The following is a 57,671-nucleotide window of genomic DNA, read 5'->3' as shown; positions in this document are numbered from 1 at the left end:
AGCAGATGCGCGCCGAGCGCGACCGCCGTGCGGTGATCCTCACCGCCGAGGGCACGAAGCAGTCGCAGATCCTGAACGCGGAGGGACACCGCCAAGCGGCGATCCTCGCGGCCGAGGGTGACGCGAAGGCCGCGGTCCTCCGCGCCGAGGGTGAGGCGAAGGCGATCACCACCGTCTTCTCCGCCATCCACGAGGGCCGCCCGGACAACGAGCTGCTCGCCTACGAGTACCTGCAGATGCTGCCCAAGATCGCCGAGGGAAGCGCCAACAAGCTCTGGATCGTGCCGAGCGAGCTCACGGAGGCGCTCAAGGGCATGGGTCAGGCGTTCGGCAAGAACTCGCCGACCCGGCCGGACCGCGAGCAGGACGGCTCGGCGATGACTCCCCCGGCCCCGTCCTTCTAGGGCTCCTCTGCCATGACGACCACGCGGCCGCCGTTCCTCTCGGGACGGCGGCCGCGCGTCATCGCCCACCGCGGCTTCGCGCCGGGCGGTGAGGGGAACACGCTGGAGTCCTTCGAGCGCGCCCTCGCCGCGGGCGCGGACCTGCTCGAGACCGACGTCCGCGCCTCGCTCGACGGCGTCGCGGTGCTCATGCACGACGAGGAGGTCGCGGACGAGCGCGGTGTCCGCCATCGGATCGAGACCACCCGCTGGGAGGAGCTGGCCGATCTCGTCCTGCCCTCCGGGGAGGGGCTGCTCCCCCTCGTCGAGGCGCTCCGCCTGCTCCCGCACGCCCGCTTCAACATCGACGTCAAGGCGAGGACGGCCGTCGTCCCGGTGGTCGAGGCGGTCCGGGCAGCAGCTGCGCGGGACCGCGTGCTGATCACCTCCTTCTCGGAGTCGCGGCGCCGCGCGGCCGTGCGACGGCTCCCGGGGGTCGCGACCTCCGCCTCCGCGCCCCGCTTCGTCGCCGCCCTCGTCGGCGCGCACCTCGGGTCCCCGTCCCTCGTCCGGCGGGCGCTCCGCGGCATCGACGCCCTCCAGGTCCCCGAGCGCGCGGCCGGACTGCGGGTCACCGCACCCCGGATCCTCGCGCGACTGCGGATCACCGGAGCCGAGATCCACCTCTGGACGATCAACGATCCGCGGCGGATGCGCGCCCTCCTCGACCTCGGCGTCGACGGCCTCGTGACCGACCGGACCGACCTCGCCCGCACCGCCGTGGACGGTGCTTCAGGCCGCGACGACGGCCCCTCCGATCACGCCGGAGAAGGCCGGTTCACCTGACGATCCTCTGGCAAACGGAGGCCTCCCCCGACCACCCCCAGGTCCGCGGTCGACACTTGTCGGAGCACAGCGAGAGGAGACCACACAATGGCAGATCGAAGCTTGCGCGGGATGAGGCTCGGCTCACAGAGCCTGCAGAGCGAAGAAGGCGTCGTCTTCTCACCGCGATCGACGTTCACGTACCACTGCTCGGATTGCGGCCACGACACCGACATGGTGTTCTCGGCCGACGCCGAAGCGCCCGAGACCTGGGAGTGCCGCAACTGCGGCCACGAGGCCGTGCTGCTGGTGGATTCGAAGCCCGTCGTCGTCGACCGGGGCGAGCAGAAGGCACCGCGCACCCACTGGGACATGCTGCTGGAGCGCCGCACCCGTGCGGAACTCGAGGAGCTGCTCGAGGAGCGCCTCGCCTACCTCCGCGCCCGTCGCGGAGAGCACAAGATCGGCGCATAGCGCCCCAGGGTCCTGCTCGGCCGGCGTCCTCGCCGGCCGGCGGACCCTTCTTCGTGCCCGGACGCGCTTCGCGCGCTAGCGCCGACGCCGCGGCGTGCGCGTCCGCAGCACGAACGACACCAGCCCGATGAGACTCGCGGCGAGGAAGTACCAGCCGAGGTTCCGCGCCCAGACCAGCGCCGGGGTCGTGACCGAGGCGAGCGGTACCTCGTCCACCATCGCACCCGGCTCGAACCACTCCAGCGAGTCGATCGTCGAGCCGTCCGGCGCGATGATGGCGCTCGTGCCGACCGTCGAGATGTTGACCACGCTGCGGCCCGTCTCGATCGCCCGCAGCCGCGCGATCGCCAGCTGCTGGACGCTCTCGTCCGTCCGCCCGAAGTCGGCGTTGTTGGTCTGCGCGAGCACCAGCTGCGCCCCGCCGTCGACCATGGCGTTCGTCAGCGAGTCGTCCGAGATGTCGAAGCAGATCGCGATGCCCGCCAGGATCCCGTTGATGTCGAAGACGTTCGAGCGGGTGCCGATCGAGTAGTCGCGGCTGACCAGGTCCACGAGGTCGGGTGCGAACATCCGCCAGAAGGCGCGGTCCGGCATGTACTCGGCGAACGGCACCGGGTGCACCTTGTCGTAGATCTGGGTCGCGCCCTCCCCCGCCTTCCAGAGCAGCGAGCTGTTGTAGAAGACGTCGTCGGAGGGGTTCGTGATCGTCCCGACGATGAAGGGCGCGTCCATCCGGCTGCTGAGGTAGTCGAGGACGGCGGCCGACTGAGCGTTCCGCGTCGGATCGACGTCGACGCCGTTCTCCGGCCAGACCACCATGTCGACGTCCTCGTCGATGATCGGCAGCGTCGCGGAGGTGTGGTCCTCGAGGATCTGCCCGCGATAGCTCTGCGAGAACAGACCCGCGTCGGAGTCGCCCTGCACCGCGGCGATCCGCGTCGTCCCCTCGGTCGGCGCGGGCCAGGCCGGGAAGACGAGCGCCACGATGGAGAAGCCGGCGACGACGGCCGCGCGGCCCGAGGCCGGAACCGACGTCGTCCGAACCGCCTGCGCCAGCGTCGCCGCGAGGAACGCGACCACGAAGCTCAGGCCGGAGAAGCCGACCCAGGCGGCGAGGTCCGCGAGCGGCCCCGTCGACTGCGAGAGCGCGAGCCGCCCCCAGGCGAACCCGCCGTACGGCCACTGGATCGTGATCGTCTCGCGGCCCACCCAGAGCGCAGCGACCAGCGCGGGCAGCCCGATCATCCGGCCGAGCGGCCCCGTCCAGACCCGCTGCCCCCGCGTCAGCAGCATCGCCGTCAGGCCGGAGGAGAGCGCGAAGAAGATCGCCTGCAGCCCGGCCAGCGCCGCCCACGGCACGAGGCCGAGGTAGAGCGTCAGCCACTGGATGTGCACACCCCAGAAGACCGCGCCGCCGACCAGGCCGACCAGCGCACCGCTCCAGAAGCCGCGGCCGGCCAGCGCGAACAGGATCGCGGCGGTGCCGACGATCGCGAGCGGCCAGACGTCGGAGTCGGGGAAGCCGCGGTCGAGGGTCGCCCCGCCGAGGGCCGCGAGCGGGATCGCCAGCCACAGCGGTGCCGTGCGCCCGGTGGGCGCCGAGATCACCGCCCTCATGCGACCGTCGAGTAGGCGACGATGCCGTGCCGGACGAGCTCGAGCGCGGCACGGGCGGCGCGCCCGACCTTGCCCTCGGCCACCAGCGAGAGCTGGTCGAGCAGGTCGATCGTCTGCTTCGCCCAGCGGACGAAGTCGCCGGCGGCCATGTCGGACTCGCGGAGGACCGCGTCGAGCGGCATCCCGCGCGCCCACATGTTCATCGGCAGCGCCAGGCTGGTGGAGATCGGGTTGCTGCCCGGGAGCCGGTGGTCGCGCTCGACGTCGTCGAGCTTCGCCCACAGCAGCTGCGTCTTCTCGAGCGCCTCGGGGAAGGTGCCGCGCGGGAGATGCTTCTCACCGAGGGTGCCCTCCTCGCGGCGGGGCTCGAAGACCAGGCAGCACGCCATCGCGGCGAGACCGGCCGGGTCGAGCTCGGTCCAGGCCTGCTTGCGCAGGCACTCCGCCACGAGCAGGTCGCGGTCGCCGTAGATGCGCTTGAGCGTCCGGCCGTTCGGGGTGAGGGACAGCTCGCCGGCCTCGTCGAGCCGGAAGTAGCCGAGCTCCCTCAGCACGTCCGTGATCCGGTCGAAGATGCGGGCGACCGCGCCGGTGCGCGAGCGGATCTGACGCTCGATCTCGTCGGTCTCCTTGCGCAGCTTCCACCAGCGCTCCGCCCAGCGGGCGTGCTGCTCGCGATCCGAGCAGGCGTGACAGGGGTGCGCCTTCATCCGGCGGCGCAAATCGCTGAGCTGCCCCTGCCGCTTCTCGCGCTCGCTGTGCGATGCGGACTCGCCGCGCACGGCGCCGCGGCGCTCCAGCTCGCCGATCTCGCGGCGGATCGCGGCGTACTGCTCGAAGTCGCCGAGGTGGCACTGCATCGCGGTGACGTAGCCCTCGAGCGAGGTCTCCTGCTGCCGGACCCGGCGCGCCAGGTCGACGACGGAGCGGTCCGCCTGGAACTGCGCGAACGAGGACTCGAGGATCTCGCGCGTGCGGGCCCGGCCGAACTGGTCGATCAGGTTGGCCGCCATGTTGTAGCTGGGCCGGAAGGACGAGTTGAGCGGGTAGGTGCGGCGCGAGGCGAGCGAGGCGACGGCCTGGGGGTTCATCCCGCCGCGCCACTGGATCACCGAGTGGCCCTCGACGTCGATCCCGCGGCGGCCGGCGCGACCGGTCAGCTGGGTGTACTCGCCCGGGGTGATCGGCACCCGGGACTCGCCGTTGAACTTCTCGAGCTTCTCGAGCACGACCGTGCGGGCGGGCATGTTGATGCCGAGCGCGAGCGTCTCGGTGGCGAAGACCACGCGGACCAGGCGGCGGAGGAACAGCTCCTCGACGACCTCCTTGAACGCGGGCAGCATGCCGGCGTGGTGCGCGGCGACGCCGCGCTGCAGCCCGTCGAGCCACTCCCAGTAGCCGAGGACCGCGAGGTCCTCGTCGCGGATCGTCCGGCAGCGCTCCTCGACGATCGCGCGGATCTCGTCGCGCTCATGCCGCTCGGTGAGCCGGACGCCCGAGCGCAGCACCTGGCGGACGGCCTGGTCGCAGCCGTTGCGGCTGAAGACGAAGAAGATGGCCGGCAGCAGGTTCTTGCCGCGCAGGATCTCGACCACCTCGGAGCGCGGGACGAGGTCCTCGGCGCGGGTCTCGTGGAAGCGACCGCCGCCGCCACCCCGGCCGCGACCGGAGCCGCGACCGCCGCGCTCGACGCGGGTGCCGCCCTGCGCGAGGCGCGCCAGCTCGGGATTCACGCGGTTGGTCGCCGCGCGCCCGGACGAGTCGAAGAGATCGAGCAGCTTGCCGCCGACGAGGACGTGCTGGTCGAGCGGCACCGGCCGCTCCTCCGAGACGATGACCTCGGTCTCGCCGCGGACGGTCTGCAGCCAGTCGCCGAACTCCTCGGCGTTCGACACGGTCGCGCTGAGCGACACCAGCCGGACCGACTGCGGGAGGTGGATGATGACCTCCTCCCAGACCGCGCCGCGGAAGCGGTCGGCGAGGTAGTGCACCTCGTCCATCACGACGTAGGCGAGGTCGCGGAGCAGGTCGGAGTCCGCGTAGAGCATGTTGCGGAGCACCTCGGTCGTCATCACGACGATCCGGGCGCGCGCGTTGACGTTCGAGTCGCCGGTGAGCAGGCCGACCTCGGACGCTCCGTAGTCCTCGACGAACTCCTGGAACTTCTGGTTGCTGAGCGCCTTCATCGGCGTCGTGTAGAAGACCTTGGCGTTCGGATCCTGCATCGCCAGGTGGATGGCGAACTCGGCGACCGCCGTCTTGCCGGCGCCGGTCGGTGCGGCGACGAGGACGCTCCGCCCGTCGTCGAGCGCGCTGCAGGCCTCGTACTGGAAGGGGTCGAGGTCGAACGCGAGGGTCGAGCGGAACGCCTCGACCCTCGCGTGGCCCTGTCGTGTGCGGAACGCCGCGAAGCGCTCGGCGGGAGTGGCGCCGGTCACGCCGGCAGGTCGGAGGGACTGCCGTCGAAGACGATCTGCCGCTTGGCGACGCGCCTGTCGTGCAGGATCGCGATGCCGCAGGCGGCGAAGAACAGGATCGTGATCGGGATCGCCAGCAGGAACATCGAGATCGGATCCGCCGCCGGGGTGGCGATGGCCGTGAAGAGCACGATCACCATGATGGCGACGCGCCACGACTTGATCATCAGCGAGCCGGGCAGGATGCCGACGAAGTTCAGCAGCACCAGGAAGACCGGCAGCACGAAGGCGATGCCGACGACCAGCACGAGCTTGAGCACGAAGTCGTAGTACGTCTTCGCGCTGAGCACGCTCGCCGCGTCCGAGCCGGTGAAGCTCGTCAGCAGCTCGACGATGTGCGGGAAGACGAACCAGCCCGAGGCGCAGCCCGCGAAGAACAGCGGGATCGCGGTGAGGATGAAGCCGAGGCCGTAGCGGACCTCCTTGCCGGTCAGACCGGGGACGAGGAACGCCCAGATCTGGAACAGCCAGACCGGGCTCGCGATCACGATGCCGATGGTCATCGCGATCTGGAGCTTGAGGTCGAACGCGCCGGTGATCGTCTCGAAGTTGAGGACCGCGGTCTTGTTCTGATCGCGGGCTACTTCGGCGATCGGGGCCTTGAGGGCCTCGAGCACCCAGTCCGAGAGGAACCAGCCGGCGACGCAGCAGACCGCGATCGCGATCGCCGCGATGAAGAGCCGGTTGCGAAGCTCGATCAGGTGGGACCCGAGGGACATGCGTCCCTCGGGGTTCTTCCCCGCTCGCTTCGTCCGTGGCTTCTTCGCTGCCACGGAGGTCATTACTTGAGCGGGGACTCGGGCGGCAGCGTCGTGCCGGTGCCGGTGGTCGTACCCGTGGCGGTGGTCGAGCCCGAAGCCGTGGTCGAGTCCGTCGCGTCCTTGCGCTCGGTCCCGTCCTCGTCCTTCATGGTCTTGACCTCGCTCTTGAAGATGCGCATCGACTGCCCGACGCTGCGCGCGAGCTGAGGAAGCTTGGGCGCACCGAAGAGGAGGAGGATGACGGCGAGGATGATGAGGAGGTGCCACCCCTGGAGGCCAGCGAACATTGCAGTCTCACTTCACTTGTCGGTTGCGGTGTACCAGGAGCCTACCCCGTTCGACCCGGAGTGACCGGCGATCCTCGGTCCTCTCCCGGCGGGCGTCCCGGCGGGACTCGTGACCGCGGCGGACCTCGTCGCGATCGGCGAAGAGCGAGGACGGCGGCCGGGTCGACGCCTCGGCGGGCTCCGGCACCTGCAGGGCGTCGAGCTTCGCGGTGATCTCCTCCAGCTGGCCGAGCAGCAGCCGGCCCTTCCGCCAGTAGGACAGCCCGAACAGCACGAGCACCGCCAGAGCGGCGATCGCGAGGGCGAGCCAGATCAGGATCCAGGACCACCAGGTCACGGGGTCTCCTCTCCGTTGGCCGTCAGCGCGGCGCGGGTCCACTCGGCGACGGCGGTCCGCGCCGCCTCGGGGGCGACGACGGTCACGAGCCCGGGCAGCGAGGCGACCAGGCGGGTGAGACCGGCGAGGTGCGCGACGCGGATCCGGACGAGCACTCCCGCACCCTCGTCTCCGGCGGGAACCGACGGGAACTCGGCGTCCGCGGCGTAGTCGCCCAGCAGCGCGACCGAGCCCGGGGCGACCCGGAGGTCGATCAGGAGGTCGGAGGCGGACGCCTCGAACAGCCGGTCGGGCAGCGTGACCTCGTTGCGGCGGCGGACGATCGGGGTCCCGGTGTCGGTGAGCGCGCGCATCCGGTCCACGCGGAAGGTGCGGACGCCCTCGCGCAGGTGGTCCCAGCCGCGCAGGTACCAGTCGCGGTCGACCGACTCCAGCAGGAACGGGTCGACGAGCCGCGACTCCGTCTCGCCGCGGGCGCTGCGGTAGTCGAAGGCGAGCTGCGTCCCGGCCGCGAGCGAGGTGCGGAGGATGGCGAGCGAGGCGTCCGCGCCGACGCCCCGGGCGACCGCGACGGCGGTCGGAGCCGAGGAGGCGCCGCGGGCGAGCTTGCCCATCAGCGAGGCGATGCGATCGTTGCCCTGGTTCTCGGGCAGGGCGGCCAGGTACTGCATCCCGGCGATGAGCGCCGCGGCCTCGCGCGCCGAGAAGCGCGGCGAGTCGTCGATGGCGACCTGCTGGGTGAGGACGATGTGGTCGTTCTCCTCGAAGTCGTCCCAGCTGATGTCGAAGAGGTCGTTGGACTGGTACTGCGAGGTCTCGCCGGGGATGCCGGAGACGGCGATCAGCCGGACGGCGCGGCGGACCTCCTCCTCGGCGATCTCGAAGTGCGCGGCGACCTCGGCCACGCTCACCCGGCCGCGATCGAGGAGGTACGGGACGAGCGAGAGCAGGACGGCGAGGCGGTCCCGCGCCTGGAGCGAGCGGGGCCTAGCCACGGGCGGCTCCCCCGTGCTCGGTGACGGAGTGGTCGCCGGAGGAGTGGTCGCTGAGGGAGCGGCGCAGGCGGTCGACGACCTTGCGGCGCAGCTCCTCCGGCTCGAGGACGACGACCTCGGGGCCGTAGCCGGCGAGCTCGTCCGCGAGGACGTCGGCGTCGGTGAAGTGCAGGCGCAGCAGATCTGTGCCCTCCCCCGCCGCCTCGGCGCGCACGCCGAGCCGGAGTGCCGCGTCGGAGTCGGGCGCGACCTGCAGGAGGGCGGTGCTGCGGGCGAGGATCTCGTCGAGCTGGGCGAGGGCGGTGGCGGCGTGGTCGCCCGGCTCGGCCGGGGCGGTGCGACCGGTGGTCGCGACGGGTCCGACGATGCGGGAGAGGAGGAAGGTGCGGGTGCCCTCGGCGGTCTCGTCCCAGCCGTGCAGGTGCCAGCGGCCCTGGTGGTTGACGAGCGCGCGCGGACGGACGGTGCGCGTCCGCGGCTCGTCGCCACCGGGCTTGAGGTAAGGGAAGCGGACGACCTGGCCGCGGTCGAGCGCCGCGTTGAGCGGCTCGAAGGAGGCCTCGCGCACCCGGATCGAGGGGCTGATGCCGATCACCGGGTCGACCGAGTCGACGCCGAGCGAGCGCAGCTTGATCAGGGCGCGGCGCGACTCCGCGGAGAGCGTGCCCTCGCGCCAGACCGCGCCGGCGAGGCGCAGCAGCGCCATCTCCTCCTGGTCGAAGGAGAGGTCGGCGGGGAGGTCGTAGCTGCGCTTGGCGATCCGGTAGCGGACCGTCTGGGTGTTGCCCGGGTCGCCGGGCGCGTCGACCGTCTCGATCGGGATGCCGAGCTCGCGCAGATCGTCCTTGTCGCGCTCGAACTGCCGCTCGAGCGAGGCGCGGTCGCCGGGATCGGAGCGCTGCCGATAGCCCTGCACCGTGGAGAGCACGTCGGCCTTCGTCAGTCCGTTCTCGGCAGCCACGAGCGCCAGCACCAGGTTGAACAGACGCTCCTCGGCCGGGATGCGGCTCGAGGTCGAAGCGTCGGCGGGCACGTCCTCCAGTCTAGGGCCGGGCCCCGCCGCCCCCGACGTGCCTCCGCGTCATCGTCCGGCAGTGCCGGAGGACCACAGTGCTCGGAATGGAAGAGAAACGTGCGACTTGTTGTAAAGGACGAAGTTGCCATCTGATTGCATGGCCAATCTGTAAAAGCCGACCGTGCCAGATGTTCCTGTCGACCATGCGAACCCGCAGCAGTAAGGGGAACCGTCTTGGATCACTACATCACCATTGCCCCGCATGGCGAGACTTCTTTCTCGCGGGGACGCGGTATTAGACGACCACAGCACTTGATCGTTCTTGTAGACCACAAGGTTGCCGTCGCCTTGGAAGACCGCCTTGAATGGTCCTTCTGTCAGACAGAAGGATCCCGCTTTGAAGAATTGGCCCAAGCCGAAGCCGGTCTCATAATCGTACGAGCTTCGTGACCCGCAGGCGATGGACGGTCGTGGTGTCGCGTCGGCATGCGCAGGACCGCTGACGACCACCGCTCCTGAAAGAGCGGCCGCTGCAGCAAGCACCGTAGTGAGGATTTTCTTCTTGATGACGTGCACTTTCTGACCCTCTCTCTGGACAACGTTGTCGCGTCGAGAGTAGGTCCCATGAGTGCTTGTCCTGTGCTGTGGCGCGGAACACACCGCCCTGTGGCGTCAGCCGTCTTGGGGACGCTCTGCAGCCAGGCGAGTGTCACCCACTTCGAACAGCAGAACTGCCCTGGCCGCGATATTCCGGGAGCGGACTCAGTCGATCGCGAGGACGTCGGCCACGAAGACGAGCGTGGAGTCGGCGGCGATCGGGCCTTCCTTCGGCGGGTTGTCCCCGTAGCCCTCGTCGGGCGGGATGATCGCGATGACCTGGGAGCCGACCGGCTGGCCGATCAGGGCCTTGGCGAAGCCGGCGATGACGCCGCCCTGGCCCTCGGTCGCGACGAAGGTCGCCGGGGCGCCCTTCTGCCAGCTGGAGTCGAAGATCTTGCCGTCGGCCCAGAGCCAGCCGGTGTACTGCACGACGACGGTGTCGCCGTCCTCGACGACCGCGCCGTCGCCCTTCTTGAGCTGGGCGATCTCGAGCTTCGTGGGCGCGTCGCCCGAGGGCTTGGCCAGACCGGGGACACCGTCCGGGTCCAGCGTCACGGCGGGGAAGCCGTTCGGGACGGGCTGGGCCTCGCCGTTCGCGCGGGCCAGCGACGCCTTCTCGATGTCCGCGACGAGCACGAGGGTGTCGTCGGCCGAGATGCCGAGCTGGGCGGAGGAGTCGCCGAAGCCGTCCTCCGGGGCGATCGCGATCGCGACGCGCGAGCCGACCTGGCTGCAGAGCAGACCCTGGTTGAGGCCGACGAGCCCGGCGCCGCCCACCGTGAAGGTGGCGGTGCTCGCGCCGTCGTAGGGCGAGGCCTCGAGGACCGAGCCGTCGGCGCCGTTGACCAGCGTGTAGTCGATCGTGACGAGCTGGCCCTTCTCGAGCGGGTCGCCGGAGCCCTCGATCAGCGTGCTGACCTGGGTGCCGTCCGCCTTCAGCGGCGAGGGCACCGTCACGTCGGGCTGCTCGCCGAAGTCGCCGGTCGCCTTCACGGCCGACGACGAGGCGCCGGACGAGTAGGGGGCGTCGCAGTCGGCCTTCGACGAGGACGCGGAGCATCCGGTCAGGGCGGCGACGATGCCGATGCCGGCAATGAGCGCGGTGGTCCTGCGCACGGGTCCTCGTTTCACGAAGTGGGAGTGGTGGGGCCCGAGTGCGAGACGATCGGGACGGCGGCTCGGTCCGGGGACCGGAAAGCCGGGATCAGCTTAGACGATGCCCTCGTCGTCACCGGAGCCGGTCGCAGGACCGCCGTCACCGTCCGCGTCGGCCTCGCCGAAGCCCCGCGCCCGCGAGAGCTCGGCGCTGGTGGCCGACTCCCGCACCCGCTTGCGCAGGCTCTTCGGGCTGACGGCCCGCTCCCCGAGCGCGCCGGGGGTCCAGGCCTCGACGTCCTCGTCGCTGAAGTCCGTCTTGGACGGGCGGCGCTTGAGCTCGGGCAGGACAGCACCCGGCGCCAGGCGGCGGGCGGTGATGAGGAAGCCGGTGTGGCCGATCATCCGGTGGTCGGGGCGGACGGCGAGACCCTCGACGTGCCAGCCGCGGACCATGGTCTCGTTCGACGCCGGGTTGGTGAACAGGCCCGAGGCCCGGATCGCCTCGGCGACGCGCGAGAGCTGGGTGACGGTCGCGACGTAGCAGAGCAGGACGCCGCCGGGCGTGAGCGCGTCGGCGGCGACGTCGAGGCACTCCCAGGGCGCGAGCATGTCGAGGACGACGCGGTCGGCCTCGCCGGGGGCGACGGCGCCGGGCAGCTCCTCGACGAGGTCGCCGACGGTGACGCTCCAGTTGTCGGGCGTGTAGCCGAGGAACGTCTCGATGTTGGCGCGGGCGACGTCCGCGAACTCCTCGCGGCGCTCGAAGGAGGAGAGCCGGCCGCCCGGGCCGATCGAGCGCAGCAGCCAGAGCGAGAGCGCTCCGGAGCCGACGCCCGCCTCGACGACGCGGGCGCCGGGGAAGACGTCCGCGAGCGCGAGGATCTGCGCGGCGTCCTTCGGGTAGACGATCGCCGCTCCGCGCGGCATCGACATCACGAAGTCGGCGAGCAGCGGACGCAGGGCGAGGTGCTCGACGCCGACGGTGTTGACGACGACGGAGCCGTCGGGCAGCCCGATCACCGTGTCGTGCTCGATTCCGCCGCGGTGGGTGTGGAAGACCTTGCCCGGAACGAGGGTGATGGTGTTCATCCGCCCCTTCGGCCCGGTCAGCTGCACGCGGTCGCCCGCGCGGAAGGGTCCGGAATGCTGCAGTGCCTCACCGGTCATCGGCGGGCCTCCGTCTCGGTCGTGAGCGCGCGGGAGCGGTGCTCGGAGGACACCAGCGCGAGGTCCGCGACGGTTCGGCCCGCGAGGGTGGGCCAGAGGGAATAGGGGGCGTCGGCGTCGAGCTCGAGCTGGTGCGGCACGCCGATCGCGGCGGCGCCCGAGGCGACCGCGGAGGCGAGGCCCGCGTGCGAGTCCTCGATGGCGACGCAGGCGTCCACCTCCACGCCGAGGGTGCGCGCGGCGAGAAGGTAGGCCTCGGGGTGCGGCTTGCTCCGCTCGACCATGTCGCCGCTGACGACGGTGGCGAAGGCGGGGAACGGGAGGCGGTCGACGACGGCGTGCGCCATCCGGCCGATCGACATCGTGACCAGCGCCTGGGGCACCCCCGCGGCGCGGACGGCGGCGAGCAGCTCGAGCGCGCCGGGGCGCCACGGGATGCTCTCGGCGAGCTGCGCGACGACCTCGTCGGTCATCCGGTCGATGATCGCCTCGATGGAGAGGTCGACGCCCTTGCCCTGGAGGATGCGGGCGGAGGCGGGGAGGCCGGAGCCGACCAGGCTCATCGCGTCCTCGTGCGTCCAGACGCCGCCGAAGGAGGCGACCAGCGCGTGCTCGGACGCCATCCAGTAGGGCTCCGTGTCGACGAGCGTGCCGTCCATGTCCCAGAGGACCGCGGCGGGGGCGCCCTCCGGAAGCGGGGGCTGCGGCCGGGACACGGGGAGGGAGGTGTCGGAAGTCACGAGCGACCATCGTACCGGCAGCCCTGATCGGGCCGACCGTACGCGCACAGCGGAAAGACGCGGGCCGGACGGAGGGGTCCGGGGCCGGGTCCTATCCTTGACGAACGGGTTCAGCGCACGCAGCGCTCCCCGGACATCGAGCCGAACACGGAGACCTCGCCTATGAACGTGATCAAGGGGAACGTCCTCGTCGTCGCCTTCGAGGGCTGGAACGACGCGGGCGACGCGGCCAGCGGAGCGGTGCGCCTGGTGAAGGACGCGGGCGAGTTCGTGCCCCTCTTCTCCGTCGACGCCGAGCAGTACTACGACTTCCAGTACACCCGCCCGATGCTCTCGATCGGCGAGGACGGGCGCCGCAGCCTCTCCTGGCCCGGCACCCAGATCTTCGGCCCGGCCGACACCTCGGTGGACGCGGAGAGCGCCCTCTACGTGATGATCGGCACCGAGCCCTCGCGCAGCTGGAAGAGCTTCGCGTCGGAGGTCGTCGACGCCATGCTCGCGATCGACATCTCGGCCGTCGTCTTCCTGGGCGCGATGCTCGCCGACGTGCCGCACACCCGGCCGATCTCGCTCTTCGCCTCGAGCGAGAACGCGGAGATGCGCGCCCAGTTCGAGCTCGAGCGCTCCACCTACGAGGGGCCGGTCGGCATCCTCAGCGTCATCGGCGAGGCCGCGCAGAAGGTCGGCATCCCGGCCGTCTCGCTCTGGGCCTCCGTGCCGCACTACGTGCACAACGCGCCGTCGCCCAAGGCGATGCTCGCGCTCCTCGAGAAGCTCGAGGAGGTCGTCGGACTGGCGATCCCCCGCGGCGACCTGGTCGAGGAGGCCGGCGAGTGGGAGCGCGGCATCGACGCCCTCGCCCTCGACGACGAGGAGATGGCCGCCTACATCGCCCAGCTCGAGCAGGCGCGCGACACCGTCGACTCCCCCGAGGCCAGCGGCGAGGCCATCGCCCAGGAGTTCGAGCGCTACCTCCGCCGCCGCGGCGACGGCCGCTCCGGCGAGGAGCCCTGGCGCCCGTAGCCCGCGGCGCGGGTCTCGATACGCCGCCTGCGGCGGCTTCTCGACCAGCACGGGTGGCACGGATCCACTTCATGCTGATCGAGTAGCCCGCGGAGCGGGCGTATCGAGATCCCCCGTCACCCGCGGGCGGGGAGCAGGCTCAGCCCAGGCGGACGCCGAGCAGCGCGTCGATCGCGTCGCTCAGGAGCGCGGGGTCGTCGACGCCGCCGGCCGTCGCCGCGTCGAGCACCGCGAGGCCGCCCGGGGTGTCGAGGTCCACCGCGAGCACGGCGCGCAGGCGCTCGAGCACGTCCGCGGCCGACGCCGGCCCGCTCGTGGCGAGCGACGCCTCCCACCGCGCGAGACGCTCCTCGGCGGCGGGCAGGTCCTCAGGCAGCCACTCCCAGTCGGAGCGGTAGTGGTGCGCCAGCAGCGCCAGGCGGATCGCGCGCGGATCCGTCCCCTGCGCCCGCAGCCGCGACACGAGGACGAGGTTGCCGAGCGACTTGCTCATCTTCTCGCCCTGGTACGCGACCATGCCGGCGTGCGCGTAGGCGCGGGCGAGCGGCCGGCCGGACAGCGACGCGGCGTGCGCGGCGCTGAACTCGTGGTGCGGGAAGACCAGGTCGCTCCCGCCGCCCTGCAGGGTGAACTCCGGACCGAGGCGGTCGAGCGCGATCACCGAGCACTCGATGTGCCAGCCCGGCCGGCCCCGGCCGACGGCCGCGTCCCAGGCGGGCTCGCCCGCGCGCTCGGCGCGCCAGAGCAGCGGGTCGAGCGGGTCGCGCTTGCCGGCGCGGTCGGGGTCTCCCCCGCGCTGCGCGAAGAGGTCGGCCATCGTCGCGGCGTCGAGTTTGCTCTCGCTGCCCAGGCGCCAGACGTCGCTCTCGCCGGCGGCGATGTCGTAGTAGAGGTCCTCGCCACCGTCGACGGCGGCCTCGGGAGTGGCGACGCGGTAGGCGATCCCGGCGCTCTCGAGGCGGGCGACCGCCTCCGCGATCGGCGCGATGGTCTCGGTGACCCCGTCGTAGTGGTCCGGCGGCAGGATCCGCAGCGCCGTCATGTCGCCGCGGAACAGCTCGACCTGCTCCTCGGCGAGGTCGCGCCAGTCCACACCGTCGCGCGTCGCCCGCTCGAGCAGCGGGTCGTCGACGTCGGTCACGTTCTGCGCGTAGAGCACCGAGTACCCCGCGTCGCGCCAGAGCCGCTGCACCGTGTCGAAGGCGAGGTAGGTCGAGGCGTGGCCGAGGTGCGTCGCGTCGTACGGCGTGATGCCGCAGACGTAGAGGCGCGCGGTGCCGTCCGCGGCGACGAGCTCGACGGGCGCACCCGTGGCGGTGTCGTGCACGGCCGGCACGGGTCCGCGACCGGGCAGGGCCGGGACGACCGGCGCGTTCCAGGTGCGCATCTACGCGGCGAGGAGGCCCGTGCTCAGCGCGACCATGAGGACGACGCCGAGGACGATGCGGTAGATCACGAACGGCAGGAAGCTGCGTCGCGAGATGTAGCTCATGAAGAAGGCGATCACGACGAAGCCGACGACGAAGGCCACGATCGTCGCGACGAGGGTCGCGAGCCCGCCGACCTGGATCTGGTTGGGCAGGATCTCGGGGTCGCTGATGCTCTTGTACAGCTGGTAGAGCCCGCTGCCGAACACCGCGGGGATCGCGAGCAGGAAGGAGTAGCGCGCGGCGGCCTTGCGCTCGTAGCCCATGAAGAGGCCGGCAGTGATCGTGCCGCCGGAGCGCGAGACGCCGGGGACGAGGGCGAGCGCCTGCGCGCCACCGAAGATCAGGCCGTCGCGGCCGTTCAGGTCGCGCAGTCGGCGCTTCTTCGCGCCCACGGCGTCGGCGACGCCGAGCAGGATGCCGAAGACGATGAGCGTGGTGGCGACGACCCAGAGCGAGCGGAGCGTGGTCTCGATCTGGTCCTGGAAGAGCAGGCCGAGCACGATGATCGGGAGGCTGCCGATGATGATCAGCCAGCCCATCCGGGCGTTCGCATCGGTGCGCGGGACCTTGCCGACCAGCGACCGGCACCAGCTCGACACGATCTTCACGATGTCGCGCCAGAAGTAGATGATGACCGCGGTCTCGGTGCCCAGCTGCGTGATGGCGGTGAACGCCGCTCCGGTGTCCTTGCCGTCCAGTCCGGGGAGCAGCTCGCTCACGATCCGGAGGTGGGCGCTGGAGGAGATGGGGAGGAATTCGGTCAGACCCTGGACGAGTCCCAGGATCAGCGCTTCGAGCAGGCCCATGCGTCACTTTCGAGGAGGGCTGGGGCGTCGTCGGCCAGCAGGCGGTCGGTGGTGGTCGTCGATCTGACCATCAGGATCGCAGGAGGAGATCGGTCAGGACCTTCCTGCCAAACACTAGTGCGTCGAGCGGAACCCGCTCATCGACCCCGTGGAACAGCGCCGGGAAGTCGAGCGAGCCCGGCAGCTGCAGCGGCGCGAAGCCGTAGCCGGTGATCCCGATCGTCGAGAGAGCCTTGTTGTCGGTGCCCCCGGACAGGAGGTACGGCAGCACCTCCGCCTCCGGGTCGAAGCGGCGGAGGGAGGCCGCCATGCTCTCCACGAGCGGACCGGCGAAGGGAACCTCGAGTCCGATGTCGCGGTGCTGGACCAGGATCTCGACGTGCTCGCCCGCGAGGACCTTCAGGCGCTCGAGGACGGCGTCCTCCTCGCCGGGGAGCACGCGGACGTCGATGGTCGCCTCCGCGGTGTCCGGGATGACGTTGGCCTTGTAGCCGGCGGAGAGCATCGACGGGTTCGCCGTGGTGCGCAGCGTCGCCGCGATGAAGCGCGAAGCGGTGCCGGTGGCGAGCGCGAGCTCCTCCGGGGTGCTGCGCTGCGGGTCGTGGCCGAGGATGCGGGCGACCTCGCCGAGCAGCTCACGGGTGGTGTCGGTGAGGCGGGTGGGCCACTCCTCGCTGCCGATGCGCGCGATCGCCTGGGCGAGGCGGGTGACCGCGTTCTCGCCGTTGATCTGCGAGCCGTGGCCGGCCGTGCCGCGCGCGCGCAGGGTGAGCCAGAGCAGCGCCTTCTCGCCGGTCTGCACGAGGTAGGCGCGCTTGCCGCCGAGCTCGATCGAGTAGCCGCCGACCTCGCTGATCGCCTCGGTCGCGCCGGCGAACAGCTCGGGGCGGGTCTTGACGAGGTGGCCGGAGCCGCGGACGCCGCCGGCCTCCTCGTCGGCGAAGAAGGCGATGACGAGGTCGCGGGAGGGCTTCCGGCCACTGCCGAGGATGTCGCCGAGGGAGGCGAGGATCATCGCATCCATGTTCTTCATGTCGACCGCGCCGCGGCCCCAGAGCATGCCGTCCTTGATGACGCCGCCGAACGGGTCGACGCTCCAGTTGTCCGCGATGGCCGGGACGACGTCGAGGTGCCCGTGCACGACGAGGGCGCCGCGCTCGCGGTCCTCGCCCGCGACCCGGGCGACGACACTGGTGCGGCCGGGATCGGAGTCGATCAGCTCGGGCTCGAGGCCGAGATCGCGCAGACGGGCGGCCACGTACTCGGCGGCCTCGCGCTCGGGCTCGGCCTTCCCGTCGCCGTAGTTGCTGGTGTCGAAGCGGATGAGGTCCCGCGCGATGATCGCGGTCTCGTCGAGATCCGACTCGGAGGGGGCGGCGGCGCTGTCGGAGGACGTCATGCCCCCACGCTAGCGGGCGGGCTCCCGGCACCCCTCTCCCCCGGTGTCATCCGAGGCGTTCGAACCGTGCTAATGTCTTCTTCGGCCGCGGAAACGCAGGCCGGAAACAACACTCGTCCGGGTGGCGGAAATGGCAGACGCGCTAGCTTGAGGTGCTAGTGCCCGTATAGGGCGTGGGGGTTCAAGTCCCCCCTCGGACACCGGCAGAACCCCTCGATCTCATGGAGATCGGGGGGTTCTTCTCGTTGGCGGCGGCGGTTCGATCTCAGAGGTGGTCGAGCCCTCCCGGCGTCGCGGTCTTCCAGCGGAGCGACAGAGCGGTGATGTGCTCGACGATCCGACGCGTGCACTCCACTGCTGAAGTCCGTCCGGAGTCGATCTCGAGGTCGTAGGCGACGCCGCGATGGACGGACTCCGCCTGGTGTGCCGCCATCCCGGTGGTGCGGTCGCCTCGGGCTCGCTCACGCGCGGTCGCGACCTCGGGGGCGCAGCGGATGCCCACCCAGACGACGTCGAGTCCGCGGAGGTGGCTGCGCAGGCGCTCCTGCGACTCCGACGCATCGAGGAACACGTCGTCGAAGACGATGCGTGCGCCGGCACTGGCGGTCGCGACGACGCCGGCCATCCAGGCCGACTCGAGTCGACGGAAGGCGTCGCCGAGCTCCACCGCGCCGTCGTCGCCGTAGGAGACGCCCTCTCCACCTCCGTCGAGGTCGGGCGGCAGCGCGTCCACCAGGGTGTCGATCGAGACGCTCAACCACGGATCGGGCAGGAGCGCCTGGAGACTCCGGGCGATCGTCGTCTTGCCGGAGCTCGATCCGCCGTTCAGGACGATGACGTCCGGAGTCACGGGGCACTCCGGGCGGGATCGCAGAGGGAGCTCGCCAGGGAGAGCGCATCAGGGCCGTTCATCCCGGCAGCCCAAGGCGGTCCACCTCGGTAGGTCGGTGCCCTGCGCAGCATCGACGCTCGACGATCGAGAGGACGGTGCCCCCTCCTTGACGGTCGGCCGCGCCGCTCCTAGGCTCTCGCCGGGTGAGAAACCGAATGAAACAGTTTCCTCATGGGGAGCACGGGTCTCATCCCTCGCCCGGCGACGTGCCGGACGACCTCGATCGAACGGACGCGACATGACGACCACCTCCTTCACCTCCGGCTGGATCGTCCGGGCGCCGCGCGGGCCGTTCGCCGCCGTGCAGGGCGGGGTCGACGACTCCGTCGCGGTGACGCTGCCGCACGACGCGCTCCGCGACGCCGAGCGCTCCCCGGACGCGGTGTCGAAGGGCGGCGCGGCCTACTACCCGGGCGGTGCCTCCAGCTACGTCACGACGTTCGAGGTGCCGGCGGAGTGGGCGGGCAAGGTGGTGCGGCTCGAGGTGCAGGGTGCCTACCGGCACGCGATGGTCTTCCTCAACGACGAGTTCGCGGGGAACCGCGCCGACGGCTTCGCGCGCTTCTTCGTGGAGCTGACCCCGTTCCTCCGCTTCGGCGAGACGAACACGCTGAGGATCGAGGTGCGCGCGGGGCAGGACTCGCGCTGGTACGCCGGCGCCGGGCTGCACCGGCCGGTGCTGCTGCACGTCGACGAGCCCGTGCACATCGAGCCGGACGGCGTGCGGATCACGACCGTGCGCGTCGAGGACGACCAGGCCGTCGTCGAGGTCGCGACGAGCATCGTCAACCGCGGGCTCACGACGTCGTCGCTCACGGTGGCGACCGAGCTCACCGGGCCGGCCGGCGACGTCGTCGAGAGCGCGACGACACCGGTCACCGTCGCCCCCGGCCGCACCGCCCTCGTGCGCCAGCGCCTCTACGTGCAGGAGCCCGCCCTCTGGAGCGTCGACTCCCCCGCCCTGCACAGCGCCCGCACGAGCATCGGCGTCGGCGACGACGTCGTCACCGTGCACGGCATCCGCACCGTCACCGTCGACCCGCGCAAGGGGCTGCGGATCAACGGCGAGAGCGTGCTGCTGCGCGGCGCCTGCATCCACAGCGACAACGGCGTCCTGGGCGCTGCCTCGATCGCCCGGGCGGAGGAGCGCCGGATCCAGCTGCTCAAGGAGGCCGGCTTCAACGCGATCCGGATGGCGCACAACCCCGCCTCGCCGTCGATGCTCGACGCCTGCGACCGCCTCGGCATGCTCGTGATGGACGAGGCCTTCGACATGTGGGTGCGCGGCAAGACGCACCACGACTACTCGCTCGACTTCGCGCAGTGGTGGCGAGCCGACCTGGAGTCGCTGGTGGCGAAGGACTACAACCACCCCAGCGTGATCCTCTACTCGATCGGCAACGAGATCGTCGAGGTCGGCACCCCGCACGGCGCGGTGCTGGCCCGCGATCTCGCGGAGCACGTGCGCTCGCTCGACCCCACGCGGCCCGTGACCAACGGCGTCAACCCGACTCTGGCCGTCCTCGACGAGCTCGACAGCATCCTCGCCTCGGAGCAGGGGCTGAACGAGCTGATGGGCGAGGCCGGCGCCGGGATGATGGCGGCGATCGGCTCCTCCGACGCCGTCACCCGCCGCACGGCGGAGTCGAGCGCGGCGGTCGACGTGCTCGGGCTGAACTACGCCGACGGGCGCTACGCGAGCGATGCGGAGCTGTTCCCGCAGCGCGTGATCGTCGGGTCCGAGACGTTCCCCTCGCAGATCGGCGAGCTGTGGCCGAAGGTGCTGGCGAACCCGAACGTGATCGGCGACTTCACCTGGACCGGCTGGGACTACCTCGGCGAGGTCGGCATCGGAGCCACCTCCTACGCGGAGGACCCGGCGGCGAACGGCGCGCTGGAGCGCGAGTACCCGTACCTGACGGCGTGGTGCGGCGACCTCGACATCACCGGCTGGCGGCGGCCCGCCTCCTACTACCGCGAGATCGTCTTCGGACTGCGCTCGGAGCCGGCGATCGCGGTCGTCCGGCCGGAGCGGCACGGGCAGACGGTGACGATGCAGTCGCCGTGGGCGTGGAGCGACTCGGTCGACTCCTGGACCTGGCCCGGCTTCGAGGGCTCTCCCGTCACCGTCGAGGTGGCCGCGGACGCGGACGAGGTGGCGCTGCTGCTCGACGGGGTCGAGGTCGGGCGCGCGGCCGTCGGGGCGGTGCGGCCGATGCTGGCGTCGATCGAGACGGTGCACCGGCCGGGCACGCTGACGGCGGTGGCCTACCGGTCCGGGAGCGAGACGGGGCGCAGCTCGCTCGTGTCGGCGTCCGGACCCGCGGTTCTCACCGCGGCGGCGGACCGGACGTCGCTGCGCGCTGACGACACCGACCTCGCATACGTGGCGATCGAGCTGCGCGACGCGGCGGGAGTGCTGGTCACCGGGGCTGACCGCCTCGTCTCCGTCGCCGTCGAGGGCGCGGGCGTGCTCGCGGGCTTCGGGAGCGGGGCGCCGGCGACCACCGAGCGCTTCGACGCCGCCTCGCGGACGACGTTCGACGGCCGCGCGCTCGCCGTCGTCCGTCCGACCGGCCCGGGGGCGATCACGGTGCTCGTCTCGTCCGACGGACTCGACGACGTCCGCATCGAGCTCTCCGCGAGCTGACGATCGACAGCACAGCCTCTCCCCTTCCGCGGGCGGCGCATCTCTTGCTGATCGAGTAGCCCGCGCAGCGGGCGTATCGAGATCCACCTGCGATCGAGGCCGAGTCTGCAGACCCACCGTGCTGACAGCGGTAGGTCTCGATACGCCCCTCCGGGGCTACTCGACCAGCATGGGGGTGCAGCCAGACCGGGAGCGCGTTCAGCTCTCCGCACACAGGGGGACACGCCCCATGCTGATCGAGTAGCCCGCGCAGCGGGCGTATCGAGATCCGCCCTCACCGGAAGCGGAGTCTGCAGACCCACCGTTCTGCAGAGCGTGGGTCTCGATGCGCCCCTGCGGGGCCACTCGACCAGCAGGGGCGCGTCAGGCGGCGACGACTCCGGCGGGCGACCAGCCGAGGGCCGGGGCGATCGAGTCGGCGACGGTCTGCAGGAGGCGCGCGTTGTACTCGACGCCGAGCTGGTTGGGGACGGTGAGCAGGAGGGTGTCCGCCTCCTGGACGGCGACGTCGGCGGCGAGCTCCTCGGCGAGGCGGTCGGGCTCGCCGGTGTAGCTGCGGCCGAAGCGGGCGCGGACGCCCTCGAGGGAGGCGACCTGATCGCGCTCGCCGCGGCCACCGAAATAGAGACGGTCGAGGTCGGTCGTGATCGGGAGGACGCTGCGCGACACGGAGACACGCGGGGTCCGCTCCCAGCCGGCCTCCGCCCACGCCGAGCGGTACTCGCGGATCTGCCGCGCCTGCAGCTCGTCGAAGGGGATGCCCTCCTCCTCGAGCAGGAGCGTGGAGGACTGCAGGTTCATGCCCTGCTCGGCCGCCCAGCGCGCCGTCGCGAAGCTGCCCGCACCCCACCAGATGCGGTCCTCGAGGCCCGGCGAGCGCGGCTCGATCGCGAGCGGGCTCGACATCCCGGTGCGCGCGGGGTCGGTCTCGGCCACGGCGGCGCCCGATAGCGCCTCGCGGAAGAGCTGCACCTTGCGGCGGGCGAGGTCCGCGTCGGAGGTGCCCTCCGAGGGGACGTAGCCGAACGCCTCGGAGCCGCGGAGCGCCGTCTCCGGCGATCCCCGGCTCACGCCGAGCTCGAGCCTGCCGCCGGAGATGAGGTCGGTCGCGGCCGCCTCCTCCGCCATGTAGAGCGGGTTCTCGTAGCGCATGTCGATGACGCCGGTGCCGATCTCGATCCGGCGGGTGCGGGCGGCGATCGCGGCCAGGAGCGGGAACGGCGAAGCGAGCTGCGGCGCGAAGTGGTGGACGCGGACGTACGCGCCGTCGATGCCGATCTCCTCGGCCGCCTCCGCGAGCTCGATGGTCTGCAGGAGGACGTCGCGCGCGGTGTGCGTCAGCGACCCCTCGACGGACTGGTAGTGGCCGAAGGAGAGGAAGCCGATGCGCGAGACCATGCCTGCTCCAGCGTCGGACGCGTCCCGGCTATTCCCGGCGGCGAGCGCCGAGCGCCGACCGCTCCGCTCAACTCGCCTCGAAGTCGGCGGAGACCGAGGCCGAGACCTCGATGTCCTCGGGCTTCAGCGCGAGCTCCTCCTGGCCCTTGAAGGCCATCGCGCGGCTCATCACGGCCGAGCCGCCCTCGATCCGGGTGTGCGGGCGGAGCCCGGGCTCGAAGAGGGTGAGCACCCGGGGCTCGCCCAGGCCGAGGGCGGAGGCGTAGGCGGCGGCGCGCTCGCGGGCGTCGCGGACCGCGGCCACCCGCACCTCGCGCTCGGCGCTCGCGCGCCGGGCGGCGGTGACGTCCCAGTCGACCCCGGCGACGGTGATGCCGGGGGCCTCCGAGACGGAGGCGACCCAGCGCCCGAGGGCGTCGAAGTCGCGGTACTTCACCCGGACGCTCGCGGCGGCGACGTGGAACGGCTCGGTGACGTCGGAGTCCTTGAGGTACCGCTGGATGGTCGAGACCGAGACCTGGTCGGCCGACCACCAGGTCGCCGCGCCGGAGGCCTGCTCGGCGCGGGCCTCCTCGCGCACGCGAGCGTGGAGGGCGGTCACCTCGTTCAGCGCCTGAGAGCGCGAGCGCGACTCGCGGCGGATCTCGAGGCGGACGGTGCCGCGCTCGGCGGGGTGGAAGTGCTGGGCGATCCCGGCGACGGTGATGGTGACCATGGCCTCATCGTGCCCCATCGGGCTGCGGCGGGGGTGCGGACCCGGGGATCGGAGCTGCGGACCGGGAGGTCAGCGGTGCATGCCCAGAGCGCCGCGGAGGCGGTCGGCGAGCGAGAGCTCGATCGCGAGGTTGCTGAGGAGCTGGTCGCGGTGGGCGCCGCGCGCGGGCGGGACGACGGCTCCGGTGCGCGGGTCGGTGCCGCCGCGCAGGGCGCGCTCGCAGTCGGCGATCGTCTTCTCGATCAGCTCGAGGCGACGGGCCAGCCGGTCCGACTGGTAGTGCTCCCGCGAGATGGGGCCGTCGAAGGGGTGGCGGGTGGTGGGGGTCGTGAGGGTCGCGGTGGCGATTGCTGCTGCACTCATGCTGATCCGATCCGTCGGGGCGCGTAGTGGGCGCCGTTCGTGTGGGAGACAGATCAGCACGGGAGGCGACGCTCGCCACGATCGATGACGTGATGCGCACAGTGCTGGCACGAATCGTGCCGCTATCTGGCACGATTCGTTTTCCGTGGCGCGATTCGTCCATTCGGGCCACCGCGGCCCCTCGGGCGCCGTCAGTCGCGGAAGACGGCCAGCTGCTCGTTGCCGACGATCGCGAGGGTCCGGACGAGGCGGGTATACCGTTCGACGAGCTCCTCGACCGCGGCACCCTGGCCGACCAGCGCGGCGATGCTCTCGGCGGGGAAGAGCGAGACGATCTCCATCGCGACCGCCCTGCCGTGCTCGAAGGAGAGGGCGCGCGCGTACTCCAGAGCGCGGGTCAGCTGCGGGCGGTCACCCTCGGAGGTGATCGCGGCGGGATCGGCGTCGGCGGCGTGTGCGAGGACGGCGACGAACACCCGGGCGATCTCGTCCACCCGCAGAGCCCGGACCAGCGTGAGCAGGCGCGAGGACACCCGCGACACCCCGCGCGCCAGCAGCTCGCCGCTGAGGGCGCGGACCTCGATCACGTCGCCGCCGACGAAGTCGCCGGAGACCCGCTTGATGCCGGACGCGAACAGGCTCGAGCCGGAGGCGATGCTGCGCTCGGCCTCGAGGTTGATCTCGACCCGGCCGCGCGAGGTCGCGACGCCGGAGATCCAGCGCTGCTCCACCGCGGGGTGCGCGTGGACGGCGCGGACGAGGGTGCCGGGGCCGGGGCCGTCGATGGCGCCGAGGATGACCTCGGGCGTGCGAGCGCCGGCGATGCGCGTCGAGACGCCGTTGTGCGCGGCGAGCTCGGCCGCCTTGAGCTTCGAGCGGATGCCGCCGCGGCCCGTCCCGCCCTTCTGCACCCCGATGCCGCGCAGCTCGGTGATCCCCAGCTCCTCGAGGTGCACGCCCTCGGCGATGCTGCCGGCGAAGACGCCGGGGACGTCGGTGAGCAGCAGCAGCAGATCCGCGCCGAGGAGCATCGCCAGGCCGCCGGCGACGCCGTCGTTGTCGGAGCCGGCGGAGTCGATGGTGTCGTTGCCGTTGACGATCGGCACGACGCCCGCGTCGAGCGCGTGCCGGATCGCCTCCGCGACGTGCGCCATCTGCCGCGGCGATGCGAGGTCGGACTCGCCGATCAGGATCTGCGCGACGAGCGAGCCGGAGAGCTCGGCCACCGAGCGGTAGAAGCCCATCAGGACGGTCTGGCCGACGGCGGCGGCGAGGCGCGGGCTGATCGGCGCGTCCTGCGAGCGGGCGAAGAGCGCGCGGCCGGAGGAGACGGCGCCGGAGGAGACGAGGACGACGTCCCAGCCGAGCGCGCGCGCGCCGAACGCGCTCTCGAGGGCGCTGGCGAGGAGCACGGGGTCCGGTCCGGACTGCTTGGTCACCGAGCTCGAGCCCATCTTGACCACGAGGGTCCGCCGCCGTGCCGGGAGGGAGGAGGGGTTCTCGGGGGCGGCTTCGGGCAGGGCGTCGGACATGGCTCCCATGGTAGGGGCGCACTCACGACGGGCCCGCCGCATTTCCCTAGTGCTGGTCGGTTTTCGGCGTATCCTTCTCGCGGGGCCGACGAGGGCTCCCCTTCGGAAGGACGCCCCCATGACATCGACGTCATCCCCCGCCGGTGAGCCGCTCGACGAGCAGGTCGACCGCCGCTACCTCGACCCGCTGCGCCCCCTGGCCGAGCGGGTCGAGATCCTGCTCGGTCAGATGACCCTCGAGGAGAAGGCCGGGCTCTTCTTCCAGACCATGGTCGTGATGGGCGAGGGCGGAGCGCTCGCCGAGGACGGTGCGTTCGGCCTGCCCTCGACCGCGACGATGGTGCTCGAGAAGCGGATGTCGCACTTCAACCTGCTCGGCGGCGGCACCGCCACCGCGCGCGAGCTCGCCGAGTGGCACAACCGGGTCCAGGAGCTGGCGTCGTCGAGCCGACTCGGGATCCCCGTGACCCTCTCCACCGATCCGCGCCACTCCTTCACCGACAACCCCGGCACGGGGGCGCAGGCGGAGGCGTTCTCGCAGTGGCCGGAGCCGCTCGGCCTCGCCGCGATCGGCGACGAGGACCTGGTCGAGCGCTTCGGCGACATCGCCCGCCGGGAGTACCTCGCCGTGGGCCTGCGGGTCGCGCTGCACCCGCAGATCGACCTGGCGACCGAGTCGCGCTGGGCGCGGCAGGTCGGCACGTTCGGCGAGGACGCCGAGCTCACCGGGCGGCTCGGCGCCGCGTACATCCGCGGCTTCCAGGGCGAGGCGCTCGGGGCGCAGTCGGTCGCGACGATGACCAAGCACTTCCCCGGCGGCGGACCGCAGAAGGACGGCGAGGACCCGCACTTCCCGTACGGGCGGGAGCAGGTCTACCCGGGCGGCAACGCCGAGTACCACCTGCAGCCCTTCGTGAAGGCCTTCGAGGCGGGCACGAGCCAGATCATGCCGTACTACGGGATGCCGGTCGGGACCGAGCACGAGGAGGTCGGCTTCGGCTTCAACCGCTCGGTGATCACGGGGCTGCTGCGCGAGCGGTTCGGCTTCGACGGCATCGTCTGCACCGACTGGGGGCTGCTCTCGGACTCCGACATCATGGGCGACCACCACGTGGCGCGCGCCTGGGGCGTCGAGCACCTGTCGGTGCCGGAGCGGATGGCGAAGGCCCTCGAGGCCGGTGTCGACCAGTTCGGCGGCGAGTCGATCCCCGAGGCGCTGGTCGCCCTGGTCCGGGACGGGACGGTCGCCGAGGAACGGCTCGATGTGTCCGCGCGGCGGCTGCTGCGGGAGAAGTTCGTGCTCGGGCTGTTCGACTCGCGCGCGGTCGATCCGGCCGCCGCCGAGGCGGTCGTCGGCTCGGCGGAGTTCCGCGCGGCGGGCGAGGCCGCCCAGCGCGCGGCGATCACGGTCCTCGCGCAGGACGGCGTCCTGCCGGCGCGGCAGGGGCTGCGGCTCTACGTCGAGGGGATCGATCCGGCGGTCGCCGCGGGGTACGGCACCGTCGTCGGGTCTCCGGAGGAGGCGGAGCTCGCGGTGATCCGGTTGCAGGCGCCCTTCGAGCAGCGCGCGACGGCGTTCGAGAACCACTTCCACGCCGGCTCGCTCGACTTCCCGGACGAGGTCGTGGAGCACGTCCAGGCCGTGGCGGCACAGGTGCCGACGGTCGTCGACGTGTTCCTGGACCGGCCGGCGATCCTCACTCCGCTGGTCGACTCCGCGGCGGCGCTGCTCGGTGACTTCGGCGCGTCGGGGGCCGCGGTGCTCGACGTGGTGTTCGGAGTGTCGGAGGCCCGTGGAACACTGCCGATGGACCTTCCGCGCTCGATGGCCGCCGCGGCGGCCCGCAGGCCGGACGTGCCGTTCGACACCGAGGATCCGCTGTTCCGCTTCGGTCACGGACTGCGCGTGACGGGGTCCGCGGAGGGGTAGCGCGGCGGGCCCCGGGCTCCTCCACAGGGGGCGATCCGGGGCCTTCTCCACCTGCTCCGGCACCCGGCGCGGCGGATGTCGGTGGCGATTGACATACTCGAACACATGTTCGAACATGGGTTGATGAGCCCCCCTTCACAGCACCCCTCGCCGGGGGTCGCCGACACCGCGGAACCGCTGCTGCGGCAGCTCGCGTCGGTGAAGGAGCTGCAGTCGCGGATCCGCGACATGCAGGCGACGACGCTCGAGTCGAAGAGCCTCGCGACTCTGCCGGCCTTCGCCTCGGTGCTGCCGGGCGGCTCGCTCAAGCAGGGCGCCGCCTACTCGGTCGAGGGCTCGATGAGCCTGGCCATGGGGCTGCTGGCCGGGCCGTCGTCCGAGGGCGCCTGGTGCGGCGTCGTCGGCGTCCCCGAGTTCGGCGCGGAGGCGGCGGCCGGCCTGGGGATCGACCTCGAGCGGCTCGTGCTCGTGCCCTCCCCCGCCGAGCACTGGCTCACCGTCACCGCGGCCCTGGTCGACGTCCTCACCGTCGTGCTGACCCGGCCTCCCGCCTCCGTCTCCTCGGCCGACGTCTCCCGGCTGGGCGCACGGCTGCGTCAGCGCGGGGCGGCGCTCGTCGTCCTCGGCGAGTGGCCCCAGGCCGAGGCGCGGCTCAGCATCCGCAGCAGCCGCTGGGAGGGGCTCGGCGCCGGCCACGGCTACCTGCGCACCCGCGAGGCGCTCGTCGACGTCGTCGGCCGCGCCGGGACGCGGGTGCGCACCGTGCGGATGAGCATGCCCGGCACCGGGCGCCCCTTCGGCGTGCTGGGCGGGCCCTCGCGTCTGCAGGAGCGCACCCTGCACGAGCGGGCGGTGTGAGATGACCCGTTCCGCAAGCGCTCTCGAGCTGCGCCGCACGATCCTGGTCTGGTGCCCCGACTGGCCCCTGCTCGCCGCCGCAGCGGACGCCGGGCTCGATGCGGAGACCCCGCTCGCGCTCACCGAGAAGAGCCTCGTCTTCGCCTGCTCCCCCGGGGCGCGGGCCGAGGGTGTGCGCCGCGGCATGCGGATCCGCGAGGCCCAGTCGCGCTGCACCGGGCTGGCCGTGCTCCCCTACGACCCCGTGCTCGACCACCGCGCCTTCGAGCCGCTCGTCCAGGCGCTGGAGGAGATCACCCCGGGCGTGCAGCTGATCCGGCCCGGGCTCTGCGCGATCCGCGCCCGCGGGCCGCGCCGCTACTACGGCACCGAGCAGTCGGCGGCCGAGGCCGTGCTCCAGCGGCTCGCCGAGCTGGGCGTGCCGCTCGCGCGCGCCGGAATAGCCGACGGCCTCTTCGCCTCCGAGCTCGCGGCCAAGCACTCCGGCACCGCGGTGGCGATCGTGCCGGCCGGCGAGAGCGCGGCGTTCCTCGCGCCACTGCCGCTCGACGCCCTCGAGACCGAGGCCGTCGGCGCCCGCACCCGCACGACCGGCAAGGGCGAGGACCTCATCGCCCTGCTGCGCCGGCTGGGTGTCCGGACCCTCGGCGCCTTCGCGCAGCTGCCGCGCGACGACGTCTCCGCGCGCTTCGGCCCCGAGGGGGCGCGCGCGCACGTGCTGGCCTCGGGCGCCGAGACCGAGACGGTCGTCCCGCGGCTCCCGCCCGAGCGGCTCGACCGCGTGCTCGAGTTCGAGCCGCCGCTGGACCGGATCGACCAGGCGGCCTTCGCCTTCCGCGTCCCGGCGGAGGAGTTCGTCGCCGGGCTCACCCGGGCGCAGCTGGTGGCGACCGCGATCAGGATCGAGGTCGTCAGCGACCGCGGCGAGGTGTCCTCCCGCAGCTGGCTGCACCCGCGCTGGTTCACCCCGGGCGACGTCGTCGACCGCGTCCGCTGGCAGCTCCAGGGCAACGGCGCGATCGACACGGGGCTCGGCTCCCCGATCGCCCGGCTGTCGGTCGAGCCCGAGGCGGTCGACGCGATCGGGAACCACGAGCAGGGACTCTGGGGCACGGCTCCGGAGGAGCGGGTGCACCACGGTCTCAGCCGCGTGCAGAGCATGCTCGGCCACGAGGCCGTCGTCACGGCGTCGGTGGGCGGGGGCCGGTCGCTCCGCGACCGCCAGCACCTGATCCCCTGGGGGGACAGGGAGCCGGGCGACGCCCGGCCGCGCGGGCTGCCGTGGCCGGGGGCGCTGCCGCCGCCCCTGCCGCCCACGGTCTTCGCGGAGCCGACGGCCGTCCTGGTGCGCGGTCCCCGCGGGGAGACGGTCTCGGTCGACGACCGCGGCTCCCTCACCTCCGTCCCCGCCTACTTCGCGCCCGGCTCCTCACAGGCCCGCCTGCAGCCGGTGACGGGGTGGGCCGGTCCTTGGCCGATCGACGAGCGCTGGTGGGACGCGCGAACAGCAGTCCGCTACGACCGCTTCCAGGTCGTCGACTCCGACGGCGTCGCCTGGCTGCTGCTCTGCCTCGACGGCGAGTGGGCGGCCGAGGCCCGCTACGACTGACTCCCCCGGCTGCTGACGGCCGCGATCCGATCCTCCCGAGCACGACGACCGAAGGAGCCCCCGATGGGCTGGAACAACCCCCCGATCCCCTGGTCGGAGTTCGAGCGCCGCCTCTCCAGCACGACCAGGAGCGACGGCACGACCGTCCGCGGCGACGGCGGCGACAGCCCCGCCTGGTCGCACAAGCGCCCCGCCTATACGCCCGGCGCCGACGTCCGGCCGCCGGACGAGAAGGTGCCCTATGCCGAGCTGCACGCGCACTCGCACTTCAGCTTCCTCGACGGCGCCAGCAAGCCGGAGGAGCTGATCGAGGAGGCCGTCCGGCTCGGCATCGACACCCTCGCCCTCACCGACCACGACGGGCTCTACGGGATCGTCCGGATGGCGGAGGCCGCGCAGGACCACGGGGTCCGCACCGCCTTCGGCGCCGAGCTCTCGCTGGGGCTCCGCGCCCCGCAGAACGGCGTCGCCGATCCCGAGGGCACGCACCTGCTCGTCCTCGCCCGCCGCGAGGAGGGCTACCACCGGCTCGCCCGCGCGATCACCACCGCCCAGCTCGCCGGCGCCGAGAAGGGCAAGCCGAGCTACGACCTCGACGAGCTCGCCCGGGCCGCCGACGGCCACTGGATCGTGCTGACCGGCTGCCGGAAGGGCGCCGTCCGTCAGGCACTGGTCGCGAGCGGCGAGGCGGCGGCCGAGGAGGAGGTGCGCGAGCTCGTAGCCCTCTTCGGCGCCCGCAACGTCCTCGTCGAGCTCTTCGACCACGGCGACCCGCTCGCCTCCCTGCACAACGACCAGCTCGCCGGCATCGCCGAGCGGCTGCAGCTGCGGCTCGTCGCCACCGGCAACGTGCACTACGCCCGGCCCGAGGACCGCCCCCTGCAGACGGCGCTGGCCGCGGTCCGCGCCCGGAGGAGCCTCGACGAGATGGACGGCTGGCTGCCCGCCTCCGGCGGTGCGCACCTGCGCTCGGGTGCCGAGATGGCCGAGCGCTTCTCCCGCTACCCCGGTTCCGTCGAGAACACCGTGCTGATCGCCGACGAGATCGCCTTCGAGCTCGGGCGGGTCCGCCCCCGGCTGCCCCGTCAGGACGTGCCAGAGGGGCACACCCCGATGAGCTGGCTGCGCCACCTGGTGCAGCTCGCGGTGCCGTCGAAGTACCCGGGCGCCGACTCCGACGTGCACGAGCGCCTCGAGAAGGAGCTCGCCGTGATCGAGGCCAAGGACTTCCCCGGCTACTTCCTCATCGTCCACGACATCGTGCACTTCGCCAAGGGCAGGGGGATCCTCTGCCAGGGCCGCGGCTCGGCCGCCAACTCGGCGGTCTGCTACGTCCTGGGGATCACCGCGGTGGACTCGATCTTCTACGGGCTGCCCTTCGAGCGCTTCCTCTCCAGCATCCGCGACGAGGAGCCCGACATCGACGTCGACTTCGACTCCGAGCGGCGCGAGGAGGTCATCCAGCACGTCTACGAGAAGTACGGGCGGCTGAACGCGGCGCAGGTGGCCAACGTCATCACCTACCGCCCCAAGTTCGCCGTCCGGGACATGGCGAAGGCGCTGGGCTACAGCGCCGGGCAGCAGGACGGCTGGTCGAAGCAGATCGAGCACTGGGGCTCGATCACCGAGAGCCCCGAGCACGACATCCCGGACGACGTCGTCGCGCTGACAAAGAAGGTGCTCGGCACGCCCCGGCACCTGGGCATCCACTCCGGCGGCATGGTGCTCACCGACCGGCCGGTCGGCGAGGTCTGCCCGATCGAGCCCGCCCGGATGGAGAAGCGCACCGTCCTGCAGTGGGACAAGGACGACTGCGCCTGGATGGGCCTGGTCAAGTTCGACCTGCTCGGGCTGGGGATGCTCGCCGCCCTGCAGTACACCTTCGACCTCGTGGCCGAGCACGTCGGCGAGAAGTGGGACCTCTCGACGATCCCGCGCGAGGAGAAGGGCGTCTACGACCAGCTCTGCCGGGCCGACTCCATCGGGGTGTTCCAGGTCGAGAGCCGCGCGCAGATGGGCACCCTCCCCCGGCTCCAGCCGCGGCGCTTCTACGACCTCGTGATCGAGGTGGCGCTGATCCGCCCCGGTCCGATCCAGGGCGGCGCGGTGCACCCCTACATCCGGCGGAAGCTCGGCGAGGAGCCGATCACCTACCAGCACCCCCTGCTGGTCACGCCGCTCAAGCGCACCCTCGGCGTTCCGCTGTTCCAGGAGCAGCTGATGCAGGTCGCGGTGGCGGTCGGCGACTGCAACGCGGAGGACGCGGATCTGCTGCGCCGCGCGATGGGCTCCAAGCGCGGCACCGAGAAGATCGAGTCGCTCCGGGAGCGGCTCTACGAGGGCATGGCTCGCAACGGGATCACCGACGAGGTCGCCGACGACATCTACCGACGGATCCAGGCCTTCGCCAACTTCGGCTTCGCCGAGAGCCACGCGATCAGCTTCGCGCTGCTGGTCTACGCCAGTGCCTGGCTGCGCCTGCACTACCCCGCCGCCTTCACCGCGGCCCTGCTCCGGGCTCAGCCGATGGGCTTCTACGCCCCGCACACCCTGGTCGCCGACGCCCGCCGGCACGGTGTCCGCGTCGAGTCCCCCGACGTCAACCGCTCCCTGTCGCACCCCGGGCTCGAGGCGCTCGACGGGCCGCCGGCCCCGCGGCGGGGCGGGGCGCCGCACGGGCAGGACTCCTGCCTCTCCGCCGAGCAGGCGCCGACGGGCCTCTTCGACCGGTCGCAGCACTTCGACACCGACGACCACCGCCGCGACGCCGGCTTCGTCATCCGCCTGGGCCTCGCCGGGGTGAAGGGCATCGGCACCGCGCTGGCCGAGCACATCGTCGCCGAGCGGGAGCGCGGCGGGCCCTACGCGAGCATGGCCGACCTCTCGCGCCGGGTCGGGCTGAACGCGACCCAGCTCGAGGCGCTCGGCGCCGCGGGATCCTTCGACTCGCTCGGGCTCCAGCGCCGCCAGGCGCTCTGGGAGGCGGGCTCCGCCGCCGCCGACCGCCAGGAGTTCCTGCCCGACTCGATCGTCGCCGTCCAGCCGCCGCTGCTGCCGATGCTCTCGGCGCAGGAGCGGGTCGTCTTCGACTTCTGGGCCACCGGCATCTCGCCCGACGACCATCCGCTCCGGCATTTGAGGGAGAGCCTCACCCGCCGGGGAGCGCGGTCCACGGCCGACCTGCCCGGCACGCCCTCGGGCACCCGGATCGAGGTCGGCGGTGTCGTGATCCACCGTCAACGTCCCTCCACAGCCGCCGGAGTGACCTTCATGAACCTCGAGGACGAGCACGGGATCCTCAACGTCATCTGCTCCGTCGGAGTATGGAACCGCTACCGGCGCACCGCGCGCGAGGCTCCCGCACTCCTCATCCGCGGGATCCTCGAGCGCTCCGACGAGGGGGTGACCAACCTCCTCGCCGACCGCTTCGAGGCGCTGTCGGTCACCGCCCGGACCACCGCCCGCAACTTCCGATGACCGCCCGTCGGACCACGACCGCCCCAGCACCGCGAGCGCTTCCGCGCCCGCATCACCCGCGAGAAAGCGACACCATGACGAACACGGACCACGCCCTCCACCCCTCGGCGCTCGATGTGCCGCTGCGCGACGACCGGGACCTGCGCGAGCGCGTCTCGTCCCTCATCGGGCCCGCCTACCGGCGTGCACTCTGGCCGATCCTGCTCGACCGGGCCGGCTACCAGCTGCCCATCCTCTACCCCGTGGACGGACTCCCCGTGCACCCCGACGAGGAGAAGACCGAGCGCATCGTCGCGACCCTCGCGAAAGCGGTCGCGCATCACGACGTGGGCTCGCTCGCCTTCGCGCTCGAGCGCCCGGGCCGGGCGTTCCTCGGCGAGACCGACCGGGTGCTCGCCCGCCAGCTGAGCGCCGCCTGCCACCGGCGGGCCATGCCGCTGCGTGCCCTGCTGCTCGTGCACGACGACGGCGTGCGGATCATCGCCGACGCCGAGCACTCCGTGCCGGCCCGCTGACAGGTCTCCGGCGGGCGGAGGCGTTCACGGGCTCGGGCGCGATGGGTGAGAGGAACGACACGCGCGCCGGCCCGAGTCGGCTCGGACCGGCGCGGCGGACCCCTACTCGGCGTCGCTGAGCGTGATCAGCAGCGAGGACGCGGCGAGGTCGACCTCGGTGTCGCCGGGCTGGACCGCGTACTCGCCCACGGCGAGGAGCGACTCCGCCACCTCGGGCAGCGGGACCCGCGCCGACGACTCGCCGACGTTGATCGCGATCGTCACCCGGCCGCGGCCGAGGGTGAGCCAGCGCTCGTCCTCGTCGAGCTCGACGCGCACCGAGCCGAAGCGCGGGTCGGTCAGCTCGGGGAAGCGGCGGCGCAGCGCCGCCAGCTCGCGGTAGACGGCGAGGATGCGCGCACCGCGCCCCTCCTCCGCCTCGGACCAGTCGAGCTTGGAGCGCTCGAAGGTCTCGGGGTCCTGCGGGTCGGGCACGACCTCCGGGTCCCAGCCCATCTTCGCGAACTCCTCGATGCGGCCCTTCGCCGTCGCCTCGCCCAGATCCTTCTCCGGGTGCGAGGTGAAGAACTGCCACGGGGTGGACGCCGCCCACTCCTCGCCCATGAAGAGCATCGGGGTGAACGGGCCGAGCAGCGTCAGCGCGGCGGCGATCGCCAGCCGGCCCTCGTCGAGGGTCGCGGTCAGCCGGTCGCCGATCGCCCGGTTGCCGATCTGATCGTGGTTCTGGCTGCAGACCACGAGGCGCCAGGTCGGCATCCGCTCGGTGTCGATCGGGCGGCCGTGATGCCGGCCGCGGAACGTGGAGAGGGTGCCGTCGTGGAAGAAGCCGCGGGTGAGGACCTTGCCGAGCGCGCCGAGCGGCGCGAAGTCCTCGTAGTAGCCGGTCGTCTCGCCGGTGAGGGCGACGTGCACGGCGTGGTGGAAGTCGTCGCTCCACTGCGCGTCGAGCCCGTAGCCGCCCGCCTCGCGCGGGGTGATCAGCTTCGGGTCGTTGAGGTCCGACTCCGCGATCAGGGTCAGCGGGCGCCCGACGTCGGCCGAGAGCACCGCGACCTCGGCGGCCATCTCCTCCAGCACGTGCACGGCGCGCTCGTCCGAGAGGGCGTGCACCGCGTCGAGGCGCAGGGCGTCGACGTGGTAGTCGCGCAGCCACATCAGCGCGTTGTCGAGGATGTAGCCGCGGACGACGTCCGAGCCCTCCCCGTCGAGGTTGATCGAGCTGCCCCAGGTGTTGGCCTTCTCGTTCTTCAGGTACGGGCCGAACTCGGGCAGGTAGTTGCCGCTCGGGCCGAGGTGGTTGTAGACCACGTCCTGCACGATGCCCAGTCCCGCGCGGTGCGCCGCGTCGACGAAGCGCTGGTAGGCCTCCGGTCCGCCGTACGCCTCCGAGACGGCGTACCAGAGGACGCCGTCGTAGCCCCAGTTGTGCGTGCCGTTCACCGCGTTGACCGGGAGGATCTCGATGAAGTCGACGCCGATCGAGCGCAGGTGCTCCAGCCGGCCGGCGGCCGAGTCGAGCGTGCCCTCGGGGGTGAAGGTGCCGATGTGCAGCTCGTAGATCACGGCCCCCGCCAGCTGGCGGCCCGTCCAGGCCTGGTCTGCCCACTCGAACGCGCTCGGGTCGTAGCTGCGGGAGAGCTCGTGGACTCCCCCGGGCTGGCGGCGCGAGCGCGGGTCCGGGAACGGCCCCTTGCCGTCCACCAGGTAGCCGTAGTCGATCTCGCCGGTCGCAGCGACCGACCCGGAGACCCGCCACCAGCCCTCGTCGCCGAAGCGGGCCATCGCGACCGTCCCGCCCGCACCCAGGGCGAGCTCGACGGAGGACGCGTCGGGCGCCCACACGTCGAAGCGCTCGGGTCCGGAGGCGGGCAGGGCGTAGCGGTAGGGCGTCGTGCTGATCACGGGGTTCTCCAGGGTCGTTCGAACGGGGTCGGCAGGAAGGGACTCGCCGGGTCAGGCGACCGGCGCGAGCAGGGCGACCGGGTAGCCGCCGCCGAGGATCTCCGACACGGCGGTCGGCCCGCCGGCGAAGGTGCGCCCGGTGAGGACGTCCACGACCGGGTGCCCGGGCAGGACGATCAGGGTCTCGCCCCAGCCGCCCTCGGCCGCGAGCCGCGCGGGCAAGCGGGTGGCGACCGTCAGCGCACCGCCGCGGTCGAAGGCGATCGCGTGCTCGGCGGCCGGCCCGATGGCGGGGACGGCGGCGTAGCGCGTGAACAGCTCCGGCCGGTCGCGGCGCAGGCGCAGGGCCCGCGAGGTGACGAGCAGCTTGGCCGCGCCCTCCGCGTCGATCTCCGGCAGCCAGCCGCCGTCGATCCGCTCGAGCAGCGCCCGGCGCTCGGCGAAGTCGACCGGGCGGCGGTTGTCGGGGTCGACGAGCGACGTCTCCCACAGCTCGCTGCCCTGGTAGACATCCGGGATGCCCGGCGCCGTCAGCTGGACGAGCTTGGCCGAGAGGCTGTTCGACCAGCCGTCGGCCGAGACGCGCGCCACGGTGTCCTCGATCAGGCGGCGCACGGCCGCGTCGTCGAAGGCGGCGTCGACCGCCGCGTGCATCCGCTTCTCGAACGCCTCGTCCGGAGCGGTCCACATCGTCGAGCTGCCGGCCTCGCGCGACGCCTTCTCGGCGTAGGCGTGCAGGCGCTCGCGGGACGCGGGCCAGGTGCCGACGATCGCCTCCCAGAGAAGGTGCTCGACCGGTCCGTCGCCGAAGCCGGCGTGCTCGTGCAGCGAGCGGAGCGTCTCGGCCCAGGCCTCGGCGTCCTCCGCGAGGGCGGTGATGCGGGCGCGGGTGTCCTCGCCGCGCTTGGTGTCGTGCGTCGACAGCGTGGTGAGCGAGGCCGGGAAGGACGCCTGGCGGACGCCCTGGCGGCGGTGGAACTCCTCCAGGTCGATCGCGAACTCGTCCGGGTCGGCGCCGACCTCGTTGAGCGAGGTGAGGCGGCTGTAGCGGTAGAACGCCGTGTCCTCGACGCCCTTCGCCATCACCATGCCGGAGGTCTGCTGGAAGCGGACCGACACGGGGGTGCCGGTCTCCTCGAGCAGCGCGGCGACCTCGTCGATCGTCGCGGCGATCTCGGGGCGGCGGTGCCGCGCGTCGAGCCGCGCGTGCTCGAGGTGCTCGGCGCCGTAGGGCAGGTAGCTGCGGTAGACCGGGAAGGTCGCGAGCAGCTCGGCGATCGCGTCGTCCGCGCCGTCGACCTGCGGGATCAGGCGGGCCAGGCGGAGCACCTCGGAGCGGAGGATGCCGTCGGCGATGCCGCGCTTGGTGTCGTGGATCAGGTCGGCCCAGTCCACCGGCTCGCCGCCGTCGCCCAGCTCCGCGTCCAGGCCCTCGAGCACCGGACGGGCGTCGGGGTCGACGAGGATGCGGTCGATGTCGGCGAGCGCGTCGTAGCCGGTGGTGCCCACGGTCGCCCAGTGCGCGGGCAGCTGCTCGTCGCCCTCGAGGATCTTCTCGACCCAGACGGGCGCGCCGTCGATGGCGCGGGCGAGGTCGTCCAGGTAGCCGCCCGGGTCGGCCAGGCCGTCCGGGTGATCCACGCGCAGGCCGTCGGCGAGGCCCTCGGTGAACCAGCGGACGATCTCGCGGTGCGAGGCCTCGAAGACCTCGGGTCGCTCGACCGTGATCGCGGCGAGGGTGTTCACCGCGAAGAAGCGGCGGTAGTTCAGCTCGGCGTCGGCACGGCGCCAGTTGACCAGCTCGTAGCTCTGGCGGGCGTGCACGGTGCGGCCGGAGTCGCCGGGCTCGGCGGTGCCGGGCGCGATCGGCAGACGGTTCTCGTAGTAGTGCAGCTCGTCGCCGACGACCTCGAGCGCATCGAGCTCGCTGTCACTGTCGCCCTCCGAGGCCCCGTCGCCGAGGATCGGCACGCGCAGCTTGCCGGCGCCCGCCGCCCAGTCGATGTCGAAGGCCTCGGCGTAGCGGGAGTCGCGGCCGTGCTTCAGCAGGTCCCACCACCAGGCGTTCTCCACCGGCGTCGCGACGCCCATGTGGTTCGGCACGATGTCGATGAGGACGCCGAGGCCCTCCTTCCTCGCCGCCGCGGAGGCGTGGGCGAGGCCCTCGCCGCCGCCGCGGGCCGGGTCGACCTGCGAGTGGTCGACGACGTCGTAGCCGTGGTCCGAGCCGGGCTCGGCGGTCAGCAGCGGCGAGAAGTACAGCCAGTCGGCGCCGAGGGAGCGCACGTAATCGGCCACCGTCGCGGCCTCGTCGAGATCGAAGCCGGAGCGGATCTGGAGTCGGTAGGTGGAGGCGGGCAGTCGCAACGTCAGGCTCCTGTCGAGGGTGCGGTCGCGGAGTCGGTCGACTCCTCGTGAGGGCTGGTGTGGCCCGTGGTGGTGATGGTCGGGATGGCCGAGGTGGCGGCGAGCGAGGCCAGCGAGGCCGCGACCGAGTGGTCGACCTCGGGCTCGGGGGCGCTGTGCTCCTGGAGGATCACGAGCGACTTCGCCTGCACGGTGAGGAGCGCGCCGGCGGGACGCGGGACCGAGTCGGCCTCGGCACCGGCGGTGTCGACCAGGACGGCCCACTCCACTGCGTACTCGTCGCTCGGGATGGTGAACTCCACGTCCACGTCGTCGGCGTTGAAGTAGAGCAGGAAGCTGTCGTCGACGACCGGCTGGCCGCGCTCATCGCGCTCGCGGATGCCGTTGCCGTTGAGGTAGATGCCGACCGAGCGGTCCAGGCCCGAGTCCCAGTCCGACGGCGTCATCTCGGTGCCGTCCGCCTTGAACCAGACGATGTCCGGCAGCGGCTCGCCGGTGCCGCGGAGGACCGGGCGCCCGTCGAAGAAGCGGCCGCGGCGGAACGTCGGGTGCTCGGCGCGGAGCCGGATCAGCGCCGCGGTGAACTCCACCAGCGGCCGGTCCGCCTTCTCCCAGTCGATCCAGGTCAGCTCGCTGTCCTGGGCGTAGGTGTTGTTGTTGCCGTTCTGGGTGCGGCCGAGCTCGTCGCCGTGCAGGATCATCGGCACGCCCTGCGAGATCAGCATCGTCGCGAGGAAGTTGCGCTGCTGGCGGGCGCGCAGGCCGAGGACCTTCGGGTCGTCGGTGGGGCCCTCGGCGCCGTGGTTCCAGGAGCGGTTGTGCGACTCGCCGTCGTTGCCGTCCTCGCCGTTGGCGTCGTTGTGCTTCTCGTTGTAGGAGACGAGGTCGCGCAGGGTGAAGCCGTCGTGCGCGGTGACGAAGTTGATCGAGGCGACCGGGTAGCGGCCGGAGCGCGCGTAGAGGTCGGCCGAGCCGGTGAGCCGCGAGGCGAACTCGCCCAGGGTCGAGGGCTCGCCGCGCCAGAAGTCGCGGACGGTGTCGCGGTACTTCCCGTTCCACTCCGTCCACTGCGGCGGGAAGTTGCCGACCTGGTAGCCGCCGGGGCCGACGTCCCACGGCTCGGCGATCAGCTTGACCTGCGAGACCACCGGGTCCTGCTGGACGAGCTCGAAGAAGGTGGAGAGCCGGTCGACGTCGTAGAACTCGCGGGCCAGCGCCGAGGCGAGGTCGAAGCGGAAGCCGTCGACGCGCATCTCGGTCACCCAGTAGCGCAGCGAGTCCATGATCAGCTGCAGCGAGTGCGGGTGGCGCACGTTGAGGGTGTTCCCGGTGCCGGTGTAGTCCATGTAGTAGCGCTTGTCGTCGTCGACCAGGCGGTAGTACGCCTCGTTGTCGATGCCGCGGAACGACAGCGTCGGGCCGAGGTGGTTGCCCTCCGCGGTGTGGTTGTAGACCACGTCGAGGATGACCTCGATGCCGGCCGCGTGCAGGGCCTTCACCATGCTCTTGAACTCCTGGACCTGCTGGCCCAGGTCGCCGGTGGCGGTGTAGGTGTTCTGCGGCGCGAAGAAGCCGATCGTGTTGTAGCCCCAGTAGTTCGAGAGGCCCTTCTCGATCAGCGTCGAGTCGTTGACGAACTGGTGCACCGGCATCAGCTCGAGGGCGGTGATGCCGAGGTGCTTGAGGTGCGCGATCACGGCGGGGTGGGCGACGCCGGCGTAGGTGCCGCGCAGCTCCTCCGGCACGTCGGGGTGGCTCTTGGTGAGCCCCTTCACGTGCGCCTCGTAGATCACGGTGCTGTCGTACGAGGTGCGCGGACGGCGGTCGCCGGCCCAGTCGAAGAACGGGTTGATGACGACGCCCATCATCATGTGCGGCGCCGAGTCCTCGTCGTTGGTCGAGTCCGGGTCGCCGAAGGTGTACGAGAAGAGCGACTGGTCCCAGTCGATCTCGCCCGAGACGGCCTTCGCGTACGGGTCCAGCAGCAGCTTGTTCGGGTTGCAGCGGTGTCCGCCGGCCGGGTCGTACGCGCCGTGGACGCGGTAGCCGTAGCGCTGGCCGGGCTGGACCTGCGGGAGGTAGCAGTGCCAGACGTAGGCGTCCGACTCGAGCACCTCGACGCGCGTCTCGGTGCCGTCCTCCTCGAAGAGGCACAGCTCGACGCGCTCGGCGGCCTCGCTGAAGAGAGCGAAGTTCGTGCCGCTTCCATCGAAGGTGGCGCCCAAGGGGTAGGCGGTTCCGGGCCAGGTCTCCACGAGACTCCTCTGAGTTCTGGTCTCGGGCGATCCGGGGGAGGCCGACGGGCGGTCTGCGGATGCCCGACGTCGGGGGTGATGGTCCGTCACCTTCGCGACGGACCGACTGCCCAGCTTAGCGAGAGGCTCCTCCCGCGCTTCCGGGGAGGCCACGCTCAGACAGTACGGACCCCGCCGATCCGCGGCGAGGGCTGGACCGGTCGCCGCGCATCCAGTAGAGATCCGCCGTTCTCGGGGCTCAGTGCGAGCCGATCCGCTTCCGCAGCAGGTCGATCCGCGCCTGCAGCTGGGTCACGCTCGCCTGCGCGACCGCGGGCCCGCCGCAGAGCCGGCGCAGCTCGGTGTGCACCTGGCCGTGGGTCTCCCCCGTGTTGCGCGCCCAGAGCCCGACCAGCGAGTTCAGCAGGCTGCGCTGCTCCTTGAGCGTGCGGTAGAGCGGCGCGGGGATCTCGCTCTCCTTCGCCTCCACCGGAGCCTGCGCCCCGTGAGCGCCGGCGCGCCCGCCCGCGCGCTTCGCCTGCCGCTGCTGGCGGTGCTGCAGCAGCTCGCGCACCTGCTCCGGCTCGAGCAGACCGGGAAGGCCGATGAAGTCGAGCTCCTCCTCGCTCTCGACCTCCACCTCCATGCCGAACTCCGCGCCCTCGTACATCACGCGGTCGAAGGTGGCGGCCGAGCCGAGCGACTCGAAGCGGCCCTCCTCGAGCAGGTCGGAGGAGGCCTTGGCCTCGCGCTCCGCGTCGGCCATCAGGTCGGCCTCGGGGTACTCCTCGTCGTCCGAGACGCGGCGGTCGAGGGCGTGGTCGCGCTGCTGCTCCATCGAGCCCGCGAGCGCGAGCAGCCCCGGCACGTTGGGCAGGAAGATCGAGGCGGTCTCGCCGCGGCGCCGGGCACGGACGAAGCGCCCGATCGCCTGCGCGAAGAACAGCGGGGTCGAGGCGGAGGTGGCGTAGACGCCGACGGCCAGGCGCGGCACGTCCACGCCCTCCGACACCATCCGCACGGCGACCATCCACCGGCTGTCGCCCTTGGAGAACTCCTCGATCCGGTCGCTCGCCTCCTTCTCGTCGGAGAGGACGACGGTGACGGGCTGGCCGCTGATCTCGCGGAGCATCGCCGCGTAGGCGCGCGCCGCGTAGTGGTCGGTCGCGATGACGAGGCCGCCGGCGTCGGGGATCCCGCGGCGCACCTCGGTCAGCCGGGTGTTCGCCGCGCGCAGGACCGAGGGGATCCACTCCCCCTTGGGGTCGAGCGCCGTCCGCCAGGCCTGCGAGGTGATGTCCTTGGTGTTGCCCTCGCCGAGCCGCGCCTCCATCTCGTCGCCGGCCTTCGACTTCCAGCGCATCTGGCCGGCGTAGACCATGAAGAGCACCGGCCGGACGACGCCGTCGGCGAGCGCGCGGCCGTAGCCGTAGGCGTAGTCGGTCAGCGAGGTGCGGATGCCCTCCTGGTCGGGCAGGTAGCTGACGAACGGGATGGGCGCGGTGTCGGAGCGGAACGGGGTCCCGGTGAGCGAGAGCCGGCGGGCGGCCGGCTCGAAGGCCTCGCGGATCGCGTCGCCCCAGCTCAGCGCGTCGCCGCCGTGGTGCACCTCGTCGAGGATGACCAGCGAGCGGCCGGAGAGGGTCAGCTCGCGGTGCAGCTCGGGCCGCACGGCGACCTGCGCATAGGTGATGGCGACGCCGTGGTAGTGCTTGGCGTGCCGGCCCATCCGGTTGGTGAAGGTGGGGTCGAGCCGGATGCCGACGCGGTGCGCCGCCTCGGCCCACTGGCGCTTGAGGTGCTCTGTCGGGGCGACGACGGTGATGCGGTCGACGGTGCGGTTGTGCAGCAGCTCGGCGGCCAGGCGGAGGGCGAACGTCGTCTTGCCGGCGCCGGGCGTCGCGGCCGCGAGGAAGTCCCGCGGCTCGTGCTGGAAGTAGGCCTCGAGGGCCTCCGCCTGCCAGGCCCGCAGCTTGTTCGCGGTGCCCCACGGCGCCCTGCCGGGGAACGACGGGGACAGGTGCTCCGCGGCGGAGGTGCCGACCTGATGACCGAAGTTCGAGGGACTGTTCACGTGGACCGAGGCTAGCCGACACCTCCGACGCCGGGCGCCGGTCCGCGCACCCGCGGGGCAGGGCCCGGCGTGTCGGGATCGTCCGGGCGACGGACCCCCTCCGCCCGCTCGGAGCGCAGAATGGAGGGATGGTCGAGCAGCGTCATCCGTGGTCCCGCTACGTCGCCCTGGGCGACTCCTTCACCGAGGGGATCGGCGATCCCGAGCCCTCCAGCCCCGGCGGTCACCGCGGCTGGGCCGACCGCGTCGCGGAGGTGCTCGGCAGTCAGAACGACGACTTCGCCTACGCGAACCTGGCCGTGCGCGGGCGGCTGCTGCAGCAGATCGTCGACGAGCAGATCGAGCCCGCTCTCGCGCTGCGCCCGGACCTGATCACCATCTCCGCGGGCGGCAACGACGTCATCCGTCCCGGCACCGACCCGGACGACATCGCCCGCCGCTTCGAGGAGGGACTGGCGCGGCTGCGCTCCGACGGCGCGACGGTGGTGCTCTTCACCGGCGTCGACGTCAGCTTCTCCCCCGTCTTCGCGCGGATCCGCGGCAAGGTGGCCATCTTCAACGAGAACCTCCGCGCGCTCGCCGAGCGCTACGACTGCATCGTCGCCGACCAGTGGTCGCTGCAGGAGATCCAGGACGTGCGGATGTGGGCGCCGGACCGCCTGCACCTCAACCCGCACGGCCACCACGAGGTGGCGCGGATGGTGCTGAAGGCCCTCAACGTCGAGAACACCCTCCGCCCGTTCGCTCCGGAGCCGGCGCCGACGCCGACCTGGCGGGCCGCCCGCCGCGAGGACGCGAAGTGGGCCCGCGAGTACCTCGTCCCGTGGGTGCTGCGCCGGGTGCGCCACCAGTCCTCCGGCGACTTCATCACCGCCAAGCGGCCGGACGCCGGCCCCTACCTGCAGCGCCCGCCCGAGTCGATCCCCGGCACCCCCGTCCCCGGCAACGCGACCCCCGAGGAGGTCGCCGCCGACATCGCGACGGCCGGCGTCCGCATCGTCGTCGACGACACCGACTCGTAGGCGGCCCCTGCTGGTCGCGGAGCCGCGCAACGGCGCCGTTGCATGCTGGTCGCGGAGCCGCGCAGCGGCGCCGTTGCATGCTGGTCGAGTAGCCGCGCAGCGGCGTATCGAGACCCACCCTGCTGAGCAACGTGGATCTCGATACGCCCTCTGCGCGGGCTACTCGATCAGCAAGGAAGCGGCGTCGCGCGACCCGCCTAGCCGAAGAGCTCGCCCGGATTCGTCACGCGCCAGCCGAACCCCGGGTCCTCGATGGTCCCGTCCGCGACGAGCGGCACCGGGTACGCCTGCCCGTTGACGGCCACGTTCACGGTCCCGACCTCCTGCCCGTCCGCGACGACCTCCACCGGATCGAGGGACACGCTCGTGGTGACGGTCGTCGCACCCCAGACCAGGAGCGACTGCGCCTCGCTGCTCTCCGCCACCGCCGACTCGCCCCAGGCGCTGGTGTAGCTGCCGAAGTCCTGCCCCTCCTCGGTCAGCGTCACCGTCCGGAAGCCCGCCTCGACGGTCGGGATCAGCGTCAGGACGTCCGCCGCGAGCTGCGGATGCGTCCGAGCACCGACCACGACGCCGACGAGCGTCACCGGCCGTCCCTCGACCGTGGTGTCGAGCGAGAACAGCAGGCACGCGCCGGCCTCGTCGGTCGTGCCGGTCTTGATCCCGTCCACGCCGGCCTGCCCGAGGAGCTTGTTGGTGTTCTCCACCGTCCCCACGCCCGGGATCACCGCGGAGGGCATCGCCACGATCGGCGCGAGCACCGGATCCCCGATCAGCAGCTCGCCGAGCACCACCATCTCGAGCGTGGTGCTCACCGTCGCCGGCGACAGCCCGCTCGTGTCGGCGACCACCGTGCCGGTGAGCCCGCGCTCGTCCAGCCAGGTGCGGGCGGCGGCGAGGTAGCCCTCCTCCGAGCCGAAGGCCCAGACGGCGAGCGACTTCGCGTAGTTGTTGGCCGAGGGCAGCATCAGCACGGTCAGCGCCTCGCGCTCCGTGAGCTCCAGCCCGGCCGAGACCGGCGCGACCGAGCCGTTCTCGGCCACGGAGTCGTTGTAGTAGCCGACGTCCGTGCTCGTGAACGCGATCGTCTCGCCGTCCGTCCCCTCCGCGATCGGCTTCGCCGACAGCACCACCAGCGCCGTCACCACCTTCGCGATGCTGCCGATCGGCAGCTGCCCGGTCGAGCCGTAGGTGGAGAGCATCCCGCCGTCCGCCGGCCCCTGCACGCCCACCGCCGAGATCGCCCCGGCGCCGTAGGACGGCCACGCGACCGCGGGCGCGTCGATCACCGTGGGCGGCGTCTCCTGCACGACCGCCGTCGCGACGGGCAGCTCGGCTCCGGCCGCGTTCGCGGCGTACGCGCCGCTCGCGCTGACGAGCACCGCCGCGAGGACGACGCCGATCACGGCGAGCGGACGCGGGCGGCGCCGCCGGGGTGCCTCCGGCGCGGGCGCAGCCGTGACGCTGCCCACGACGTCGATCGGCGAGCGGTCGGGGCGCGTCGGAGAAGTCACCCGGTCATCGTAGGCGGACCCCCGCCGGACACCGCGGAGGCGGCGCGGGGCTGCCGCCCGCCGTTCCGCACCGCCTGTTCGGAGCAGACGGCTCCGCCCAGTCGACTCAGCGCCCCCGCGTCAGCGCCCACAGTGCGACGGCGCTCGCCGAGGCCACGTTCAGCGAGTCCACGCCGTGCAGCATCGGGATGGTCACCACGGTGTCGGCCGCGTCCAGTGCCGCCCGGCTCAGCCCGTCACCCTCGGCCCCCAGCACGATCGCCACGCGCTCGGGCCGGTCGGCCGCGTACTCGTCCAGCGGCACCGCGTCCGGCGCGAGTGCCAGCGCGGCGACCGAGAACCCCGCGGCGAGCAGCTCGGTCCGCGCCGGCCCCCACTCCGGGATCCGCGTCCACGGCACCTGCATCACCGTGCCCATGCTCACCCGCACGCTCCGCCGGTAGAGCGGGTCCGCGCAGCGCGGGCTCACCAGCACCGCATCGGCCCCCATCCCGGCAGCCGCGCGGAAGACGGCGCCGACGTTGGTGTGGTCGACGAGGTCCTCGAGGATGACGACGAGCCGCGCGTCCTCGAGCAGCGACGCCATCGACGGCAGCTCCGGACGCCGCATCGACGCGAGCGCCCCGCGGTGCAGATGGAACCCGGTCAGCTCCTCGATCATCGCGTCCGGCCCGACGAACACCGGCACGTCCGGGAAGCGCTCGAGCACCTCCGCCGCATCCGGCAGCCGCTTCTCCTGCACCAGCACCGACTTCGGCACGTGCCCGGCGTCGAGCGCGCGGACGATCACCTTCGACGACTCCGCGATGTAGAGGCCGCCCTCGGGCTCGAGCACCCGGCGCAGCGCCACGTCGGTCAGGCGGTGGTAGTCGGCCAGGAGCGGGTGGTCGAGGTCCTCGATGTGCACGATCGGCATCCCGGAACCCTAGGGCACGGCGCGGTCTAAACTGGCCGATGGAGTGCCCGCGTGCGCGGGTGTCCGAGGGAGGCGTGGATGGAGTCGGGTCCGACACCGATCGCCGACGGCAGCAGTGCCGATCAGGCCGACGAGCAGCAGGCCGATCTGCAGCGGGCCGACGAGCAGCGCTCCGCCGCCCTCGATCGCACCGTCGAGCTCCTGGCCGGCCGCCGCATCGCCGCCGTCACCGGCGCGGGCGTGAGCACCGACTCCGGCATCCCCGACTACCGCGGCGCGGGAGCCCCCGTCCGCAGCCCGATGACCTACTCCCAGTTCGTCGCGGACCCCGACTACCGCCGCCGCTACTGGGCCGGCAGCCAGCTCGGCTGGCGCCGCTTCACCGCCACGCTGCCCAACGACGGCCACCGCGCCCTCGCCCGGCTCGAGGAGCGCGGCCTGCTCACCGGCGTCGTCACCCAGAACGTCGACGGCCTGCACGTGCGCGCCGGCTCGCAGCGCGTCGTCGACCTGCACGGCTCCGCCGACCGGGTCCGCTGCATGACCTGCGGCCAGTACTTCGCCCGCGACGCGATCGCGGAGCGCATCGAGGCGCTCAACCCCTGGCTCGACGACCCCGACATCTCCTCGCTCAACCCCGACGGCGACGCCGAGGTGCACGACGTCTCGGCGATGACCGTCCCCGAGTGCACGGTCTGCGGCGGGATCCTCAAGCCCGACATCGTCTTCTTCGGCGAGTTCATCCCGACCGAGCGGTTCGAGGAGGCGCGCGCCATCGTCGCGGGCGCCGACGCGCTGCTCGTGGCGGGCTCGTCGCTCGTCGTCAACTCCGGCATCCGCTTCCTCGAGATCGCCCGGCGCGCGAAGATGCCGATCGTCATCGTCAACCGCGGCACCACCAAGGGCGACTCGCGGGCCGGCATCAAGATCGACGGCGGCACGAGCGAGGTCCTCCGCGCCCTCGCCGAGCGCCTCCCGTCGCGCTGACCCACCGCTCCCCCACCACCCGAGAGGCCCTCGTGACCCAGCTCACCCTCGTCCGGCACGGCCAGACCGACTGGAACGCCGCCCGCCGCATCCAGGGCGCGAGCGACATCCCGCTCAACGACACCGGCCGCTCGCAGGCCCGGGCCGCCGCCCGGCTGCTGCGCGAGCGCGACTGGGACGTCGTCGTCGCCAGCCCGCTCCAGCGCGCGCACGAGACCGGGGCGATCATCGCCCGCGGTCTCGGCCTGCCCGAGCCCGAGGTCGTCGAGGGCGTCGCCGAGCGCGCCTACGGCGAGGCGGAGGGCATGACCGGCGACGAGCTCCGCGAGCTCTTCCCCGGCGGCATCGAGGGCGCCCGCATCCCCGGCTGCGAGACCCGCGCCCAGGTCGTCGAGCGCGCCACGGCCGCGCTGCTCGAGATCGCCGAGCGCTTCCCGGAGCAGCGCGTGATCGTCGCGACGCACGGCGCCGTCATCGGCAGCCTGCTCCGCGCCCTCAGCGAGGACGAGCTGCCGGCCCAGGGCACGACCGTCGGCAACGGCTCGCGGCACGACTTCGCGATCGTCGACGGCGCCCTGCAGATCGTCGCGGTCGACGACTCCGGCGACGTGGTCGTCGTCGACGCCGACCTGCAGTCCGACCTGGACGACGTGCTCAGCCCGAGCGCACCCGCCTGACGCCCGGCCCGGGCGCCGCTCAGCGCCCGACGCTCGTCAGCAGCTCCAGCAGCACCCGCGCGGAGTCGCGCCACGAGTACGCCGCCGCCCGCTTCCGCGCCTTCGCCGACAGCTCCCGCCAGCGCTCCGCGTCCTCGAGCGAGCGCACGCCCTCGGCGATGCCCTTCGCGCTCGACGGATCCACGTAGACCGCCGCGTCGCCGCCGATCTCGCGGAAGATCGGGATGTCGCTGACGACGACCGGGGTGCCGAGCGCCATCGCCTCGACCAGCGGGATGCCGAAGCCCTCGTCCCGGCTCGCGGTCACCAGCGCCGTCGCGCGCGCGAGCGCCTCGCGGTAGGAGGCGTCGTCCGCCCCCTGGTGGAAGACCAGCTTCGCCGTCGGCGCGAGCGAGCGGAGGGTCTCCACCGTCTCGTCGCTCGCCCGGCTCATCAGGTGCAGCTCGTAGTCGGGCAGCAGCCGCATCGCCCGCGCCAGCGACTCCACGTTCTTGTAGGGCATGAACGAGCCCATGTAGACGAGCGAGCGCGCGTCCGAGCGGTCCGGCAGCGCCGCCGCGAGGGCTGCGCTCGCCTCGTCCGGCGCCGTCGCCGCGTTCGGCACCACGACGACCGGCCGGGTCGTCAGCCGGTGCGTGCGGAGCAGCCCGCGGGTCGTCTCGGACACCGTCACGATCGCGTCGGCGCGCTGCAGCAGGCGCCGCTGCGGCCACCACGCCAGGTGGTAGAGCCGCCAGAGCCCGCGCACCGGCAGCGGAAGGTCGCGCGGCGGTGTGCGGTGGCGGTAGTAGATCAGGTCGTGCACGGTCAGCACGAGCTTGTAGCGCCGGCCGAGCGAGCCCATCGTCTGCATCGGCGAGAACACCACGTCGGGCCGCAGCCGGTTCACCAGCAGCGCCACGAACGGCTCGAACGGCCCGGTCGGCGAGGTGACCTTCTCCCACGGCAGATCCGGCAGCATCGTCCGCTGCCGGCGGTCGCTGATCAGCATCGTCACGTCGTGCAGCTTCGCCAGCTCGGCCACGATCTCCGCGGTGTAGCGGCTGATGCCGTCGTGGCGCTCGAGCCGGGTGTACCGGCAGTCGACGACGATCCTCATCGGTCGATCCCCTCGTCCAGGGCCGCGCGGAGGACGGCGGCCGCCTCGTCCGGCGTCTCGTAGTGGATGAGGTGCCCGACCCCGTCGATCACGTGCAGGCGGGCGTGCGGCAGCGCCTCGAGCAGTCGGTACTGCGCGGAGAGCGGGGTGATGTCGTCCTGCGCCGCGGCGATCAGCAGCGTCGGCACCGCGATCCGCGCGGCGTACTGGCTGACGTCGTGCGAGACCGAGGCGCGGAACGCCTCCAGCACCGTGTCGCGCGAGGCGAAGGCGCTGAAGTAGCGGTCGTGCTGGTCGTGCACGAAGCGGCGCAGCGGCCCGTCCTTGGTCTTCACCATCGCGAGGCTCATCACCCGCACGATCAGCGGATCGCCGAGCAGGCGCAGCCCGAGCGGGCGCGGCAGCACCGCCCCGAGGCGGTAGTAGAGCACCGCGAGCCGGGTCAGCACCCCGCGCGGGCCGGCCAGGGCCGGCGCGGCGATCGGATTGACGAGCACGAGCAGCGGCGTCTCCAGCCCGCCCGCGACGGCCGCCGCGGAGACGATCGAGCCGAAGGAGTGCCCGAGCACGACCGCGCTCCCCCGCAGCCCGAGCGCGTCCAGGAACTCGCCGAGCCAGGCCGCATAGCCCTCGACGTCGTGCGCGTGCGCCGTCATCGGCGGCGACGCGCCGAAGCCGGGCAGGTCGGGCGCGATCACGCGGGCGTCCGCGCCGCCCGCGAGCAACCGCGCGATCACCGGCTCCAGCCCGTGGTGCTCGCCGCGGAATCCGTGCACCAGGACCAGCACGGTCCCGGCGTCGGGGTCGCCGTAGCTCCAGTAGGCGGTGGTGGCCCCGGCGACGTCGACGGCGCTCTCGCTGATGGCGAGTCGCCCGAGGTCGGCGGCGTAGGGGGAGGCTATGGTCATGACGGTCCCCATCGTAGGGAAAGCCCGTCGAACTTCCCGCCGCAACGCCTTGCGGGCCCTCGATCCGAGCCGCAAGCATGAAGGCGCGTTCGCACGCGACGCACCGCCCGTCCCCCGTCCTCCGCTCCGATCCCGGTGCGGCGCCGGTCATCCGCTCAGGCAGCAGCAGAAGGAGCACCGTGAGCTTCACGTCCCCGATCCAACTCCCCGGGCTCGCCCTCGATCCGCAGTGGTACCGCAGGGCCGTGTTCTACGAGGTCATGATCCGGTCGTACTACGACTCGAACGGAGACGGCGCCGGCGACATCAACGGCCTGGCGTCCAAGCTCGACTACCTGCAGTGGCTCGGCATCGATGCGCTCTGGCTGCCGCCCTTCTACATGTCGCCGCTGCGCGACGGCGGCTACGACGTCTCCGACTTCAAGGCGATCCTCCCCGAGTTCGGCACCATGGAGGACTTCCGCGAGCTGGTCCGCAAGGCCCACGAGCGCAACATGCGCATCGTGATGGACTTCCCGCTCAACCACACCAGCGACCAGCACGAGTGGTTCCAGCAGTCGCGCTCCGACCCCGAGGGTCCCTACGGCGACTTCTACGTCTGGAACGACACCGACGACAAGTACCCGGACATCCGGATCATCTTCGTCGACACCGAGGACTCGAACTGGGCCTTCGACGCCGAGCGCCGCCAGTTCTACTTCCACCGCTTCTTCTCGCACCAGCCCGACCTCAACTTCGAGAACCCGGCCGTGCACGAGGCCATCCACGACGTCGTCAAGTTCTGGCTCGACCTCGGTGTCGACGGCATCCGGCTCGACGCGATCCCCTACCTCTACGAGTCCGACGAGGGCAACGGCGAGGGCGAGCCGCCCACGCACGACTTCATCAAGAACCTGCGGACGATGGTCGACCGCGACTACCCCGGCCGCATCCTGATCGCCGAGGCGAACCAGTGGCCGCGCGAGGTCGCGGCGTTCTTCGGCACCGAGGAGGAGCCGGAGTGCCACATGGCCTTCGACTTCCCGGTCATGCCGCGCATCTTCTACTCCCTCCGCGCGCAGACCGCGAACGAGCTGAAGAAGGTGCTCTCCGAGACCTTCGACATCCCCTCCGGCGCGGCCTGGGGCGTCTTCCTCCGCAACCACGACGAGCTCACCCTCGAGATGGTCTCGGAGGAGTACCGCCAGGCGATGTACGGCTGGTACGCCTACGACCCGCGGATGCGCTCCAACATCGGCATCCGCCGCCGGCTGGCGCCGCTGCTCGACAACTCGCGCGCCGAGCTCGAGCTGATCAACGCCCTGCTCTTCTCGCTCGCCGGCAGCCCGTTCCTCTACTACGGGGACGAGATCGGCATGGGCGACAACATCTGGCTGAACGACCGCGACGCCTCGCGCACCCCGATGCAGTGGACCCCGGACCGCAACGCCGGCTTCTCGGCCGCCGACCCGGGCAAGCTCGTCCAGCCGATCGTGCAGTCGCTCGTCTACCACTACAACCAGGTCAACGTGGAGGCGCAGCTCGCCCAGTCGCGCTCGCTGCTGCACTGGATGCGGAACGTCCTGCACGTGCGCCGCGGCCACCCCGCCTTCGGCCTCGGCTCGATGCGCGTCCTCGAGACCGACCACGAGTCGGTGCTCGCCTTCGTCCGCGACTACGCCGGCTCCGGTACCGCGATGGGCGACCAGCCGGAGGAGGTGCTCTGCGTCTTCAGCTTCAACCACAACCCGGTCTCGGTGACGATCACCGACCCCGAGAACCCCGGCTCGACGCTGACCGATCTCTTCGGCGGCGGCCGCTTCCCCGGCTTCTCCGAGGACGGCTCGCTGACGATGACGCTCGGCACCCAGGGCTTCTTCTGGCTGCACGTCGCGAAGGCCGGCCAGGCCCGCGAGGGTCTCACCCGCTGATCCGGCCTTCGCCCGCCCGACCGCGCAGCACGCCGCGGGGCCTCCCGACGATGTCGGAGGCCCCGCCTAGGCTGTCGGCGTGAGCACCACCGAGACGAACCAGGCACCGACGCTCTTCGACGAGACCCTCCTCGACGAAGCCGGGTCCACCGGCGGGTCCGTAGGTGCGTCGGAGAGGTCGGAAGGCTCCGACGGCGCCCGCTGGTACGACCGTCTCGCCGTCTTCGACCTCGAGACCACCGGCATCGACGTCCGCACCAGCCGCATCGTCACCGCGCACGTCGGCGTGATCGACGCCGACGGCACCCCGGTCGAGGGCACGACCTGGCTCGCCGATCCCGGCGTCGAGATCCCGGCCGGCGCCAGCGCCGTGCACGGCATCAGCACCGAGCACGCCCGCGAGCACGGCCGCCCCGCTGGCGAGGTCGTCGCCGAGGTGTCGGAAGCGCTCCGCTCGCTCCTGGCCCGCGGCATCCCCGTCGTCATCTACAACGCCCCCTACGACCTCTCGCTGCTCGCCTTCGAGGCGCGCCGCTGGGGCGTCCCGGTGCTGATCGACCCGAGTCCCGTCATCGACCCGCTCGTCATCGACAAGGCGGTCGACCGCTACCGCAAGGGCAAGCGCACACTGGTCCAAGCCGCGCTGCACTACGGCGTCCCGCTGACCGAGGCGCACGACGCCGGCGCCGACGCGATCGCCGCGGGCCGCGTCGCCCAGGCCCTCGGCCGCGCCTTCACCGAGGAGCTCGGCGGCGGTGCCGACGCGCTGCACGCCCTGCAGATCGACTGGTGCCGCACCCAGGCCGAGTCGTTCCAGGAGTACATGCGCCGCGTCCGCGACGAGAGCTTCGTCGCCGACGGCGCCTGGCCCGTCCGGCACTGAGCGTCCGGTAGCGACCTCTCGGCACTGATGTCGCGGCTCAGGTGAGCGTGCGACCCTCCGCGAGCAGCGCCACGTACTGCGCAATCCGCCGCTCCCGCGTCTCCGGCCGCTTCAGCTGCGACAGCCGGAAGAGGAACGCGAAGCGCTTCTGCCCGCCGACCGTCGCGAAGAAGGCGGCGGCCGCCGGATCCGCGGCCAGTGCCGCCGTGAAGTCGTCCGGCACCACCGCGTCGCGCTGCCGGTAGGCGGCCTCCCAGCGCCCGTCCGCCCGCGCCCGCTCCACCTCGGCGAGTCCGGCCGGCAGCATCCGGCCCTCCTCGAGCAGCCGCGCCACGTGGTCGCGGTTCACCTTCGACCAGGGGCTCGCCCGGCGCCGCGGTGTGAACGCCTGCAGCTTGAACTGCTCGTCGAACGCGCCCGCCTGCCCGTCGATCCAGCCGTGGCAGAGCGCGACGTCGAGCGCCTCCGCGTAGGTGATGCCCGGGTCGACGGCCGCCTTCTTCCGCAGCTTCAACCGCACACCGCCCGGGTCCGGCTCACCGCGGAGGTAGGCGTCCCACTCCTCGGGCGTCGTGAGCGGCAGGATCGGCTTGTCGGCGAAGGACACCATCCCCGGACGCTACCGCCTCTCGGCCCGCCGCGTCACGGGCCCGGAACCGGTGATGCCGTCACGAGGACATCCGGCGGCCCCCGCGCGCAACCGCTCGACCGCTGCCCCGCGCTGCGCTGGGATCGGAGGACAGCGGGACCACCCGGGTCCCCGGCGAGGAGCAGTCATGCCCACCATCCGCACGGTCACCGTCCTCGGCAGCGGAGTCCTCGGCTCCCAGATCGCGTTCCAGGCCGCCTTCCACGGCTTCGCCGTCACCAGCTACGACGTCACCGACGAGGTGCTCGACGCCGCGCGCGAGCGCTTCCGCGGGCTCGCCGGCGTCTACGAGTCGGCGCAGGTCTCCGGAGGGATGCCCGGCGGCGCCGCCGCGGCCCTCGAGTCGCTGCGCCTCACCTCCGACCTCGCCGAGGCCGTCGCCGACGCCGACCTCGTGATCGAGGCCGTCCCCGAGGACCTCGCGCTCAAGCAGGAGCTCTACGGCCGCCTCGGCGCGCTCGCCCCCGAGCGGACGATCTTCGCGACCAACTCCTCGACGCTGCTCCCCAGCGATCTGAAGGAGTCGACCGGCCGCCCCGACCGCTTCCTCGCCCTGCACTACGCCAACCACGTCTGGGTGCAGAACACCGCCGAGATCATGGGCACGGCCGACACCGCCCCGGCCGTCGTCGACGCCGTCGTCGCCTTCGCCGTCGAGAGCGGACTCGAGCCGATCCGCCTGCAGAAGGAGAAGGCCGGCTACCTGCTCAACTCGCTGCTGGTGCCGCTCCTGAACGCCGCGAGCGGCCTCCTGATGGGCGGCTACGCCGACCCCGAGACCATCGACAAGACCTGGCGGATCGGCACCGGTGCCCCGCTCGGCCCCTTCCAGATCTTCGACGTCATCGGCCTCAACACCGCCTACCACGTCGCCGTCGCCGCCCCCGACGAGGCCTCGCAGGCCTTCGCCGCCCACCTCAAGACCGAGTACCTCGACCAGGGCAGGCTCGGCACCGCCACCGGCGAGGGCTTCTACCGCTACTGATCCGCGCGGCGACCGATCTGCGGGCGCGGTCGATCTCGATACTCCCGCTTCGCGGGCTACTCGATCAGCAGGGAAAGGCGGGCCGCGCAAGCGAGACGAGCGCGCTGCACATGCTGGTCGAGTAGCCGCGCAGCGGCGTATCGAGACCCGCCGTCGTCAGCAGGCCGGGACTGCAGACTCGACTTCTGACGACAGCGGATCTCGAGACGCCCGTTCCGCGGGCTACTCGATCAGCAGGGGGGGAACGACGAAGGGCCCCCGACCGCGAGGTCGAGGGCCCTTCGGAGGCGGGAGACCGGAGCCTACTTGCCGAAGTTCTTGTAGCGCGAGTTGAACTTCTCGACGCGGCCGGCCGAGTCCATGATGCGCTGCTTGCCCGTGTAGAACGGGTGCGAGGCGGACGAGATCTCGACGTCGATGACGGGGTACGTGACGCCGTCGAGCTCGATCGTCTTGCTGCTGGTCGCCGTCGAGCGGGTGAGGAAGGTCTCACCGGAGGCGAGGTCGCGGAACACGATGGCCTCGTACTTGGGGTGGATGTCGGTCTGCATGATCGTGTCCTGTCGCTTGTGGTCCTGAACCGCGCCTGTCGTCGACGGGTGCGGGTGGATGAGTGGCGGGCGCACCGCGAACGGGCCCGAACCAGCTACCGAGAATAGCAGACCGCCGCCGCCACGGGGAGGTGCGGCACGCGGTCGCGCGAGCCCGCGCTCAGCGGGCGCGGGCCGAGTAGCGCCCGTTCTCGTGCGTCAGCGCGATGTCGAGCCCGAAGGCGTCCGCGAGGGTCGCCTCGGTGAGCGCCTCGGCCAGCGGGCCGGCGGCGACGACGGCGCCGTCGCGCAGCAGCAGCGCGTGCGTGAACCCGGCCGGGATCTCCTCGACGTGGTGGGTCACCATCACGATCGCGGGCGAGGCCGGGTCCTGCGCGAAGCCGCCGAGCAGCTGCACGAGCTCCTCGCGGGCGCCGAGGTCGAGGCTGCCGGCCGGCTCGTCGAGCAGCAGCAGCTCGGGGTCGGTCATGATCGCGCGGGCGATCTGGACGCGCTTCTGCTCACCGTCGGAGAGCGTGCCGAAGGTGCGGTCGGCGAGGTGGTCGAGCTTCCACTCCACCAGGACGCGGCGCGCGCGGCGCTCGTCGATCTCGTCGTAGCCCTCGTTCCAGCGGCCGGTCACCGCGTAGGCGGCGGTCATCACGACGTCGAGCACCGTCTCGCCCGCGGGCAGGCGGCGCGCCATCGCGGTCGAGGCGTAGCCGATCCGGGGGCGCAGCTCGAAGACGTCGACGCGGCCGAGCGTCTCCTCGAGCAGGTGCGCCGAGCCGGTCGACGGATAGTTCTGCGCCGCGGCGATCTGCAGGATCGAGGTCTTCCCGGCTCCGTTGGAGCCGAGGATCACCCAGCGCTCCTCCTCGGACACGGTCCAGTCGACGTGGTCGAGGATCCGCTTGCCGTTCCGGACGAAGGACACATCGACGAACGAGACAACGCTGGGCATGCGGACCAGTCTAAAGGGAGCGGGCGGCGGGCTCAGACGAGCGAGTCGTAGATCGCACGGGTGTCCCGGGCGATCTGCGTCCAGCTGAAGTCGCTCTGCGCCCGGAGGCGGCCGGCCTCGCCCATCCGCTTCGCGGCGGCCGGATCGGCGACGACCTCGGCCATCGCGGCCGCGAGATCCGCGATGTAGCGCTCCGGATCCACCGGCGTGCCGGTGCCGTCCGTCACCTGCTCGATCGGCACCAGGCGCCCGGTGACGCCGTCGACGACGACCTCCGGGATGCCGCCGGTCGCGGTCCCGACGACCGCGGCGCCGCACGCCATCGCCTCGAGGTTCACGATGCCCAGCGGCTCGTAGATCGACGGGCAGACGAACGTGGTCGCGGCGGTCAGCACCGCGGAGAGCTGGTGGCGCGGCAGGTGGCGGTCGATCCAGACGACGCCGGTGCGCTCCTGCTGGAGCCCCCGCACCAGCGCGGTGACCTCGGCCATGATCTCGGGGGTGTCCGGGGCGCCGGCGCAGAGCACGAGCTGCACCTCCGGCGGCAGCATCGCGGCAGCGCGCAGCAGATAGGGCAGCCCCTTCTGCCGGGTGATCCGGCCCACGAAGACGACGGACGGACGCGACGGGTCGATGCCCAGCTCGGCGAGGACCGCCTCGTCCTCCACCGGGTGCCACGCGTCGAGGTCGATGCCGTTGTAGACCACGTGCACCTTCGCCGGGTCCAGGGCGGGGTACGAGCGGAGGATGTCGTTCCGCATCCCGCCGGAGACCGCGATCACCGCATCGGCGCTCTCGTACGCCTCGCGCTCGATCCAGCTCGAGACGCGGTAGCCGCCGCCGAGCTGCTCGGCCTTCCACGGGCGCAGCGGCTCGAGGCTGTGCGCCGAGACGACGTGCGGGATGCCGTGCAGCAGCTGCGCGAGGCGCCCGGCCGCGTTGGCGTACCAGGTGTGCGAGTGCACGAGATCGGCTCCGGCCGCGTCCTGGGCGATCTGGAGATCGACGCCCAGGGTCTGCAGCGCGCCGTTGGCCTGCGCCAGCTCGGCCGGCACCGGGTACGCGAACGCCCCCTCCTCGTCCCTCGGCGCGCCGAAGCAGCGCACCACGACCTCGATGTCGTGGCGGAGGGCCTTGGTGAGCTCGGCCACGTGCACGCCGGCTCCCCCGTACACCTCGGGCGGATATTCCTTGGTCAGCAGATCGACTCGCACACCCCGAACCGTAGTACAGCGCGATCCCCCGGCGACAGACGCATCCGCGCGGGTTCGCGGACCATCGCCAACCCCTACTGTGGAGCCATGCAGTCAAAGAAGATTTTCGGCATCGTCCTCGCGGGTGGCGAAGGCAAGCGGCTCATGCCCCTCACGGCGGACCGGGCCAAGCCCGCGGTGCCGTTCGGCGGGCAGTACCGTCTGATCGACTTCGCGCTGTCCAACCTCATCAACTCGGGTCTGACCCAGATCGTGGTGCTGACGCAGTACAAGTCGCACTCGCTCGACCGCCACGTCTCGCAGACCTGGACGCTCTCGGGGCTGCTCAACTCGTACGTCGCGTCCGTCCCGGCGCAGCAGCGGCTCGGCAAGCGCTGGTTCAGCGGCTCGGCCGACGCGATCCTGCAGAGCCTCAACCTGATCCGCGACGAGAAGCCCGACATCGTCGTCGTGGTCGGCGCGGACCACGTCTACCGCATGGACTTCTCGCAGATGATCGAGGCGCACATCAAGTCGGGAGCCAAGGCGACCGTCGCGGCGATCCGCCAGCCGATCGAGCTCGCCGACCAGTTCGGCGTCATCCAGCTCGCGGGCGACGAGGCCGGCGACGGCGTCGTCCCGACCAAGATCGCCGAGTTCCTCGAGAAGCCCAAGGACGCGGTCGGCCTCGCCGACTCCCCGCACGAGGTCCTCGCCTCGATGGGCAACTACGTCTTCGACGCCGACGCGCTGATCGACGCGGTCATCCGCGACGGCGAGCTCTCCACCTCCGACCACGACATGGGCGGCGACATCATCCCCGACTTCGTCGCGCGCGGCGAGGCGGGGGTCTACGACCTCAAGCTCAACGAGGTCCCCGGCTCCACCGATCGCGACCGCTACTACTGGCGCGACGTGGGGACGATCGACTCGTTCTTCGAGGCGCACCAGGACCTCATCTCGGCGCTGCCCGTCTTCAACCTCTACAACCAGCAGTGGCCGATCTTCTCGTCGCAGCTCAACTCGCCGCCCGCGAAGATCGTGCGCGACGGCAAGGGCAACCTCGGCACCACCGTCGACTCGGTGGTCTCGCTCGGCACGGTCATCTCCGGAGCCCACATCGAGCGCAGCGTCGTCGGGCCCTGGGCGATCATCGAGTCGAACGCCACGGTCTCCGACTCGGTCGTCTTCGACAAGGTCCGGATCGGCCCGGACGCCGTGGTCGCCCGCGCTATCCTCGACAAGGACGTCGTCGTCGAGCCCGGCGCCCGTGTCGGCGTGGACCACGACCACGACCGCGAGCGCGGGTTCACCGTCACCGAGTCGGGCATCACCGTCGTCGGCAAGGGCGTCGTCGTCCGCCCGTAGCACCCCCGCGGGTCGAGAGCACTGCGCTTCCGCGCGCCGGCCCCGCCGGCGCGGGGCGGCGCGGGCGGTGGGGCGCTCGCCGCCCAGCGTGATGCCGAGCACGACGAGGACGATGG

48 protein-coding genes and 1 tRNA gene (1 of these 49 cut by a window edge) are annotated in these 57,671 nt (G+C 72.1%); 18 read left to right on the top strand and 31 right to left on the bottom strand.

Annotated features, from left to right (window positions below; translation table 11 throughout):
- From MT350_RS16300 to MT350_RS16290, 3 genes are all read left to right on the top strand, one after another.
- On the top strand, positions 1 to 404 hold the final stretch of the coding sequence (locus MT350_RS16300; protein ID WP_374204662.1) for an SPFH domain-containing protein. It extends 514 nt beyond the left edge of the window; 404 of the gene's 918 nt are visible here — the last part of the coding sequence; its start codon lies off the left edge, out of view; its stop codon occupies positions 402 to 404.
- 12 nt (positions 405 to 416) lie between these two features.
- Entirely contained in the window at positions 417 to 1,229 is an 813-nt protein-coding gene (locus MT350_RS16295) for a glycerophosphodiester phosphodiesterase family protein (protein WP_243600019.1), read from the top strand.
- Positions 1,230 to 1,316: 87 nt separating this feature from the next.
- Positions 1,317 to 1,682 carry an RNA polymerase-binding protein RbpA gene (locus tag MT350_RS16290; protein ID WP_123446336.1) on the top strand — a complete coding sequence of 122 codons (366 nt, stop codon included), beginning with the start codon at positions 1,317 to 1,319 and terminating at the stop codon, positions 1,680 to 1,682.
- A gap of 75 nt (positions 1,683 to 1,757) precedes the next feature.
- Here the strand turns inward: MT350_RS16290 and lnt are convergent, their stop codons facing one another.
- From lnt to MT350_RS16235, 11 genes are all read right to left on the bottom strand, one after another.
- Positions 1,758 to 3,299, bottom strand: a complete 1,542-nt coding sequence (gene lnt / locus MT350_RS16285) for an apolipoprotein N-acyltransferase (protein ID WP_243616267.1) — start codon at positions 3,297 to 3,299, stop codon at positions 1,758 to 1,760.
- Entirely contained in the window at positions 3,296 to 5,737 is a 2,442-nt protein-coding gene (locus MT350_RS16280; protein ID WP_243600017.1) for an RNA helicase, read from the bottom strand. The genes lnt and MT350_RS16280 overlap by 4 nt, the downstream gene beginning before the upstream one ends.
- The gene (gene tatC / locus MT350_RS16275; protein WP_123704207.1) at positions 5,734 to 6,495 is read right to left on the bottom strand and encodes a twin-arginine translocase subunit TatC; all 762 of its coding nucleotides are present in this window, start codon (positions 6,493 to 6,495) and stop codon (positions 5,734 to 5,736) included. The genes MT350_RS16280 and tatC overlap by 4 nt, the downstream gene beginning before the upstream one ends.
- Positions 6,496 to 6,557: 62 nt before the next feature.
- Entirely contained in the window at positions 6,558 to 6,824 is a 267-nt protein-coding gene (gene tatA / locus MT350_RS16270; protein WP_123446332.1) for a Sec-independent protein translocase subunit TatA, read from the bottom strand.
- Positions 6,825 to 6,831: 7 nt separating this feature from the next.
- Positions 6,832 to 7,161, bottom strand: coding sequence for a hypothetical protein (locus tag MT350_RS16265; protein WP_123446331.1), 330 nt, complete (start codon positions 7,159 to 7,161; stop codon positions 6,832 to 6,834).
- A complete protein-coding gene (locus tag MT350_RS20525; RefSeq protein WP_243600016.1) occupies positions 7,158 to 8,156 on the bottom strand; it encodes a YafY family protein in 999 nt (332 codons plus the stop codon). Before MT350_RS20525 ends, MT350_RS16265 begins: the two co-directional genes overlap by 4 nt.
- Positions 8,149 to 9,189: a YafY family protein gene (locus MT350_RS16255; protein ID WP_243600015.1), complete on the bottom strand. Its 1,041-nt coding sequence runs from the start codon at positions 9,187 to 9,189 to the stop codon at positions 8,149 to 8,151. Before MT350_RS16255 ends, MT350_RS20525 begins: the two co-directional genes overlap by 8 nt.
- A 48-nt stretch (positions 9,190 to 9,237) precedes the next feature.
- Positions 9,238 to 9,747, bottom strand: coding sequence for a hypothetical protein (locus MT350_RS16250; RefSeq protein WP_243600014.1), 510 nt, complete (start codon positions 9,745 to 9,747; stop codon positions 9,238 to 9,240).
- A gap of 186 nt (positions 9,748 to 9,933) precedes the next feature.
- A complete protein-coding gene (locus MT350_RS16245) occupies positions 9,934 to 10,887 on the bottom strand; it encodes an FKBP-type peptidyl-prolyl cis-trans isomerase (RefSeq protein ID WP_243600013.1) in 954 nt (317 codons plus the stop codon).
- Between the two features lie 93 nt (positions 10,888 to 10,980).
- The gene (locus MT350_RS16240; protein WP_243600012.1) at positions 10,981 to 12,036 is read right to left on the bottom strand and encodes a tRNA (adenine-N1)-methyltransferase; all 1,056 of its coding nucleotides are present in this window, start codon (positions 12,034 to 12,036) and stop codon (positions 10,981 to 10,983) included.
- Complete coding sequence (locus MT350_RS16235) at positions 12,033 to 12,776, bottom strand: HAD family phosphatase (protein WP_308197392.1); 744 nt, start codon at positions 12,774 to 12,776, stop codon at positions 12,033 to 12,035. Before MT350_RS16235 ends, MT350_RS16240 begins: the two co-directional genes overlap by 4 nt.
- Before the next feature lie 162 nt (positions 12,777 to 12,938).
- On the opposite strand from MT350_RS16235, the gene MT350_RS16230 reads away from it, so the two are divergent.
- Complete coding sequence (locus MT350_RS16230; RefSeq protein ID WP_123704219.1) at positions 12,939 to 13,799, top strand: proteasome assembly chaperone family protein; 861 nt, start codon at positions 12,939 to 12,941, stop codon at positions 13,797 to 13,799.
- Positions 13,800 to 13,938: 139 nt separating this feature from the next.
- On the opposite strand, the gene mshC is transcribed toward MT350_RS16230, so the two are convergent.
- From mshC to MT350_RS16215, 3 genes are all read right to left on the bottom strand, one after another.
- Entirely contained in the window at positions 13,939 to 15,186 is a 1,248-nt protein-coding gene (gene mshC, locus MT350_RS16225) for a cysteine--1-D-myo-inosityl 2-amino-2-deoxy-alpha-D-glucopyranoside ligase (RefSeq protein ID WP_243600011.1), read from the bottom strand.
- Complete coding sequence (locus MT350_RS16220) at positions 15,187 to 16,035, bottom strand: undecaprenyl-diphosphate phosphatase (RefSeq protein ID WP_243600010.1); 849 nt, start codon at positions 16,033 to 16,035, stop codon at positions 15,187 to 15,189.
- A 70-nt stretch (positions 16,036 to 16,105) separates the two neighbouring features.
- The gene (locus MT350_RS16215) at positions 16,106 to 17,434 is read right to left on the bottom strand and encodes a M20/M25/M40 family metallo-hydrolase (RefSeq protein WP_123735753.1); all 1,329 of its coding nucleotides are present in this window, start codon (positions 17,432 to 17,434) and stop codon (positions 16,106 to 16,108) included.
- Between the two features lie 115 nt (positions 17,435 to 17,549).
- On the opposite strand from MT350_RS16215, the gene MT350_RS16210 reads away from it, so the two are divergent.
- Positions 17,550 to 17,634 (top strand) — tRNA-Leu (locus MT350_RS16210).
- A gap of 65 nt (positions 17,635 to 17,699) precedes the next feature.
- Here the strand turns inward: MT350_RS16210 and MT350_RS16205 are convergent.
- Positions 17,700 to 18,284 carry an AAA family ATPase gene (locus MT350_RS16205; protein ID WP_243600009.1) on the bottom strand — a complete coding sequence of 195 codons (585 nt, stop codon included), beginning with the start codon at positions 18,282 to 18,284 and terminating at the stop codon, positions 17,700 to 17,702.
- 280 nt (positions 18,285 to 18,564) lie between these two features.
- On the opposite strand from MT350_RS16205, the gene MT350_RS16200 reads away from it, so the two are divergent.
- Positions 18,565 to 20,976, top strand: coding sequence for a glycoside hydrolase family 2 TIM barrel-domain containing protein (locus tag MT350_RS16200; protein WP_243600008.1), 2,412 nt, complete (start codon positions 18,565 to 18,567; stop codon positions 20,974 to 20,976).
- Positions 20,977 to 21,339: 363 nt separating this feature from the next.
- Here the strand turns inward: MT350_RS16200 and MT350_RS16195 are convergent, their stop codons facing one another.
- The 4 genes from MT350_RS16195 to proB all read right to left on the bottom strand — a co-directional run bounded on the left by MT350_RS16195 (position 21,340) and on the right by proB (position 24,984).
- Entirely contained in the window at positions 21,340 to 22,374 is a 1,035-nt protein-coding gene (locus MT350_RS16195; RefSeq protein ID WP_123735758.1) for an LLM class flavin-dependent oxidoreductase, read from the bottom strand.
- 67 nt (positions 22,375 to 22,441) lie between these two features.
- A complete protein-coding gene (locus MT350_RS16190) occupies positions 22,442 to 23,089 on the bottom strand; it encodes an SIMPL domain-containing protein (protein WP_243600007.1) in 648 nt (215 codons plus the stop codon).
- Positions 23,090 to 23,158: 69 nt separating this feature from the next.
- A complete protein-coding gene (locus MT350_RS16185) occupies positions 23,159 to 23,452 on the bottom strand; it encodes a hypothetical protein (RefSeq protein WP_243600006.1) in 294 nt (97 codons plus the stop codon).
- Positions 23,453 to 23,643: 191 nt separating this feature from the next.
- On the bottom strand, positions 23,644 to 24,984 hold the full coding sequence (gene proB, locus MT350_RS16180) for a glutamate 5-kinase (protein WP_243600005.1): 1,341 nt from the start codon (positions 24,982 to 24,984) through the stop codon (positions 23,644 to 23,646).
- 118 nt (positions 24,985 to 25,102) lie between these two features.
- Between proB and MT350_RS16175 the strand changes: the two genes are divergently transcribed.
- From MT350_RS16175 to MT350_RS16155, 5 genes are all read left to right on the top strand, one after another.
- Positions 25,103 to 26,914, top strand: coding sequence for a glycoside hydrolase family 3 protein (locus MT350_RS16175; protein WP_243600004.1), 1,812 nt, complete (start codon positions 25,103 to 25,105; stop codon positions 26,912 to 26,914).
- Between the two features lie 123 nt (positions 26,915 to 27,037).
- Positions 27,038 to 27,772: a hypothetical protein gene (locus tag MT350_RS16170; RefSeq protein WP_123446314.1), complete on the top strand. Its 735-nt coding sequence runs from the start codon at positions 27,038 to 27,040 to the stop codon at positions 27,770 to 27,772.
- A 1-nt stretch (position 27,773) separates the two neighbouring features.
- Positions 27,774 to 29,381 carry a DNA polymerase Y family protein gene (locus MT350_RS16165; RefSeq protein ID WP_243616266.1) on the top strand — a complete coding sequence of 536 codons (1,608 nt, stop codon included), beginning with the start codon at positions 27,774 to 27,776 and terminating at the stop codon, positions 29,379 to 29,381.
- A gap of 63 nt (positions 29,382 to 29,444) precedes the next feature.
- Entirely contained in the window at positions 29,445 to 32,858 is a 3,414-nt protein-coding gene (locus MT350_RS16160) for an error-prone DNA polymerase (RefSeq protein ID WP_243600002.1), read from the top strand.
- A gap of 74 nt (positions 32,859 to 32,932) precedes the next feature.
- On the top strand, positions 32,933 to 33,373 hold the full coding sequence (locus tag MT350_RS16155; RefSeq protein WP_123704248.1) for a hypothetical protein: 441 nt from the start codon (positions 32,933 to 32,935) through the stop codon (positions 33,371 to 33,373).
- Between the two features lie 102 nt (positions 33,374 to 33,475).
- On the opposite strand, the gene treZ is transcribed toward MT350_RS16155, so the two are convergent.
- The 4 genes from treZ to MT350_RS16135 all read right to left on the bottom strand — a co-directional run bounded on the left by treZ (position 33,476) and on the right by MT350_RS16135 (position 41,950).
- Positions 33,476 to 35,275 carry a malto-oligosyltrehalose trehalohydrolase gene (gene treZ / locus MT350_RS16150; RefSeq protein ID WP_243600001.1) on the bottom strand — a complete coding sequence of 600 codons (1,800 nt, stop codon included), beginning with the start codon at positions 35,273 to 35,275 and terminating at the stop codon, positions 33,476 to 33,478.
- A 51-nt stretch (positions 35,276 to 35,326) separates the two neighbouring features.
- On the bottom strand, positions 35,327 to 37,642 hold the full coding sequence (treY, locus tag MT350_RS16145) for a malto-oligosyltrehalose synthase (protein WP_243600000.1): 2,316 nt from the start codon (positions 37,640 to 37,642) through the stop codon (positions 35,327 to 35,329).
- A gap of 2 nt (positions 37,643 to 37,644) precedes the next feature.
- Entirely contained in the window at positions 37,645 to 39,897 is a 2,253-nt protein-coding gene (gene glgX / locus MT350_RS16140) for a glycogen debranching protein GlgX (RefSeq protein ID WP_243599999.1), read from the bottom strand.
- A 238-nt stretch (positions 39,898 to 40,135) separates the two neighbouring features.
- A complete protein-coding gene (locus MT350_RS16135) occupies positions 40,136 to 41,950 on the bottom strand; it encodes a DEAD/DEAH box helicase (protein ID WP_243599998.1) in 1,815 nt (604 codons plus the stop codon).
- 128 nt (positions 41,951 to 42,078) lie between these two features.
- Here MT350_RS16135 and MT350_RS16130 point away from each other — a divergent pair, with 128 nt between their 5' ends.
- Entirely contained in the window at positions 42,079 to 42,972 is an 894-nt protein-coding gene (locus MT350_RS16130) for an SGNH/GDSL hydrolase family protein (protein WP_123735767.1), read from the top strand.
- A 197-nt stretch (positions 42,973 to 43,169) separates the two neighbouring features.
- On the opposite strand, the gene MT350_RS16125 is transcribed toward MT350_RS16130, so the two are convergent.
- Positions 43,170 to 44,486 carry a D-alanyl-D-alanine carboxypeptidase family protein gene (locus MT350_RS16125; RefSeq protein ID WP_243599997.1) on the bottom strand — a complete coding sequence of 439 codons (1,317 nt, stop codon included), beginning with the start codon at positions 44,484 to 44,486 and terminating at the stop codon, positions 43,170 to 43,172.
- A 106-nt stretch (positions 44,487 to 44,592) separates the two neighbouring features.
- Positions 44,593 to 45,402 carry an RNA methyltransferase gene (locus MT350_RS16120; RefSeq protein ID WP_243599996.1) on the bottom strand — a complete coding sequence of 270 codons (810 nt, stop codon included), beginning with the start codon at positions 45,400 to 45,402 and terminating at the stop codon, positions 44,593 to 44,595.
- Positions 45,403 to 45,480: 78 nt separating this feature from the next.
- Between MT350_RS16120 and MT350_RS16115 the strand changes: the two genes are divergently transcribed.
- Positions 45,481 to 46,389, top strand: coding sequence for a Sir2 family NAD-dependent protein deacetylase (locus tag MT350_RS16115; protein WP_243599995.1), 909 nt, complete (start codon positions 45,481 to 45,483; stop codon positions 46,387 to 46,389).
- A gap of 32 nt (positions 46,390 to 46,421) precedes the next feature.
- Entirely contained in the window at positions 46,422 to 47,066 is a 645-nt protein-coding gene (locus MT350_RS16110; protein WP_164874486.1) for a histidine phosphatase family protein, read from the top strand.
- A gap of 19 nt (positions 47,067 to 47,085) precedes the next feature.
- Here the strand turns inward: MT350_RS16110 and MT350_RS16105 are convergent, their stop codons facing one another.
- On the bottom strand, positions 47,086 to 48,165 hold the full coding sequence (locus tag MT350_RS16105; protein WP_243616265.1) for a glycosyltransferase family 1 protein: 1,080 nt from the start codon (positions 48,163 to 48,165) through the stop codon (positions 47,086 to 47,088).
- Complete coding sequence (locus tag MT350_RS16100) at positions 48,162 to 49,073, bottom strand: alpha/beta fold hydrolase (protein WP_243599993.1); 912 nt, start codon at positions 49,071 to 49,073, stop codon at positions 48,162 to 48,164. Before MT350_RS16100 ends, MT350_RS16105 begins: the two co-directional genes overlap by 4 nt.
- Positions 49,074 to 49,252: 179 nt before the next feature.
- Here MT350_RS16100 and treS point away from each other — a divergent pair, with 179 nt between their 5' ends.
- Both treS and MT350_RS16090 read left to right on the top strand, forming a co-directional pair.
- Positions 49,253 to 50,983: a maltose alpha-D-glucosyltransferase gene (gene treS, locus MT350_RS16095; RefSeq protein WP_243599992.1), complete on the top strand. Its 1,731-nt coding sequence runs from the start codon at positions 49,253 to 49,255 to the stop codon at positions 50,981 to 50,983.
- Positions 50,984 to 51,062: 79 nt separating this feature from the next.
- Positions 51,063 to 51,866, top strand: a complete 804-nt coding sequence (locus MT350_RS16090; RefSeq protein WP_308197389.1) for a 3'-5' exonuclease — start codon at positions 51,063 to 51,065, stop codon at positions 51,864 to 51,866.
- A gap of 37 nt (positions 51,867 to 51,903) precedes the next feature.
- Here the strand turns inward: MT350_RS16090 and MT350_RS16085 are convergent, their stop codons facing one another.
- A complete protein-coding gene (locus tag MT350_RS16085; protein ID WP_243599991.1) occupies positions 51,904 to 52,476 on the bottom strand; it encodes a YdeI family protein in 573 nt (190 codons plus the stop codon).
- A 166-nt stretch (positions 52,477 to 52,642) separates the two neighbouring features.
- On the opposite strand from MT350_RS16085, the gene MT350_RS16080 reads away from it, so the two are divergent.
- On the top strand, positions 52,643 to 53,500 hold the full coding sequence (locus MT350_RS16080; RefSeq protein ID WP_243599990.1) for a 3-hydroxyacyl-CoA dehydrogenase: 858 nt from the start codon (positions 52,643 to 52,645) through the stop codon (positions 53,498 to 53,500).
- Positions 53,501 to 53,802: 302 nt separating this feature from the next.
- Here the strand turns inward: MT350_RS16080 and MT350_RS16075 are convergent, their stop codons facing one another.
- The 3 genes from MT350_RS16075 to glgA form a co-directional block, all read right to left on the bottom strand.
- On the bottom strand, positions 53,803 to 54,051 hold the full coding sequence (locus tag MT350_RS16075; protein ID WP_123446296.1) for a type B 50S ribosomal protein L31: 249 nt from the start codon (positions 54,049 to 54,051) through the stop codon (positions 53,803 to 53,805).
- Positions 54,052 to 54,211: 160 nt separating this feature from the next.
- Positions 54,212 to 54,994, bottom strand: coding sequence for an ABC transporter ATP-binding protein (locus MT350_RS16070; RefSeq protein WP_123446295.1), 783 nt, complete (start codon positions 54,992 to 54,994; stop codon positions 54,212 to 54,214).
- Between the two features lie 32 nt (positions 54,995 to 55,026).
- A complete protein-coding gene (gene glgA, locus MT350_RS16065; RefSeq protein WP_243599989.1) occupies positions 55,027 to 56,208 on the bottom strand; it encodes a glycogen synthase in 1,182 nt (393 codons plus the stop codon).
- Between the two features lie 87 nt (positions 56,209 to 56,295).
- Between glgA and MT350_RS16060 the strand changes: the two genes are divergently transcribed.
- On the top strand, positions 56,296 to 57,555 hold the full coding sequence (locus tag MT350_RS16060; RefSeq protein WP_243599988.1) for a glucose-1-phosphate adenylyltransferase: 1,260 nt from the start codon (positions 56,296 to 56,298) through the stop codon (positions 57,553 to 57,555).
- Positions 57,556 to 57,671 lie beyond the last annotated feature (116 nt).

The organism is Rathayibacter sp. VKM Ac-2928 (assembly GCF_022815545.1).
Classification (GTDB): Bacteria; Actinomycetota; Actinomycetes; order Actinomycetales; family Microbacteriaceae; genus Rathayibacter; species Rathayibacter festucae.
This window is presented reverse-complemented; position numbering and strand designations above follow the sequence as displayed.

Bases quoted from the DNA above. Each gene is read 5' to 3' on its own strand.
- MT350_RS16295 (WP_243600019.1), top strand. From the start codon at position 417: ATGACGACCACGCGGCCGCCGTTCCTCTCGGGACGGCGGCCGCGCGTC.
- MT350_RS16290 (WP_123446336.1), top strand. From the start codon at position 1,317: ATGGCAGATCGAAGCTTGCGCGGGATGAGGCTCGGCTCACAGAGCCTG.
- lnt (WP_243616267.1), bottom strand. From the start codon at position 3,299: ATGAGGGCGGTGATCTCGGCGCCCACCGGGCGCACGGCACCGCTGTGG.
- tatC (WP_123704207.1), bottom strand. From the start codon at position 6,495: ATGTCCCTCGGGTCCCACCTGATCGAGCTTCGCAACCGGCTCTTCATC.
- tatA (WP_123446332.1), bottom strand. From the start codon at position 6,824: ATGTTCGCTGGCCTCCAGGGGTGGCACCTCCTCATCATCCTCGCCGTC.
- MT350_RS16240 (WP_243600012.1), bottom strand. From the start codon at position 12,036: ATGACCGGTGAGGCACTGCAGCATTCCGGACCCTTCCGCGCGGGCGAC.
- MT350_RS16230 (WP_123704219.1), top strand. From the start codon at position 12,939: ATGAACGTGATCAAGGGGAACGTCCTCGTCGTCGCCTTCGAGGGCTGG.
- mshC (WP_243600011.1), bottom strand. From the start codon at position 15,186: ATGCGCACCTGGAACGCGCCGGTCGTCCCGGCCCTGCCCGGTCGCGGA.
- MT350_RS16220 (WP_243600010.1), bottom strand. From the start codon at position 16,035: ATGGGCCTGCTCGAAGCGCTGATCCTGGGACTCGTCCAGGGTCTGACC.
- MT350_RS16215 (WP_123735753.1), bottom strand. From the start codon at position 17,434: ATGACGTCCTCCGACAGCGCCGCCGCCCCCTCCGAGTCGGATCTCGAC.
- MT350_RS16200 (WP_243600008.1), top strand. From the start codon at position 18,565: ATGACGACCACCTCCTTCACCTCCGGCTGGATCGTCCGGGCGCCGCGC.
- MT350_RS16195 (WP_123735758.1), bottom strand. From the start codon at position 22,374: ATGGTCTCGCGCATCGGCTTCCTCTCCTTCGGCCACTACCAGTCCGTC.
- MT350_RS16190 (WP_243600007.1), bottom strand. From the start codon at position 23,089: ATGGTCACCATCACCGTCGCCGGGATCGCCCAGCACTTCCACCCCGCC.
- MT350_RS16185 (WP_243600006.1), bottom strand. From the start codon at position 23,452: ATGAGTGCAGCAGCAATCGCCACCGCGACCCTCACGACCCCCACCACC.
- proB (WP_243600005.1), bottom strand. From the start codon at position 24,984: ATGTCCGACGCCCTGCCCGAAGCCGCCCCCGAGAACCCCTCCTCCCTC.
- MT350_RS16175 (WP_243600004.1), top strand. From the start codon at position 25,103: ATGACATCGACGTCATCCCCCGCCGGTGAGCCGCTCGACGAGCAGGTC.
- MT350_RS16170 (WP_123446314.1), top strand. From the start codon at position 27,038: ATGAGCCCCCCTTCACAGCACCCCTCGCCGGGGGTCGCCGACACCGCG.
- MT350_RS16165 (WP_243616266.1), top strand. From the start codon at position 27,774: ATGACCCGTTCCGCAAGCGCTCTCGAGCTGCGCCGCACGATCCTGGTC.
- MT350_RS16160 (WP_243600002.1), top strand. From the start codon at position 29,445: ATGGGCTGGAACAACCCCCCGATCCCCTGGTCGGAGTTCGAGCGCCGC.
- MT350_RS16155 (WP_123704248.1), top strand. From the start codon at position 32,933: ATGACGAACACGGACCACGCCCTCCACCCCTCGGCGCTCGATGTGCCG.
- MT350_RS16130 (WP_123735767.1), top strand. From the start codon at position 42,079: ATGGTCGAGCAGCGTCATCCGTGGTCCCGCTACGTCGCCCTGGGCGAC.
- MT350_RS16120 (WP_243599996.1), bottom strand. From the start codon at position 45,402: ATGCCGATCGTGCACATCGAGGACCTCGACCACCCGCTCCTGGCCGAC.
- MT350_RS16115 (WP_243599995.1), top strand. From the start codon at position 45,481: ATGGAGTCGGGTCCGACACCGATCGCCGACGGCAGCAGTGCCGATCAG.
- MT350_RS16105 (WP_243616265.1), bottom strand. From the start codon at position 48,165: ATGAGGATCGTCGTCGACTGCCGGTACACCCGGCTCGAGCGCCACGAC.
- MT350_RS16100 (WP_243599993.1), bottom strand. From the start codon at position 49,073: ATGACCATAGCCTCCCCCTACGCCGCCGACCTCGGGCGACTCGCCATC.
- MT350_RS16085 (WP_243599991.1), bottom strand. From the start codon at position 52,476: ATGGTGTCCTTCGCCGACAAGCCGATCCTGCCGCTCACGACGCCCGAG.
- MT350_RS16080 (WP_243599990.1), top strand. From the start codon at position 52,643: ATGCCCACCATCCGCACGGTCACCGTCCTCGGCAGCGGAGTCCTCGGC.
- MT350_RS16075 (WP_123446296.1), bottom strand. From the start codon at position 54,051: ATGCAGACCGACATCCACCCCAAGTACGAGGCCATCGTGTTCCGCGAC.
- MT350_RS16070 (WP_123446295.1), bottom strand. From the start codon at position 54,994: ATGCCCAGCGTTGTCTCGTTCGTCGATGTGTCCTTCGTCCGGAACGGC.
- MT350_RS16060 (WP_243599988.1), top strand. From the start codon at position 56,296: ATGCAGTCAAAGAAGATTTTCGGCATCGTCCTCGCGGGTGGCGAAGGC.